Origin of the sequence: Clostridium tanneri, from assembly GCF_033659955.1 — a bacterium.
In the GTDB taxonomy this organism is placed as follows: Bacteria; Bacillota; Clostridia; order Clostridiales; family Clostridiaceae; genus Clostridium_AM; species Clostridium_AM tanneri.
This window is the reverse complement of sequence record NZ_JARUJP010000027.1, coordinates 1-42,855: the sequence shown is the minus strand read 5'-3', so window position 1 is coordinate 42,855 and position 42,855 is coordinate 1. Positions and strand designations below refer to the sequence as shown.

General features: G+C 31.9%; 38 protein-coding genes, 1 tRNA gene and 2 riboswitches. Of the genes, 5 read left to right on the top strand and 34 right to left on the bottom strand.

The features are described 5' to 3' along the window. Nucleotides 1-107: 107 nt before the first annotated feature. From P8V03_RS16580 to P8V03_RS16560, 5 genes are all read right to left on the bottom strand, one after another. A tRNA-Pro gene (locus P8V03_RS16580) sits at nucleotides 108-183 on the bottom strand. A gap of 131 nt (nucleotides 184-314) precedes the next feature. After that, entirely contained in the window at nucleotides 315-785 is a 471-nt protein-coding gene (locus P8V03_RS16575; protein WP_261670994.1) for a metallophosphoesterase, read from the bottom strand. A 3-nt stretch (nucleotides 786-788) separates the two neighbouring features. Further along, a complete protein-coding gene (locus P8V03_RS16570; RefSeq protein ID WP_261670995.1) occupies nucleotides 789-1,394 on the bottom strand; it encodes an XTP/dITP diphosphatase in 606 nt (201 codons plus the stop codon). Further along, entirely contained in the window at nucleotides 1,391-2,140 is a 750-nt protein-coding gene (gene rph / locus P8V03_RS16565; RefSeq protein ID WP_261670996.1) for a ribonuclease PH, read from the bottom strand. The genes P8V03_RS16570 and rph overlap by 4 nt, the downstream gene beginning before the upstream one ends. Before the next feature lie 92 nt (nucleotides 2,141-2,232). Beyond that, a complete protein-coding gene (locus tag P8V03_RS16560) occupies nucleotides 2,233-3,225 on the bottom strand; it encodes an AIR synthase family protein (protein WP_318799026.1) in 993 nt (330 codons plus the stop codon). A gap of 95 nt (nucleotides 3,226-3,320) precedes the next feature. On the opposite strand from P8V03_RS16560, the gene P8V03_RS16555 reads away from it, so the two are divergent. Continuing rightward, complete coding sequence (locus P8V03_RS16555) at nucleotides 3,321-4,757, top strand: hypothetical protein (RefSeq protein ID WP_318799025.1); 1,437 nt, start codon at nucleotides 3,321-3,323, stop codon at nucleotides 4,755-4,757. Between the two features lie 274 nt (nucleotides 4,758-5,031). On the opposite strand, the gene P8V03_RS16550 is transcribed toward P8V03_RS16555, so the two are convergent. Further along, on the bottom strand, nucleotides 5,032-6,633 hold the full coding sequence (locus P8V03_RS16550; RefSeq protein ID WP_318799024.1) for a peptide ABC transporter substrate-binding protein: 1,602 nt from the start codon (nucleotides 6,631-6,633) through the stop codon (nucleotides 5,032-5,034). A 125-nt stretch (nucleotides 6,634-6,758) separates the two neighbouring features. Next, the gene (locus P8V03_RS16545) at nucleotides 6,759-7,205 is read right to left on the bottom strand and encodes a hypothetical protein (protein WP_318799023.1); all 447 of its coding nucleotides are present in this window, start codon (nucleotides 7,203-7,205) and stop codon (nucleotides 6,759-6,761) included. Nucleotides 7,206-7,413: 208 nt separating this feature from the next. Here P8V03_RS16545 and P8V03_RS16540 point away from each other — a divergent pair, with 208 nt between their 5' ends. Next, on the top strand, nucleotides 7,414-7,611 hold the full coding sequence (locus tag P8V03_RS16540; RefSeq protein ID WP_261671002.1) for a hypothetical protein: 198 nt from the start codon (nucleotides 7,414-7,416) through the stop codon (nucleotides 7,609-7,611). A 154-nt stretch (nucleotides 7,612-7,765) separates the two neighbouring features. Here the strand turns inward: P8V03_RS16540 and P8V03_RS16535 are convergent, their stop codons facing one another. From P8V03_RS16535 to P8V03_RS16505, 7 genes are all read right to left on the bottom strand, one after another. Further along, nucleotides 7,766-8,035 carry a hypothetical protein gene (locus tag P8V03_RS16535; protein ID WP_261671003.1) on the bottom strand — a complete coding sequence of 90 codons (270 nt, stop codon included), beginning with the start codon at nucleotides 8,033-8,035 and terminating at the stop codon, nucleotides 7,766-7,768. Nucleotides 8,036-8,148: 113 nt separating this feature from the next. After that, a complete protein-coding gene (gene ligA, locus P8V03_RS16530; RefSeq protein WP_318799022.1) occupies nucleotides 8,149-10,161 on the bottom strand; it encodes an NAD-dependent DNA ligase LigA in 2,013 nt (670 codons plus the stop codon). A gap of 11 nt (nucleotides 10,162-10,172) precedes the next feature. Then, on the bottom strand, nucleotides 10,173-12,455 hold the full coding sequence (gene pcrA / locus P8V03_RS16525; protein WP_261671005.1) for a DNA helicase PcrA: 2,283 nt from the start codon (nucleotides 12,453-12,455) through the stop codon (nucleotides 10,173-10,175). 191 nt (nucleotides 12,456-12,646) lie between these two features. After that, nucleotides 12,647-12,949 (bottom strand): YerC/YecD family TrpR-related protein, encoded by a 303-nt coding sequence (locus P8V03_RS16520; protein WP_261671006.1) that lies wholly within the window; start codon nucleotides 12,947-12,949, stop codon nucleotides 12,647-12,649. A gap of 382 nt (nucleotides 12,950-13,331) precedes the next feature. Next, nucleotides 13,332-14,048 (bottom strand): pseudouridine synthase, encoded by a 717-nt coding sequence (locus tag P8V03_RS16515; protein ID WP_261671007.1) that lies wholly within the window; start codon nucleotides 14,046-14,048, stop codon nucleotides 13,332-13,334. Between the two features lie 84 nt (nucleotides 14,049-14,132). Further along, nucleotides 14,133-14,789, bottom strand: coding sequence for a lytic transglycosylase domain-containing protein (locus P8V03_RS16510; RefSeq protein WP_318799028.1), 657 nt, complete (start codon nucleotides 14,787-14,789; stop codon nucleotides 14,133-14,135). 117 nt (nucleotides 14,790-14,906) lie between these two features. Next, nucleotides 14,907-16,910 (bottom strand): triple tyrosine motif-containing protein, encoded by a 2,004-nt coding sequence (locus tag P8V03_RS16505; RefSeq protein ID WP_318799021.1) that lies wholly within the window; start codon nucleotides 16,908-16,910, stop codon nucleotides 14,907-14,909. Nucleotides 16,911-17,067: 157 nt separating this feature from the next. Between P8V03_RS16505 and pulA the strand changes: the two genes are divergently transcribed. Both pulA and P8V03_RS16495 read left to right on the top strand, forming a co-directional pair. Further along, nucleotides 17,068-19,173 carry a type I pullulanase gene (pulA, locus tag P8V03_RS16500; protein WP_318799020.1) on the top strand — a complete coding sequence of 702 codons (2,106 nt, stop codon included), beginning with the start codon at nucleotides 17,068-17,070 and terminating at the stop codon, nucleotides 19,171-19,173. 108 nt (nucleotides 19,174-19,281) lie between these two features. Next, nucleotides 19,282-19,464 (top strand): hypothetical protein, encoded by a 183-nt coding sequence (locus P8V03_RS16495; RefSeq protein WP_261671011.1) that lies wholly within the window; start codon nucleotides 19,282-19,284, stop codon nucleotides 19,462-19,464. Between the two features lie 53 nt (nucleotides 19,465-19,517). On the opposite strand, the gene P8V03_RS16490 is transcribed toward P8V03_RS16495, so the two are convergent. From P8V03_RS16490 to groES, 16 genes are all read right to left on the bottom strand, one after another. Further along, nucleotides 19,518-19,973: a YaiI/YqxD family protein gene (locus P8V03_RS16490; RefSeq protein ID WP_318799019.1), complete on the bottom strand. Its 456-nt coding sequence runs from the start codon at nucleotides 19,971-19,973 to the stop codon at nucleotides 19,518-19,520. Nucleotides 19,974-20,075: 102 nt separating this feature from the next. Further along, entirely contained in the window at nucleotides 20,076-21,431 is a 1,356-nt protein-coding gene (locus P8V03_RS16485) for a glucose-6-phosphate isomerase (RefSeq protein ID WP_318799018.1), read from the bottom strand. Nucleotides 21,432-21,779: 348 nt separating this feature from the next. Further along, on the bottom strand, nucleotides 21,780-23,312 hold the full coding sequence (gene guaA / locus P8V03_RS16480; protein ID WP_261671014.1) for a glutamine-hydrolyzing GMP synthase: 1,533 nt from the start codon (nucleotides 23,310-23,312) through the stop codon (nucleotides 21,780-21,782). A gap of 18 nt (nucleotides 23,313-23,330) precedes the next feature. Next, nucleotides 23,331-24,785, bottom strand: a complete 1,455-nt coding sequence (guaB, locus tag P8V03_RS16475) for an IMP dehydrogenase (RefSeq protein ID WP_261671015.1) — start codon at nucleotides 24,783-24,785, stop codon at nucleotides 23,331-23,333. Nucleotides 24,786-24,873: 88 nt separating this feature from the next. Next, nucleotides 24,874-24,971: riboswitch (purine riboswitch) on the bottom strand. An 80-nt stretch (nucleotides 24,972-25,051) separates the two neighbouring features. Then, nucleotides 25,052-25,807, bottom strand: coding sequence for a prepilin peptidase (locus tag P8V03_RS16470; RefSeq protein ID WP_318799017.1), 756 nt, complete (start codon nucleotides 25,805-25,807; stop codon nucleotides 25,052-25,054). Nucleotides 25,808-25,932: 125 nt separating this feature from the next. After that, a complete protein-coding gene (locus P8V03_RS16465) occupies nucleotides 25,933-26,928 on the bottom strand; it encodes a hypothetical protein (protein WP_318799016.1) in 996 nt (331 codons plus the stop codon). Nucleotides 26,929-26,940: 12 nt separating this feature from the next. After that, complete coding sequence (locus tag P8V03_RS16460; RefSeq protein WP_318799015.1) at nucleotides 26,941-28,377, bottom strand: hypothetical protein; 1,437 nt, start codon at nucleotides 28,375-28,377, stop codon at nucleotides 26,941-26,943. A 29-nt stretch (nucleotides 28,378-28,406) separates the two neighbouring features. After that, nucleotides 28,407-29,597, bottom strand: coding sequence for a type II secretion system F family protein (locus P8V03_RS16455; RefSeq protein WP_318799014.1), 1,191 nt, complete (start codon nucleotides 29,595-29,597; stop codon nucleotides 28,407-28,409). A 13-nt stretch (nucleotides 29,598-29,610) separates the two neighbouring features. Beyond that, nucleotides 29,611-31,281 (bottom strand): GspE/PulE family protein, encoded by a 1,671-nt coding sequence (locus P8V03_RS16450; protein ID WP_318799013.1) that lies wholly within the window; start codon nucleotides 31,279-31,281, stop codon nucleotides 29,611-29,613. 42 nt (nucleotides 31,282-31,323) lie between these two features. Beyond that, nucleotides 31,324-32,505: a prepilin-type N-terminal cleavage/methylation domain-containing protein gene (locus P8V03_RS16445; RefSeq protein WP_318799012.1), complete on the bottom strand. Its 1,182-nt coding sequence runs from the start codon at nucleotides 32,503-32,505 to the stop codon at nucleotides 31,324-31,326. Beyond that, the gene (locus tag P8V03_RS16440; RefSeq protein ID WP_318799011.1) at nucleotides 32,502-32,957 is read right to left on the bottom strand and encodes a hypothetical protein; all 456 of its coding nucleotides are present in this window, start codon (nucleotides 32,955-32,957) and stop codon (nucleotides 32,502-32,504) included. The genes P8V03_RS16445 and P8V03_RS16440 overlap by 4 nt, the downstream gene beginning before the upstream one ends. Nucleotides 32,958-32,986: 29 nt before the next feature. Beyond that, a complete protein-coding gene (locus tag P8V03_RS16435; RefSeq protein ID WP_318799010.1) occupies nucleotides 32,987-33,430 on the bottom strand; it encodes a type IV pilus modification PilV family protein in 444 nt (147 codons plus the stop codon). A 90-nt stretch (nucleotides 33,431-33,520) separates the two neighbouring features. After that, complete coding sequence (locus tag P8V03_RS16430; protein ID WP_318799009.1) at nucleotides 33,521-34,129, bottom strand: prepilin-type N-terminal cleavage/methylation domain-containing protein; 609 nt, start codon at nucleotides 34,127-34,129, stop codon at nucleotides 33,521-33,523. A 290-nt stretch (nucleotides 34,130-34,419) separates the two neighbouring features. Further along, a complete protein-coding gene (locus P8V03_RS16425) occupies nucleotides 34,420-34,923 on the bottom strand; it encodes a type II secretion system protein GspG (protein WP_318799008.1) in 504 nt (167 codons plus the stop codon). Nucleotides 34,924-35,272: 349 nt separating this feature from the next. Beyond that, nucleotides 35,273-35,356, bottom strand: a riboswitch (cyclic di-GMP riboswitch). A gap of 144 nt (nucleotides 35,357-35,500) precedes the next feature. After that, complete coding sequence (gene groL, locus P8V03_RS16420) at nucleotides 35,501-37,129, bottom strand: chaperonin GroEL (protein WP_318799007.1); 1,629 nt, start codon at nucleotides 37,127-37,129, stop codon at nucleotides 35,501-35,503. A gap of 63 nt (nucleotides 37,130-37,192) precedes the next feature. Next, nucleotides 37,193-37,477, bottom strand: a complete 285-nt coding sequence (gene groES, locus P8V03_RS16415) for a co-chaperone GroES (protein WP_261671027.1) — start codon at nucleotides 37,475-37,477, stop codon at nucleotides 37,193-37,195. A gap of 360 nt (nucleotides 37,478-37,837) precedes the next feature. Here groES and P8V03_RS16410 point away from each other — a divergent pair, with 360 nt between their 5' ends. After that, nucleotides 37,838-38,479 (top strand): TIGR01906 family membrane protein, encoded by a 642-nt coding sequence (locus P8V03_RS16410; protein WP_318799006.1) that lies wholly within the window; start codon nucleotides 37,838-37,840, stop codon nucleotides 38,477-38,479. A gap of 103 nt (nucleotides 38,480-38,582) precedes the next feature. Here P8V03_RS16410 and P8V03_RS16405 read toward each other — a convergent pair whose 3' ends face one another. From P8V03_RS16405 to P8V03_RS16390, 4 genes are all read right to left on the bottom strand, one after another. Beyond that, the gene (locus P8V03_RS16405; protein ID WP_318799005.1) at nucleotides 38,583-39,305 is read right to left on the bottom strand and encodes a TVP38/TMEM64 family protein; all 723 of its coding nucleotides are present in this window, start codon (nucleotides 39,303-39,305) and stop codon (nucleotides 38,583-38,585) included. 150 nt (nucleotides 39,306-39,455) lie between these two features. Continuing rightward, nucleotides 39,456-40,943, bottom strand: coding sequence for a 4Fe-4S dicluster domain-containing protein (locus P8V03_RS16400; protein ID WP_261671030.1), 1,488 nt, complete (start codon nucleotides 40,941-40,943; stop codon nucleotides 39,456-39,458). A gap of 284 nt (nucleotides 40,944-41,227) precedes the next feature. Next, on the bottom strand, nucleotides 41,228-42,139 hold the full coding sequence (locus P8V03_RS16395) for a DNA-3-methyladenine glycosylase family protein (RefSeq protein WP_318799004.1): 912 nt from the start codon (nucleotides 42,137-42,139) through the stop codon (nucleotides 41,228-41,230). A 63-nt stretch (nucleotides 42,140-42,202) separates the two neighbouring features. After that, entirely contained in the window at nucleotides 42,203-42,613 is a 411-nt protein-coding gene (locus P8V03_RS16390) for a C-GCAxxG-C-C family (seleno)protein (RefSeq protein ID WP_318799003.1), read from the bottom strand. Between the last annotated feature and the right edge of the window lie 242 nt (nucleotides 42,614-42,855).

Here is a 42,855-nt window from a genome sequence, read left to right as displayed (position 1 = left end):
TTAGTTTCTAATTGACAATTCCTTGAATTTAAGCTCTCAACTCACTATTAAATGCTCTGCTGTCAACCTAATTTCATTCGTCGAATTACCAACTGAATTATAAATTATGGTCGGGGTGACAGGGATTGAACCTGCGACCTCATGGTCCCAAACCACGCGCGCTCCCATCTGCGCCACACCCCGGCATTCAGGAATTTTCCTGAATTCGTTTCGTCGTTGTTGTTAACTCCTGACGACATAGATTATTCTACACGATATATTTATATTCGTCAACACTTATTTTAATCTTTTTTGGATTTTTTTATTTTTTTGTTCTAAATGCCTTTAATGCTTGGATTAATTTTGCCCTCTGTTATTTTAACAGTAGCTACACTGTTGAAGCCATCTCTTGATAAAGCTGGACTCCCAGGGTTCACAAACCATACTCCATTTTCATAAGCTATTTTTGATACATGTGTATGTCCAAAAAGTACTATATCAGCTTCTAACTCTAAGGCTTTATATTTTAGTCTAGATAAGTCGTATTTAACATCATACCTATGACCATGGGTTATAAATACTCTTTTGCCTTCTATAACCTCTAGCCTTTCACCCGGTACATCTACTGAAAAATCACAGTTTCCTTTAACGTTTATAATTGGCCCCTTATAATATTTAGCTATTTCATTAATATCCTGAACGTTATCTCCTAAGTGTATAATGATATCTGAGTCTTCCAGCTTTTTTACGGCACTTTCGATAACCCAGGTATATCTATGTGTATCACTTATTACTCCAATTAACAACTATTACCCCTCCATCATTAGTTCTTTCATTCTTCCTTCTAGCTTCTTTAATGCTTTTGCCCTGTGGCTAATGGAGTTCTTTAGTACAGCATCCATTTCTGCAAAGGTGACTTTATGTTCAGGTACATAAAATAGCGGATCATATCCAAATCCGTTTTCTCCTTTTTCTTCTTCTAAAATTATTCCTTCTACTTCCCCTTGAACCTTAATTACATTGTTAGAATCGATTATCAATACTATTGCACAAACAAACTTTCCTTTTCTCTCCTCTGTTTTTTTTCCTTGTAATAAGCCTATTAGTTTTTCGTTGTTCTTTTTATCATTTCCGTGTTCGCCTGCAAATCTAGCTGAATAAACTCCTGGTGCCCCTCCTAGGCAATCTACCATTAGTCCAGAATCATCTGCTAATACCATAGCATTATCAACCATCTTATAGATTTCATTAGCTTTAATGTAGGCGTTTTCTATAAAAGTCTCACCATTTTCTTCTACGTCAACATTTATTCCTGCCTCTTTTAAAGAAACTATCTCTATAGGGTATTTAGAAAGAATCTCCTTAATCTCTTTTATCTTTTTTACATTATTGCTTGCTACAATTAGTTTCTTCATTTTCTTTCACCTGTTCCTATCCATAATGAATCCATTTTTAAACTTTCCTTCTGAACCTGAATCATATGCTTAGCACCCTTTTCTGCTAAGTTCAATAAATCATTTAAATCAGCTCTTGAAAATGGACTCTGCTCACCAGTGCCTTGAACTTCTATAAACTCACCAGCACTTGTCATAACTACATTCATATCCACTTTTGCACGAGAATCTTCCTCATAGCATAAATCTAACATCTTTATATTATCTACAATTCCTACGCTTACTGCACTTACAAAATCCCTGATTGGATATACTGTAAATGGGGTTTGTTTGTGAAGTTTGTTAACAGCATCTACTAATGCCACGAATGCACCTGAAATGGATGCAGTTCTTGTACCTCCATCTGCTTGTATTACATCACAATCTATCCAGATAGTTTTTTCTCCGATTGCTTTTAGATCAACTATAGATCTTAGAGCTCTCCCTATGAGCCTTTGTATTTCCATTGTTCTGCCGTCTACTTTTCCTTTAGTTGAATCTCTAACTTTTCTAACCTGAGTTGCTCTAGGTATCATATTGTATTCACAAGTTATCCAGCCCTCTCCCTTGCCTTTTAGAAAAGGAGGAACTTTATCCTCTATTGAAGCTGTGCATATTACTTTTGTGTCTCCAGTCTCTATTAAAACTGATCCTTCTGCATATTTTGTATAGTTTCTTGTTATTTTTATATGCCTTGTTTGATCATTTTTTCTACTACCAATTCTCATTTTTTACCTCCAAAATAAACATAATAGTTCGTTACTTTCCACCTAATTATTATACAATATCTAGATAATATTGTGCATCTAATTTAAAATAATCACTCTACCTTTTCCTCTAGTACGAATAACTCATCCCTCTCTGGTGGAATCACTACCTCTTCCACACCACTAGTATTTACTAAAACACCTTTTCCTTTAGTAATTTTACCGATTATTGAAGCTTTGATACCTTCTTCCTGTAATAACTTTACTAACTTACTGCCATCTCTAGTGGTTATCAACATACTTCCAGATGATATAAGTCTTAGTGGGTCTATAGAGTATTTATCACATATCTTTGAGGTTATACTGCTTATTGGCATCTTACCTCTATAAACCTTAAAGCCTAGATTACTAGCCTCTGCAACTTCCCATAAAGCTCCTAAGACTCCCCCTTCTGTTATATCATGCATAGAGTTAACCCCTAGCTTTCCTGCAACGATTCCCTCTTTTACTACACTTATGTATTTCACATATTCCTTTGCTTCAGTTATCTCCTCTTCTGTAAGGATATCCTTAATACTATTTTCGTAATCATTTACTATTATACTGGTGCCCTCAAGACATAGTAATTTTGTAACTACTATATCATCTCCCTCATTTGCACCTGATGTAGCTACAGCTCTATTTTTTTCACCTTTTCCAATAACAGTACAAGATATAATCATTTTATTAACAGCCTTAGTAATTTCAGTATGACCACCTAATATCTCAATATTAAGCTTTACCGTCTCCTCTTTGATTTCATTCATAACTTTTTTTATATCTTCTATTGATGTATTTTCTGGTGCTAGTATAGTCACTAATATTCCTAAAGGTTCAATTCCACTAGATGCTATATCATTACAATTTATATGTACTGCCAACCGTCCAGCATTGGTTTCTGCACCTGTTATAGGGTCAGTAGAAAGAACACAGTCATAATCTCCAAAACTCACCACACTGCAATCCTCTCCTATTCCACTTCTAATTCTTACATCCTCCCTTCTAACCTGCCTGCTATCTTCTATTATACTCTTTAAATCATCCCAGTTTAATTTTCCAGCTTTCATAAAATTCTCTCCTTCTCACTAAAATAAACTAGCACTATTTTATAACCTACTTCATATTATTTATATAAGGATTAATTTATGGTAGGTGTATGTTTTTGAAATATATAGGACCTTTTCTAAGAATCAATAAATTAAAAAAAGAAAATATTGAGGAACAGCTTTTTTACCTAGCAAAAGAATCTCTAAATCAAATTGTACTTTACTCCAAATGTGGAGTGTGCACTTCTCTTAAGGATCTTAAGATAAAAAAGATATCCAACTTTGATATTAACACATTTAAAGATCTTTCTCCACTTCTATGCATATACAAAAAAGCAAGTCCAAAACTACTAAACGTCGATGACAAGCTTTGTTGGAATGAAGATAAATTTAAGAGAGAAGTAAACATAGATAGTAACTCCTACATGACATTATGTCTTTTAGAACTTTGTAGTTATTATGATAGTTTTAAAAACATAGATACAAATAAATATAACCTAGGAAAAATATACAGATCAGTTTGCAAAAGCCAATTAGAGTTTTATGCCACATATTTGAGAAACGACGAGGGAGTATTTATTGACAAAGGAAGCCAAAATAATATATACGATGAAGAGTTAAAGTTTGAGGAAAAAAACAAGAAATTCAGCTTTGCATCTCAAGCATTGCTTATGGCTGCATATTACAAATGTGCTCTACTAGTAGACGATGATAAAGAGAGCTATATGAACTTTTCCATAGATATATTAAACATGCTCATTCAGTATAAAGAAGATCTATATGAACTAAGTTCAGAAGAGCTGGTAAAGCTGTGCTTTGCATTAAATCTTTTCTACAAGTATTCAGAAAATGAAGCTTGTAAGCTTTTACTACTAGATTTGTCAGAACTCTTATGTGAAGAGAATTTATATGAAAGTCATATTATTTCAGCAGAAAAAGTGGATCTATCCTCAATGAAGTATATGAACTATATTTTGTTTTACAGGAACACAGGTATCATAAAATTTAAAGATAAAGCTGAAGCATTATATAAAAAGCTTCTAACTTTGTATGACCCTGAAAAAGGAATATTTATTAAAGAAACTGAGGATAAGGATATCAATTTTTCTTGTTTAGAAATTATGTCATATCTTTTGACTTGTCTAATCCATTCACATATAGCTGATGATAAAAACAAAAGTGAATCCATAGCTACTGATATTTTTAAACGTCAAGTTTTAGATTCGGGACTTGTGCTAAGCTGGCCTGAAGCTCCTGGTTTAAATGATGTTGAACGGTACAGAAACTTTTCTCTAAGACCTGAAGATTTAGTAGAGGAGCAGAATTTCAGAATGCCGTCAATACCAACTCCTGAAAGCTGTGAACTTGCTCCTGTATTTGCAAAACATGTTACCTATAACAAGAAGAAAGAAATTTTTAAAAATCCAAAGGCCTCCTTTGATGCAAATAAAAACTTATTAATATTTTTCTTAATTATAAGCTTTTTTAAACCAGAATGTATTCAAAGGTCAAATGATATAGATGAGGAGGAATGTAAAGATAAACCAAAATAAACCTTCCTGTTTCTGCACATAATAATATAACTATCTCACATCAACTATACAACTAATGAAAAATCACCGGATTTATAAGGAGGTATGTACATTATGATGAACATAAACTGTTCTGAGAACTGCATACACGAAAAAAACGGTAAGTGTAATCTGAATCATGTAACGCCCCTTTCAAGTATTATCAATACAGAAATTGATTGTGCTTATTTTACTCCAAAGCACTCTATAAAAAAAGCTCCCTCTTCAAAATAAGAGGGACTTTTTATTCTCCTACTTAAGCTTCAACTTTGATGTATACTTTATCCAGCTTTATGTTTCCCCTTTTATTTGTATATATACCGTCAATATTATTCTTTTTACATATTACACTATTAGTAAAATATAGTGGCACTATAGGCATGTCATCCATTAAAATATTTTCCGCTTCTCTTAGATCCTGAACTTTTTTAACCATATCCTTTTCTCTTTTGGCCCTTTCCACCCTTGTATCAAATTCAGCATTTTTATATCCAAATAAATTCATTTCTGATTCTGAAGTATATCTTTCTAGAAAGGATGGTGGATAGTCATAACTGCTTTCATAATTAACTTTAGCTATGTCATAATCATTTTCTCTTATCACTTGAGAAAATTCCTCTAAACTATAGCCTTTACACTGTACTTTTAGTTTTAGGTTCTCTCTTAACTGTTTAGCTATAGTGTCACAGATCTTTTTATTTTCCACTGAATCTAAGTATATTAACTTCAACTCTTCTTTGTTATTTTCATATTTACTTTTACTTATTAGGTCTAAAGCCTTAGCTTTTTCTGGTTCTACCGTAAAAATTTCTTTATTTAAATATTGACCATTCATTCCATCACTAACATTAGGTGGAATATAAGCAGTAGCAGGTTTAACTGTGTCATTTAATGCTTCTTTTGATATTTCTTTTCTGCTTACGGCTGCAGAAATGGATTTTCTGAGATTGGAATCCTGGATAACTCCTTCTTTTCTCAGATTAAAAACCAAGGTTCCTATACCATAGAATGGTATTTTACTTATCTTTCCAGAGGCTGAAAGATTACTTAATTCGCTTATAGGAGGATTGGTGAATATATCAATTTTACTGCTTTCAAAAGCAGCCAGTGAAGCTTCACTACTGTCAATAAATGTAACCATAATGTCCTCACTCTTTACTGAACTATTATTCCAGTATTCTTCATTCTTTTTTAACCTTGCATCTCCGTTATCTAAGATATTATCAATTTTATAACAGCCTGAATATAGTATGTTCTTATAATTTTTCTTCCAACTCACTAAGTCTTCATTTATCTTTCTAAGAGAATATATAGGTTCTGCTAGTATGTTTAAAAAATAGTTACAGGGATAATTTAGTCTTATTTCAAGAGTCTTTTCATCTAGTGCACGGACAGCAACATTGCTAAAGTCACCCTTGCCTTTTTTATAATCCTCTGCACCAAATATACAGTAGAGTTGCTTTGCATATACGTTATCTCTGTCTTTGTTTAGCACTTGAGAAAAGAAGGTTACAAAATCTTCAGCAGTAATATCTTCCCCATTGTTCCAAGTTGCAGTCTTCCTAATTTTAAAGGTATAACAGGTTTCATCTTTATTTAAACTCCAGCTTTCCGCTATAGCAGGTTTTATTTTCCCTTTTTCATCAGAAGTGACTAACCCTTCAAAAAGATTGATTAACAAATCTTGTTGTCTAAAATCGTGATTATTAAGCATAATTAGGTCCTCTGGTGATTTTCCAATATTATAAACAACATAGTTTCTAGTGCCTTCACTTTTTGTTCCTTGCACACTTTTTTCTACGCACCCATTAAATAATAGATTACTTAGAATTAATATATAACAAATAAGTTTTCTCATAATGCCTCCCTTATCTACCTATTTATTTAGTTATCTAAATTATTAACATATAAGGTATAAAATAAACAATTAGTAAAAAAAATCGGCAATTAACAATTGGTTATTGTTAATTGCCGTCTTTTTATTTATTGAGGTAAATACTCTAAAAAACTTAATTTGTTAAACTTTAACTGTCTTTTAATAAGTTTTATGCCATCTACCTTTTTTACTCTTTTACTAAATATACCCTTTTCATCTTTATTTATATTTTCCTCAAATACTCCTGTAGTGATATATATTCCTCTTTCAACTTTGCATATATCTAAGCGATTCAAAAATTCTCTATAATCTCTTAATAATACCCTATCCTTCTTATGATATTTGAATAATATAGTTCTTTCTGTCCCTATAAGTTTTATAATTAATAAATTTGATGTCTTCAAGAATATTTCGTATTGTATATTATAATTCCAACAATCTTTTGTTATATCTTCTGTTATAGAATCTATATTTATTTTCTTTAATTTTAACTTTCTTCTGTAGAGTTCATCCTGCCTAATCCTTAGATATGCTTTTTCTACTATACCACCCATCAAGCCTCCTCCTGAAAAATACTTACGTTATTTCATTATATGAGAGGATATTAAATTTTGATACAAATTACTGAATGAACTTTTATTCTCAAACTTATGTTTAGACTTTGATTTTTATGGTATAATACTTACGTATCTTAAAAATTTACACAAAATTCAAGATACTGCCACAAAAGTAAATTATTAAAGGTTATACGGAGGAGTTAGAATGATACTTGCCATAGAAATATTAGGTATACTCACTATGTGTACCATAATGTTTGTTTTAATATGGGGTTTTATACTTCTTAATCAAATATTAAACCAATTAAGATATAAGAATTATCTAATGGAAAAGCTTACCCAGCATATATATACTTTGGCACAAAAAGAAGAAGAGTTATCTGCAAACAACAATGCTGAGTAATCGCTATAGCTTTCTTATTTATAATAACTACATACTTGTGTTTCAATAGTAAATAATACACCCGGTTATGTTAAAAACAACATAACCGGGTGTATTTAAAAGGATTAAATTAATAACAAATCCACTTCAATCTCATCAAAGTAACAAACTTTCACTAGTATACCTTCATAAATATAAAAAATATGGTTCCAAAAGCTATTACCATACATGCTATAGGGTACAGCTTACTTCTAAGAGTATTATTTATTTCAAACATCTTGATAGACCAAAAAATCATCGTAAAAAATATACACCATTGTAATGTATAATAACTATCAAAATACTTTACATACATAAATTGATATGTAGTCAGAAGTGTTAATATTAGTGTAAGGATGGTAAAAGATACCCCTATCCATCCTAAGAAATTTATAGCCCTTCTCATTTTTCTCCTCCACACTAAAGTGCCTCATTCTCTGCACAAATCAGATCACTCTTATAATAGTCTTTTTTTAGGTTTTTGTAAATACCATTTTTTACAAACGACTCTTGTAGTTCTTACTTATTTTCCAGCAGCTCTTCAAACTCTTCTTCACTTATTATTTTTATTCCTAATTCTAATGCTTTATCGTATTTTGAGCCTGCTGCTTCTCCTGCTAAAAGATAGTCTGTTTTTTTGCTTACACTTCCTGAAACTTTAACTCCAAGAGATTCTAATTTTTCCTTTATGCTTGTTCTTGTATAGTTATTTAGGCTGCCTGTTACTACCATGGTCTTTCCATTAAAAGGAGTATCAGCTACTGTAATATGCTCTTGCTGTTCAGGTCTTACTCCTAATTGTAAAAGTTCATTTATACTTTTTATTATCTTATCGTCTTTGAAGAATTCTATTATACTTTTTGCAACTATGTCTCCTATATCCTGTACTGAAATAAGCTCATCAAAGTTAGCACTTTGTATCTTTTCTAAGGCTTTAAATTTTTTAACCAAGTCTGTAGCTGTCTTTTTTCCAACGTTAGGTATTCCGAGAGCATATATAAAAGATGCTAGGTCACAAGTCTTGCTTTTTTCTATTGCATCTAAAAGATTTTGAGCCTTTTTATCACCAAACTTATCTAAAGTTAACAGTTCCTCTTTCTTTAACCTGTATAAATCTGCGATAGATTTTATCTCTAGTTTTTCAAATAACTGCTCTGCAGTTTTTTCACTAAAACCTGCTATATTCACAGCTTCTCTACTTCCAAAGTGAACAATACTTTTTACCATTTGAGGTTTACATGATAAAGTGTTATCACAAAAATAATGAACTCCATCCTGTACCAAATCACTACCACAATAAGGACAATTTCCTGGCGGCTCAATTTCCTCACTGTTCTCTACAGTATCCTCTATTACCCCTATTATTTCAGGAATCACATCATTAGAACGACGAACTAACACGTCACAACCAATTCTTACTCCCTTTCTATGTATATCATCCATATTATTCAATGTAGCTCTTTTTACAGTAACCCCTGCTAGCTCTACTGGTTCTAGAATAGCTGTAGGTGTAACCCTTCCACTTCGTCCCACATTCCATTCCACCTCTAGAAGTTTTGTGGCTGCTTCCTCAGCTTCAAATTTATAGGCTATAGCCCACTTTGGGAACTTTACGGTATAGCCTAATACCTCTCTAGTTCTTATGTCGTCAATTACAACTACTATTCCATCTATGTCATAATCTAAGTCTTTTCTAATACTGTCAGCAGATTTTAACTCCTCTTCTACTTCTTCTATACTATTACATACCTTAATATAATCATCTTGAGGAAAACCCATTTTTTTAATGAATTCCATCATTTCAATATAGGTTTCAAATTCAGTTCCCTCATTATATCCCACGTCGTAGAAAAATGCTGATAAATTTCTTCTTGCAGTTTCTTTTACATTTAAGTTTCTTAGGGCACCTGCCGCACCATTTCTTAAATTTTTAAGAGGAGTATCTGCAATCCTATTGTAGCTTTCAAAAGCAGTCTGTGTCATTATTGCCTCACCATGCACTTCAATAACATGATTATTATCTATTCTCAGGGGCACAGATTTAATTGTTTTTACCTGAGCTGTTATGTCTTCTCCAGTTATCCCCGTACCTCTAGTAGCTGCTTTTATCAACAATCCATTTTCATCGTAAGTACAGTTTATGGTCAATCCGTCAAACTTTTTCGTTAGTACATATTTAAGTTCCGGAAGTTTATCCTCATGAGTTGAGTTATACTCTTCTATTGCTTTTTTATTTCTCTTGTGCCATTCCCTTATTCCTTCAAAGGTTTGTGATTTATCTAAACTCCAAAGCCTTCCTTTATGAGTGTATTTTTGAAACTCAGATAATATTACATCTCCAACCCTCTGTGTAGGGGAATAGCTTAATACTATTCCCGTATCCTTTTCTAGACAAACTAACTCGTCATATTTTTTATCATATTCTTTATCTGAAATAGTTGGATTATCTAATACATAATACTCATAGGAATGCCTGTTTAGTTCTTCCGCTAGTTCTTTAATTCTACTTAGTTTATCATTGTTATCTATCATAGGAAACCTCCTTATACTGCTTCTAAAGGTGCAACTCCATACATTAAATTTTTAATTCCCATTTTATCAAAGGCTATGGTAAGTCTTGTATTACTTCCATCTTTAGAAACACTTACAATGGTTCCTATTCCAAATTTACTATGTCTTACCTTAGCTCCTGCTTTAACATCTTCAGGCTTTAAATCATTAGCACTTTTTTGACTGTTAACAGCATCTGCTGCGGTATAAGCCATATTTGATACCTTAGGTGAAGAACTTTGTGAATTAAAGCTATTTCTACCTATGCTATCATTTATGCTTCTATTTACATTATTCGTTCTTGAGTTTACATTAGTATTTCCAAAACTACTAAAGCCTCTTCTTGAAGCTCCTTCCATCTCTTTTAAATCATTAGATATCTCATCTATAAAATCTGATTGAGAATAAGATACTGTTTTACCAAAAACTCTCCTGCTCTCTGCGGAAGTCATATACAATCTTTCCCTTGCTCTGGTTATTCCAACGTAACAAAGCCTTCTGGACTCCTCCATCTCATTGTAGTCATTTAAAGACTGTGTTCCAGGGAAAATACCATTTTCCATACCAACCATGAATACTATTGGAAACTCAAGTCCCTTTGCACTATGAACAGTCATCATTACAACAGTATTTGCATCTTCATCAAAATTATCTACATCTGAAACTAAAGTAACCTTTTCTAAAAATGCAGATAGCGACTTGTCCTCTGATGTGCTCTCAAACTCTACCGCTGCTGACACAAGTTCCTTTAAGTTTTCTATTCTACTTATAGCGTCTATCTCTTTTGATTCTTTGAGTTCTTTAAGATAACCTGTTGTATCTAAGATTTCTTTTATCAAGGCTGAAACAGATACTTGATCTCTAGTTCTTATAAAACTATTTACTAAACTTACAAACTTTTTAATTGAAGATATACTTCTTGCTGAGAGACTTAATACTTCTTCAATATCTAATAAAACGCTATACATACATTCATCCATAGAAGCTGCAAATTCTTGAACCTTTTGTACAGTGGCGTCTCCTATACTCCTCTTTGGAACATTTATTATTCTCCTTAAACTTACGTCATCAAGAGGATTATTTATAAATTTTAAATAAGCCATTATATCCTTTATTTCTTTTCTGTCATAGAACTTTAATCCTCCAATTATTCTATAAGGAATATTGGATTTCATAAACACATCTTCAAATACACGGGACTGTGCATTTGTTCTATAAAGTATGGCAAAATCCTTATAAGACTTATTTTCTTCTTCTCTAAATCTCTTAATTTGATTTGCTACATACATTCCCTCGTCAATATCGGAGTAGGCTCTATATATTTTGATTTTTTCACCATTTTCATCTTCAGTTCTAAGTATTTTATTTTTTCTGTAGGTATTATTTTTTATAACCTCATTAGCGGCTTTTAATATGTTTGCCTTTGACCTATAATTTTGCTCTAACTTTATAACCTTTGCCTCTGGATAGTCTTTCTCAAATTCTAATATATTTTTTATATCAGCACCTCTCCAGGCATATATACATTGGTCATCATCACCAACTACACATATGTTTTTCTGTTTGGCTGATAACAGTCTAACCAGCTCATACTGAGATTTATTAGTATCCTGATACTCATCTACCATTATGTACTGAAACTTTCTTTGATAAAACTCTAGTACATCCTCGTTCTTCTTGAAAAGTTCTACTGTTTTATAAATTAAATCATCAAAGTCTAAAGCATTATTATTTTTTAGCTTCTTTTGATATAAAAGATACATATCTGCAATTTTATTTAATCTAAAATTTTGTTCATTTTCTCTTTTAAACTGCTGTGGTGATACTAAGTTATCTTTTTGCTCACCAATCTTATTTATTATCTCTCTATCGGTTATATCTTTTTCATTTATATTTAATTCTTCCATGCACTGTTTTATAAGAACCTTCTGATCATAACTATCATATATGGCAAAATTCTTATTATACCCTAGTTTATCTATTTCCCTTCTTAGAATTCTTACACAGCTTGAGTGAAAAGTAGAGACCCACATATGATCTACTTCGTTACCAACTAGACCTCTAATTCTTTCTCTCATTTCTCCTGCTGCCTTATTAGTAAAGGTTATAGCTAAAATTTTAGAAGGATATATATTTAAGTCTTCAATCATATGAGCTATTCTATATGTCAGTACTCTTGTCTTACCTGATCCTGCACCAGCCAAAATTAATAGCGGTCCGTTTACAGTTACAGCCGCTTCATACTGTTCTTTATTTAAAAGCTTCTTTAAATCCATAAGTACTCACTCCCTAGTTTTTTTACTGCTTTTATGTTTAATATTATAACATTTTACTAATGGTTTAATCATTAAAAAAACAAAAAATGTGCTGATTTACCCACTGGCTATCAATGGCATCAACACATATTTATGTATAAAAATTACTATATTAATACAGTTCTCGTAAATGTATTTTCGTTATTTAATGTTTACTCTTTACTATCTATTCTTTCTAATACTATAGTATATCCATCACTACCATAATTTAAGCATCTGTTTACCCTACTTATAGTGGCAGTACTAGCTCCCGTAGCTGCTGCAATTTCAAGGTAGGTTTTCTTATCTCTCAGCATTTTTGCAACCTGAAGTCGCTGCTCCAATGCTTTTATTTCATTTATTGTACATATGTCATCGAAAAATCTATAGCACTCCTCTTTACTTTTTAAAGATAATATAGCTTCGCATAAAAAATCCATTGCTTCACTTTGTAACTTGGATTTATATTCGTCCATGAGCTCAACTCCTTATTTAATTATAGATATCTTAAGTATTGCCTTTTTCAATTCAATTCTATCACGTATTAAAGCATTAATCTATAACAATTACGATAATTTATCTGAATTGAATTAAATTTATTTTAAATACAAGTTAACTGTCAATAAGGATACATTATTAATTCTATTTTATGCAATAAAAAACAGCCCATTGGGGCATGGGCCGTTTACAATAAATAAAAAGGGGGCTATTTATTCCTTTTATTTATCCTTACAAAATAATTATATTAAAGGTTGTTTTAAATTTCAAGCTGTTTTGCAAATTTAATTGTAAAAAATATATTAATATGATTAAATTCAATTCATATTGTATTCATTTTTATATATTCTTATATTTAAACTAAACTTTTTTAAGAGTTTCGATTTCCTCTTGTGATAGCTCCCTATATTCTCCCTCTGCTAACTCTTCATCTAATCCAAGAGGACCAAACTTTATCCTTCTAAGGTAGATAACATTTTTGTCTCTGCTATTAAACATCCTCTTAACTTGGTGAAACTTTCCTTCCTGTATAGTTACATGAACTTTTGAACCATGTTCATCTGCTTGCAAAATTTCTAATTTAGCAGGCAGACACTCATAACCATCATCTAAAGTTATTCCTTCTTTAAAAGCTCTAATATCTTTTTCATCTACAGCCTTATCTATTTCTGCATAATAAACTTTATCTACGTGCCACTTAGGTGATAACAGTCTATGATTTAGCTCACCATCATTTGTAAGCAGTAATAATCCTACTGTATCTTTATCCAGTCTACCTACTGGAAAGGGTTTAAACACCTGATGTTCTGGTTCTAACAAATCTACCACTGTTTCGTCGTAGTTATCAAAGGTTGCAGAAACCACCCCATCTGGTTTGTTCATCATTAGATATATATGTTTTCTATAGTTAACTATTTCTCCAGATACTTTTATTTCACTGATTTCCGGGTCTATTTTCATACCACTATCACTAGCTGTTACATCATCAACCTCTACCATACCATCCTTTACAAGAGCTTTTACCTCTTTTCTTGTTCCATATCCAAGATTGGACAAAACCTTATCTAATCTATCCATGCCAAATCCTCCTAGCGCTTCTTATTCTACTATGTATTATAACCTTTAAATTGCAAAATAAAAACAGTCTAGTTAAAGACTGTTTTACTTTCCGTAATATTTCATGACTTTTTGTACATAATCTCTTGTTTCGTAAGGAAGCCTGGAAATTCCGCTGGTATCTTTTACCCCTCTATTTTGCAGCGTTCCTGGACCTGCGTTATATGCTGCTAATGCTAATTCCTTAGAATTCCCGTACATATCCAATAAGCCCTTTAAATACTTGGTTCCTCCCTCTACATTCTGCTGAACATCATAGGCATTAGAAACACCTAATGACCTTGCAGTACCAGGCATAAGTTGCATAAGCCCCATTGCTCCTGCATGAGATGTAGCTTTATGATCAAAGCTTGATTCCTGTTTTATAACTGCCAATATAAGATCTTTGTCTACTCCATATTTTTTAGATGCTCTGCTAACTGCTTCATCTATACTTATATTTCCGCTGCTAATATCACCTTTTACATCTTTGTATAGAGAGTTTAGTCTTTGACCAGCTCCATAGCCTAACTTGCTAAGATCTTCTTCTCCTAGCCCAAAGCTACTTAAATCTATATTTCCATCACTATCTGACATTGCTTTAGTTAAACTTTCCATAATAAGTGAAAAAGAATCTGAGTCTCCCGCAGCTTGCTTGAGAATTTGAGTCATCAATTGAAACTGCAAGAGCTGCTCCGCATTTTTATTATTATCTACTTTCATCATTTCACCAACCTCTTTATTCTTTACACTTATATGTTATCGTATCTTTTCATTAAATACTTTATATGCAAAAACTGTATATAATTAAATGGTTATCTATTATTAATCTTGTTATTGTTATTCTACTAAAAAAGCAAATGTATCATAATCCTCATAGGAAACCTTGCTCTGCTGACTTTTAGCAAGTACTAGTATTTTATATTCATCCTTACTAAATGGAATAAAGGTGTAGTAATTTTTTTTGCTGTAGTTTTGCACTAAATTCCAATCTCCTTTTTCCATAAGATAAAATTCATATACTACATCTTTTCCTCCTTCACTATGAACGGTGAAGGTTATAGACTCATTACATGAAAATTTAACTTTATCGCAGGTAACTTTAGTGTTGGTTACCGGAAAGGCTTCATGAACTTCTATTTTAACTTCTTTTTTACAATCGAAAGGCTTGTTACTTTTTACGCTCTTAGCAAAAATCTCTACAGTATATATTCCATTACATTTAGGCGTGAATACATATCCTTTTTCTTTTACAAAGTCTGTTTCTTCTACTTTATGGTTATTTATTTTTAATACATAATTTACAAGTACCTCTTTTGAATTTTGTGTTATTACGTTAAGGTTTATTCTATCTCCTACAACATGATATTCTCCTAAGGAAAAAATAACATGATCTAGGCTTGCAGGAATATAATCTAACACTTCTATGCTTATCAATTCGTGACAGTCATACTCCCTGTCAGAATATCTGTCCTTTACCATTATCTCTAGCTTATACTGCCCCTGTTCCTTAGGCATAAAATTCATCCAGTTACAAGTTCCATAATCTATTCTATCTAATTCTTCATTGTTCCTACTTACAATAAAAGAATATCTTAAATCAGTTCCTCCACTGGCATTGACAATTACCTGAATTTTTTCATTTACTAAAACTCTATCCTTCTTGTCAATTAATACATCATTAATAGCCACTGGTTCTTCGCTTTGCTCATCAATTACAAAGTCAAAACACTCTTCTACCTCGTAATTTCCTTCAAAAGATTTGTCCTTTGCCCATAACTTTATTTTATATTCTCCAGAAACCTTCCCCCTCCATATATAGGTATTACTTCTAATGTATCCAGAGTCCTCAGTGTACTCTCCTTCAACTATATATCTATATAAAAGTTCCTTTCCTCCAATAACATCTGCTTTTAATGTTATTGGAGTATCTACTAGCTGGGGAGAACTTAAATCACCAGTAAAACTTTTTATAATTAACTCTTTATATTTTTTTACCTTAAAATTTATCACTGCCCTCGTATCGAAACTGTTAGTAGAATACATATCTTTTGCTAAACACAAAAGCTTATAGTCGCCACTATTAGTTTCTATATAACTAACGACTTTTTTTGTAGAGTAATCCTGTACACATTTAACTTCTCCATTGGAACTTATCCTAAGAAATTTATATAATATATTTCTCCCCTCTTCATAAGAAGCCTCTACTTTAAAAATAAGCTCGGAATCTTCTACTAACTCTGAAGTTAAACACTTGAAGCTAATTATTTCGATTTCCTTTAAAGGAAGCACTTCAAATTCTACAATCTTGAAGTCATCACAGTTGCTCTCAGAATCAATATTTTTACATTCTACTAAAAGCTCTCCTTTTCCTTCAAACTTAGCCACCCAGGAGAGTGTATTATCTGCGGAATAATCTTTTATAATTTCCCAATCATCCTTAACTTTTAAGCAATATCTAAACATTAATAGTACTTTATCTGTATCTACAAACAAATTCAGCTTATCTCCTATCCTCAATTCGTACTGATCTAAGCTAACTGAATTTATAAGTTTTCCCTCACTCTTTCCTATTATATAGTCTACTCTAGATACGTAATCAAAGCTTTTGTCTCCATCTTTTCTCTTACCTTGTATCATTATTATATATTTCCCGTCTTCCTCTGGAATCCATTCTGCACTATTTTCCTCACTAAAATCCTTCAGTGTATCCCAAGTTCCATTACTGCCTATCATATACTTATATAGTAAATCTTCTTCTAAGTTGTTAATTATACTTATTGCTATTTTTGTATTCTTTTCTTGTGGACTCTCTAAATTACAACTTATAGTTAGTTCATTCATATCTACTACACATCCCCTGTTTATAATATCTCTAGATTACATTATACTATAGTTCCATATTTTGTAATAGGTTTTTATTAACATTTATATTACATTTTTATAATATAGTTATTATATAGTTTAAACTTTATATAGATTTTCACTGGAGGTTATTTTGATGATAATTTTTAATGCAGTTCTAAAAAACTTTAATAAAGTAACAGTTTCTGTAGACGATTTTTCCCAGTTTAGATCTTATAAATTTGAAATTAAAAATGGAAATTCTAAATTATCTATAGAAAAGTACTCTGTAGTAGATAACAACGTAACTCTTTTCCTAAAGGAAGAAGTAAATATAAAAAGTGAATGTTATATAAGTCACGAAAATCTGCATAAAAAGATACTATTTCACCCCCTATTCTCCACAAAGGATTTTGATAACAGATTTTATCATGATTTAGCCTTAGGTGCTATTTATAACCATGAATATACAATATTTAGAATATGGTCTCCTACTGCATCCAATATTAGTCTACTTCTCTATAGTAATGGAGAGCCCTCTATTGAAGAGGATAAGAAAGTGATAAATATGAAAGAAAGCAATGGACTTTGGTCTGTTTTAGTTAAGGGAGACTTGAATGGGTATTACTATAATTATGAAGTTGAAGTATACAATAAAGTAAACGAAGTAGTTGACCCCTATGCAAAATCAGTAAGTATCAATGGACTTAGGGGATTTATAGTGGATTTGTCAAAAACAAATCCCCACGGTTGGTACAAGGATACTGGTCCTAGTCTCGAAAATTATACAGACGCTATAATTTACGAAACTAGTATACGTGACATATCTATTTACCATGAAAGTGGGGTAGCCCATAAAGGAAAATTTCTAGCACTTACAGAAGACTCTACATTCTCCAGCAATAATCTACCTACTTGTTTAGATCATATTAAAGACTTAGGCATAACCCACCTACAACTTATGCCAATCTTTGATTTTAGCTACATCAGTGTAGATGAAAAACAGCCTTATAAATATAATTGGGGCTATGATCCTCAAAACTATAACGTTCCTGAAGGAAGCTATTCTACCAATCCCTACGACCCTATATGCAGAATATATGAGTTAAAGAAACTAATTTATCACCTACACCAGAATAATATAGCTGTAAATATGGATGTAGTATATAATCATGTTTTCGATGCTGCAAACAGTAACTTTGAAAAAATATTTCCTGAGTACTATTTTAGATATTTACAAAATGGAGCTCTCTCAAATGGAAGTGGTTGCGGAAACGATACTGCCTCTGAGCATTCCATGATGAGAAAGTTTATTATAGACTCCGTTCTCTACTGGTGCAAAGAATATCATATCGATGGCTTTAGATTTGATTTAATGGGATTACAGGATATAGATACAATGAACTCTCTACGTAAAAAACTTAGTGAATTCAAGAAAAATGTAATGATATATGGGGAAGGTTGGAACCTAAATACTTGTTTAGATGAAAGTCAAAAAGCTACCTATAACAATTCTAAAAAACTGCCTGGTATCGCATTTTTTAATGATAGAATAAGGGATTGCATAAAAGGAGATGTCTTTAATGCTGAAGAAAAAGGCTTTGCTACAGGGAAATCTCATAGTAGCAAAGAACTTATTAAACTTATTTGCTGTGACTTTCTAGCTCCTTCTCAGTCGGTGAACTATATATCATGTCATGATAATCTTACATTGTGGGATAAGATAGATTCCAGTTGTAAATATGAAAGCTTTGATACTAAAAAGAGAATGGCAAAATTGTGTGCTGCAATTATTCTCACTTCCCCAGGTATTCCTTTTATATATTCTGGAGAGGAATTTTGCAGAACCAAATATGGAGAGCATAATAGTTATAATAAGCCTGATAATATAAACTGGGTAGATTGGGCTAGAAAGGCTGAATTTATAGACGTTTTTAATTATTATAAAAATCTCATAAGCATAAGAAAGAACCATCCTGCCTTTAGAATTGACACTGCTGATAAAATAAAAGAACACCTGGTGATTTTGGATTATTATCCTGATAATACTATTGGTTTTATTTTAAAGGACTATGCTAACAATGATTCTTGGAAGGATATATTAGTTATTTTTAATGCTAATAAAAAAGATGTAATTATTGATCTTCCTGAAGGAAGATGGTATGTGGCATTGAAAGACAATACAGATATAAAGAAAAAAATTTCATATGAGGATACTATAGTTATACCTAGAATTTCAACCTGCATATTGTTTAAAATGTAGCTGCTGAAGTATCCTCTATATTAACACTATTTTGTAAAAATATTCTCATTAGTACTAAGGATAAGAACATATGTCTTAGGAAAAAATACTTTTGAGGAGAGTGATAGTATGTCTCATAAAATAGATAGATATGATCCAGAATACCCATATAAAAAGGAAGGCATAGATACAGGATTTTCTATAGAAGGATACCCTATAATCGAAAGAACCTCTAATGGGTTACTTTATCCGGAAGGCCCTAGAAATACTGTGGATATGAATTCCGTCAAAGATTCTATTAGTACCTCTTAGGTTTGAGTTTTATACTAAAACCTAAATTAAACTGTACCCTAATAGTAATATCATTACTGATTAGGGTATAGTTCTTTAGCCTGATTTATTAGTTTCAATAGATTATAATAAAGTCTTTCATCATCTTCCTTATTTCGCTTTTTAGGATTCGAGGTTCTGCCGCCACCTTTCCTAACTTTCGCAGAAATATGTCTTTCAAATAAAAGTTTCTCAATATTATTGTCATCATAAATATACCCTTTAGGGCTTATGGCATAAACTTTTTTACCAAGAACCATTGCTGCAACACCATAGTCCTGACTAACTACTATATCTCCTTTTTTAGCCTCGTTAGCTACAGCCATATCTACGCTTTGAAAACCCTTGTCCATATATTTTACTGTACTATAATTAGTAGTTATAATGTGGCTTATGTCACAAAACATAACAACCTCTAGACCATTTTCTTTGGCTGCTTTCTCTATTAAATCTTTACCTGGACAGGCATCTGCATCTACTAAAATTTTCATAGCCTACCTCCTTTTAATTTAATGTGATTTTAGAAAAATAACTCGACCTATAGTAGCTATGGAATCGCCAACTGTAGGTCAAGGTTATCCTTTTCTAATCTATTACTTAAGTCTTGCTTCTAACTGGGCTTTCATCTCTTCGTATCCTGGCTTACCAAGTAGAGCAAACATATTCTTTTTATAAGCTTCAACTCCTGGTTGATCAAATGGATTTACTCCCATTAGATATCCACTAATTCCACAAGCTTTTTCAAAGAAATATACTACATAACCAAAATAGTATGCAGTTAGTTCTGGTATACTTACAACAAAAGCTGGAACATCTCCGTCACTGTGAGCTAAAACTGTTCCTCTTAAAGCTTGATGGTTTACAAAATCCATAGTTTTGTCTGCTAAGAAGTTTAATCCATCTAGATTATCTTCATTCTTCTCTATAGTCACATCTTTTCTTGGTTTTTCAACATTTATAAATGTTTCAAATAGGACTCTTAAGCCCTCTTGTATATACTGACCCATAGAGTGTAGATCCGTTGAGAAGTCCGCAGCTGCTGGGAATATTCCCTTATTGTCTTTTCCTTCACTTTCTCCAAATAATTGTTTCCACCACTCACCAAAGTAATGCAAGCAAGGTTCAAAGTTAACTAACATTTCTGTAGTCTTACCTTTTCTGTATAACGCATTTCTAGCTGCAGCATATTTATAAGCATCATTGCTATTAATATCTGGGTTACTATAAGTCTCTCTTGCATCTGCCGCACCTTTCATCATTTCTTCAATGTCAATTCCTGCTGCTGCTATTGGTAGAAGCCCAACTGGTGTTAAAACTGAATATCTTCCTCCAACATCATCAGGAATTATAAAGGTTTCATAGCCTTCTGCATCAGCTAAAGTTTTTAATGCTCCTCTAGCTTTATCAGTTGTTGCAAATATTCTTTCCTTTGCTCCTTCTTTTCCATATTTCTTTTCCATCAAATCTTTGAAAATTCTGAAGGCAATAGCTGGTTCTGTAGTAGTACCAGATTTAGATATAACATTAACGGATATATCCATTCCATCAATAGTTTCTAGTAAATCTGTCATATATGTAGAGCTTATGTTATTTCCTACATAAAATATAGCTGGTCCTTTTCTCTTATCCTTTGATAAGCTTCCGTAGAAAGTATGTGTAAGCATTTCTATTGCGGCTCTAGCTCCTAAATATGAGCCACCTATTCCTATAACAATAAGAGCATCAGAATTACTTCTTATCTTTTCAGCAGCTTTCTTTATTCTATTAAATTCATCTTTGTCATAATTAACAGGTAGATCGACCCAACCTAAATAATCATTACCTGCACCTGTTCCTTCATGAAGCATTTTATGAGCCTCATTAACAAATGGTTGTAAACCTGTAACTTCATGCTCTTGTAGATAAGGCATTGCATTGCTTAAATCTAAAGTTAAACCTTTTTTTGACATAACTCTACCTCCCTGTTGAATATTAAGACCCAGTTTTAAATATAACTATTTAAAGTTCATTTAATTGAATAATTAGTATTCCCTTTTAAAACTTATCTTTTACTTAAACTAGTCCTAATTGAAATTCTATTCTAATATTATATATAAATCAAGCCACGACAATACATATTTTACAAATAAAGTATTTGTAACCATTTACAGCAGAAATATTTTTAACTTTATAAAGACTAAGTTTATTATTCACCTTCAATAGTTTTTTTAAACAAAAAAGTGTTTTTGATTATTTATATTTAGAAATAATCAAAAACACTTTTATATTATGCAAGTATTGGATTTACTATGTTTATTCTATTCCCACTCAATAGTTGCAGGTGGTTTTGAAGTTATGTCATAAACAATTCTGTTTACTCCCTTAACTTCGTTTACTATTCTTCTTGATACCTTATCTAAAATTTCATAAGGTATTCTAGCAAACTCTGAAGTCATTGCATCAGATGAAGTTACTGCTCTTAGTGCTATTGTATGACAATAAGTTCTTTCATCTCCCATAACTCCAACTGAACGTATATTAGGAAGGCAAGCAAAATACTGCCATATACTTTCATCAAGTTTTGCAATAGCTATTTCATCTCTAAAAATAGCATCCGCTTCTCTTACGATCTCTAATTTTTCTTCTGTTATTTCACCGAGAACTCTTATAGCAAGACCTGGTCCTGGGAACGGCTGTCTCCAAACTAGTTTATGAGGAATTCCTAATTCTTCCCCTACAGCTCTTACCTCATCCTTGAATAATTCTCTTAGTGGCTCTATAAGCTTAAATTGCATGTCTTCTGGAAGTCCTCCAACATTGTGGTGACTCTTTATTGTTGCAGATGTATCTGTTCCACTTTCAACTATATCTGGATATATAGTCCCTTGAACTAAAAAACTAATCTCTCCTAAATTATTAGCTTCTTCTTCAAATACTCTTATAAATTCTTCTCCTATAATTTTTCTCTTTTTCTCAGGGTCTGATACTCCTGCAAGCTTTCCTAAGAACCTATCCTTTGCATCTACTCTTATCAAATTCATATCAAATTGTTTTCTGAAGATATTTTCAACCTGATCTCCTTCATCTTTTCTAAGAAGACCATGGTCTACAAATATACAAGTTAATTGCTTTCCAATAGCCTTATGAACAAGCACCGCTGCTACTGATGAATCAACTCCACCGGATAGAGCACAAATTACTTTTTTATCTCCAACCTTTTCTTTTATAGCTTTAATTTGTTCCTCTGCAAAGGAAGACATAGACCAATCTCCCTTTAACTCACAAATTCTAAAAAGGAAGTTTGAAAGCATCTTCTTTCCGAAAGGTGTGTGCTCAACTTCTGGATGAAATTGAACCCCATATATCTTCTTTTCTACATTTTCCATAGCTGCTACCGGTGTCTGTGTTGTTGTTCCAATTATTCTAAAACCATCCGGTGCATTTTCTACATAATCCGTATGACTCATCCAGCAAATTTCATTCTCTTCTATTCCGTCAAATAATGTACAGGAGTTATCTAATTTAACTTCTGTTTTACCATATTCTCTTACCTCTGGACTTTTAACATTTCCTCCAAGAGTGTGAGCAATAAGCTGCTCACCGTAGCATATTCCAAGCACTGGTACACCTAATTCAAATATTTCCTTATCAATTCTAGGAGCACCCTCTCCATAAACGCTGTTAGGCCCACCTGTGAAAATTATCCCTCTAGGGCTTTTTTCCTTTATTTTATCTATTGAGTATGTGTATGGAACTATCTCACAGTACACATTATTTTCTCTAACTCTTCTTGCTATAAGTTGATTATATTGTCCACCAAAGTCTATTATTAAAACTAATTCTCTTTTCATCAGTTACCTCCAAGTTTTTTATTGATTTACACTATAATTTGGCGCTTCTTTAGTCATTGATATGTCATGTGGATGACTTTCTCTTAATCCTGATGATGTTTGAATTACAAAAGTAGCAGTTTCATATAATTCATGTAAAGTCTTAGATCCAAGATATCCCATGCCTGAGCGAATTCCACCTAAAAGTTGGAATATAGTTTCTGCAACATATCCTTTATAAGGCACTCTTCCTTCTACACCTTCAGGAACTAGTTTCTTATTACCTTCTTGGAAGTATCTATCTTTACTTCCACAAGCCATTGCCGATAAAGAACCCATTCCTCTGTACACCTTATAACTTCTTCCTTGATATATCTCTGTTTCTCCTGGTGACTCTTCACAGCCAGCAAACATTGACCCCATCATAGCTACCTTAGCTCCCGCTGCTAAAGCCTTTACTATGTCTCCAGAATACTTAATACCACCATCTGCAATAACTGGAACTCCGTACTTATTTGCTTCTTCCACACAATCCATTACTGCTGTAAGCTGTGGTACTCCAACTCCTGCTACAACTCTAGTTGTACAAATAGATCCTGGTCCTATACCTACTTTAATACAGTCTGCACCTGCAAGAATTAAATCTCTTGTTGCTTCGGCTGTAGCAACATTACCTGCAATAACTTGTATATCCGGATAATTTTCCTTAATAGTTCTAACTGCATCTATAACTCCTTTGGAATGTCCATGAGCTGTATCTACTGTTATTACATCTACACCGGCTTCAATAAGAGCAGCTACACGCTTTAACATATCAGCAGTAACTCCTACAGCTGCACCACATAAAAGTCTGCCTCTCTCGTCTTTTGCACTATTAGGGAATATTTTTACCTTTTCAATGTCTTTTATAGTTATAAGTCCTTTTAAATTAAAATCTTTATCTACTAAAGGGAGTTTTTCTATTTTATGAGTTTTAAGAATTTCTTTTGCTTCTTCTATAGTAGTATTTTCAGGAGCTGTAATTAGATTTTCGCTTGTCATAACCTCTGATACTTTTCTACCATAATTAGTTTCAAAAACAATATCTCTGTTAGTTATTATTCCAACTAACTTTCCATCAACAGTTATAGGAACCCCTGATATTCTATATCTGCTCATAACAGCTAGCGCATCTTCTATAGTGTGCTCTGGAGAAAGATAAAAAGGATCTGTTATTACTCCGTTTTCCTGTCTTTTAACTTTGTCCACTTCTGCTGCTTGTTGTTCTATAGTCATATTCTTGTGTATGATACCTATTCCGCCCTCTCTTGCAATAGCTATTGCCATCTTAGATTCCGTAACAGTATCCATACCAGCACTCATAAGAGGTATATTTAATTTTATCTTCTTAGTTAAGTTTGTAGCTAAGGTAACCTCTTTTGGTAAAATCTCTGACTTATTTGGAACTAGAAGAACATCATCAAAAGTATATGCTTGTTTTAAAATTCTTGCCATTAGAACACACTCCCTTAAATTATAATTTGAATAAACAAAAAAACCACACTAATTGCACTATTACGTGAAATTAGTGTGGTTTTAGCCGTACCACAATAACTTCACTCATAGTCAGGAATTTACGGCTCCCGGTAGATACTCCCTGCCATATTCAGGGTATATACGAGTAAATTTAAAATCATTCAATTTTTCTTTCTTTCAAATTCATTGTTTACATTATTTTATTCAATTTTTATGCTTTTGTCAATTAATTTATGACGAAATTTTTAGAATATGCCATACCAAAGGAGTATTTTGTCTCCGAAAATTACGGTAAAGACTGCTGCCAGGGCAATAAAAGGCCCAAAGGGAATATAGTCTTTTCTGTTTTTTTTCTTTAAAGCTATAAGTATTAAGCTAATCACTGAGCCGAAGATAAAAGAGAAAAACAACATAACTATGGTTAGTTTTAAGCCTAGGAATAATCCGCTATAAAGACATATCTCTGCATCTCCCCAGCCCATTCCTTTGGTAAGGACTATTATTAGGGCTATGACTCCCCCACCTAGTAACCCTCCGTATATATACTGTTTGAAATCGCTATATAAATATCCGCTGGCTGCTATAAATGATAGAGCAAGTACAACTCCTACAATGGTTGTACTAAAATACACATCTGTAGTATCTAAATCAATAATTCCAACTACAATGAGAATGGTTATGAAAGCTATATATTTTAATGTTGTTAAGGTTAGTTCATATTTTATATATATTACAAGATACAATACTCCTGTTATAAATTCAATTACTGGATACCTTATAGATATCTTTTCTCCACAATGCCTACACTTGCCTTTTAATAGTAATAAGTAACTAAATATAGGAACTAGATCGTACCATTTTATTTCACTATCACAGTTGGTACAGTGAGATGGTGGATATGCTATAGATTGTCCTTTTGGTATCCTGTAAATACAAACGTTGAGGAAGCTTCCTATTATGAAGCCGAATATTGTTATAAATATACTAATTAATATATCCATTTTTTCCTCCAAATTGTTTACTAGATTAATATCTTAAAAAAATTGCTACACTAATTTAAATTACGCAACACAAAGCGTAAAACAGAAGCTTATCTTGCCCCTGTTTTGTCTTTAGCTTATTGTATCTATTTTTTCTTAAACATATCTGCTATGCTTTCAAAACCTGTATTTTTATCATAGAAATCATAAGCTTTACTTACGTCAAAATCCTTTCCGTCTCCCTGTATATATTGATAAAATATAATCTCTGCTAATATTACATCACTATTTATTATACTAGTTGCATTTTCATTATCATCTATTAAATTAGTGTTAGTATTGTCATTACTAGTTGTACCTTCTTTTTTATCCGTTACAAAACTACCTTTTGGAGTATCATTTGTATATATACCATTGTCAACTATTCCATCTACAACTAGCTTTCCGTTTAAACTTACCTTTGAAAAAGCTCCATCAAATTTTTTAGTTAACTTAACTGGATTGGAACTTACTGTAGTTTTATTACTGTTATATGATGTTTTAGTTTTGTTAGAACTATTATTATCTATACCTTCTTGTTCCTTTGCATCCTTATCCTTAGCTTCACTAGTTAAAATCTTAATACTTTTTATATTTAACTGCCGTTTTGTAATCCCCTGCAAATTTCTTATATACTGTTCGATATCATTCCTATTTCCACTTACCTTCAAGTCAATAGTCAGTTTCTGAAAGTTATTCTGTTTATCTTCTCTTTTATCCCCTTGGTCTTTTTTATCTTCTGCTGTTTTTTCCTGATCATCTTTCTCCCCTAAATCAAAATCCAACTCTTGTCCTTTTATATTATATTGTGCACATGATGTGTAAAAATCGTAAACCAGTTGAGGAGTATCAATTTGCTTAGGGGCCATACTGTCCAGAGTTTCCGAATTGCTTTTCAACTTTTCATTATCAGAAATAAGCTTTTCTAATTTCTTCTCACTTTCTTCAATTTTATTTATTTTATCCAGCACCTGGAAATAGGTGCTTTTTTGCTGATTTACTTGGTTAATCTTATTAGAAAAATATAGGTTATACACCGCATAGTTCACTGATAAAAATATGATAATTATAAGAGCAAGAAGTAAATTCTTTTGTTTGTTCATAAATACACATCCTTACAACGGTTTTACAATCTTTAGCGTAAACTTAACTTCCTTCTCACTATCGTCTAGTTTTATAGAATCTATTTCAATATGTTCAAATATATTCATTTTGTTTATTGCAATAACTAATTTCGCCTTGTCCAACGGACTATTTATATTTAATGACAAATCTATTTTGTCCCTATCAAAAAAAACTTCATTTACTGACACATCATTAGGTAGTCCATTTTTTAATGCCTCCAAATAAGAAATATAGTTAAAATTATCCTCTTCAATAATATTAAAATACTTTTCTTTATCTTGATACTTTTTATTCTGATCGCTTACTACCTTTATGTTTTTTTCTAAATCTTCTACTTGCTTTATCTTTTCACTGAACTTTCTTGTATCATATCTCATCATAGAAAATTTAAAATAACCAAAAGCAATTATCCATAGAAGAATTGATAAACCGGTAAAAACAAGAAGGATATTTCCTAAACCCAGTTTTTCAGAGTCTTTCTTATTTTCTGAGATTGCCTTAGTAAAATTAATAGATTTCTTATAATCATTCTTTTCTTTAATACTGCACCCAACTATATCACAATACATATTTATATCAATATTATTCACCGTTCTAATCTTTAAGTCGTTATCAGAGATTCCACATACTATTTCAATATCAAACTGGGACTCTAAACTTTTGTAGAGTTCCTTTTCCTGCCACTTTTCACCTATAAGATATATCTGATTAACTCTATTACCAAAGTGTCGTGTAGAGTAGAAATTTAAAAAATACCCTATATTGTCAACTAACTGATTATATCTCTCCTCTATATCTCCATAACTATCGCTCTGAAGAGTGGAATACAGAAATATATTCCCATTATCTAATATAGTAATAATATTTTTATTCTCATTTAAGTCTAAAACAGCAACACTTTGCTCTTTCAAGTATTGAAACATACTAGCAATGCTATCGGGATAAATAGTTATTTTCTCACAATCTAAATCGCAGGATTCAACGAATGAATATATATCATTTAGCTTAGTCCTTGGAAAAGCACATAAAACTACATTTAACTTTTTGTTCTTCCTTCCCTTAGAACTTATAACCTTATAATCAAAATAATAATCATTTAGGTTAACAGTAAAATACTCAGATAAGTTATTACTTATAAATTTTTTTAAGTCCTTCTTTCCAATAAAGGGAGTTTCTATAAGTCTTGTAATTATACCTTCGAGAGAAATAACAGCCTTTGCTTTCTTACTTTTTACTTTTCTTGCACTCAAAAGTTTTTCAATTTGATTTATATTTTCTTCACTGTTATAAAGTAAATTACCACCTTCATAAACAGGTATAAATGTATCTACACTCTTTACGGTAATTTTTTTAAAGTTTTTTGATACCACTGCAACTTGAAAGTTATCCTCATTAAATCTAAAAATCAATTCCTCTGAAGTAAACAACTTTATTAACCTCCCAACAACACTAAAAACTATTTTATAGTGTTGGACATCTGAAGTATAGGAAGGGCCATCCCTATTACAACGAAACCTACGATAAGCCCTATAATTAAGGTAAAGGCTGGTTCTACTAGAGCCATCACTTTGCTAATTCCTTGCTCAACTCTTTTATCATAAATTAAAGTTAATCTGTTTAACATTTCTTCAAGCTTTCCTGTTTCTTCTCCTATTCTTAACATTTCAAGTGCCAGAGGATCTAACATTTTTTCTTTTTCCAGTGAATCAGCAATTCTAGCTCCAGTTACTATTTCACTTCTTGCAGCTGCTATTCTTTTCGCTATATTCATATTTCCAATAACTAATTCCATGCTTTCAAAGGCTGTTAAAATAGGAACTGCTGACCTTAAAAAGATAGCCATGCTTCTACTAAATCTATTAGTTATTATGTCACTATTTAATTTCCCAATCACTGGCAGCCTTAAAAGCATAGTATCTAATAAGTATTTTACTTTACCGACTTTCTTAATATATCTTGCTAATATTACTAATAACACTATTAATAATATTACCTGCGCAAAATTGTTATTTATAATATTCATAAACATCAATAATACTTTAGTTATAGCTGGAAGATTCTCATTGTCGGTGTATATGTCTCCAAGCTTTCCAAAGATGAAGTAATTAAAAAATAATAACATTGCAATTGAAACAAACAGCATAATAGACGGATATATTGATGCATTTTTCACTTTGCTTCTTAAATAAGCTTCTCTTTCATAATATTCTTCCATATTAAATAGCACTTCATCTACATTACCACTTAATTCTCCTGATTTAACCATGTCCGTCAAAAGCTTCGGAAAATAGCCAGTGGCTTCTATAGATGTTCCCAAGGTCTCTCCACTTCTTATATACTTAATGATGCTGTCTATTTCTTCTTTGAAGTTTTTATTTTGCATCTTAATTATTTCAAGACCGTTTATTATATTTAAACCTGCATTTATTATAGTTGCCATTTGACCACAAAACGCAGCGACTTCTTCATTCTTCATTTTTCTTTTGAAAACTCTTAAATTTTTAAGCTCAGTTTTTTTTCTTATGTCAATTATTGATAACCCTTTAACCTTGATTTTTTCCCTTGCAAGCTCTATTTCTTCTTCCTCAATTTCTCCTGTCACTATATTCAAGCTAGAATCATAGGCCTTATATATAAATTTCTGCATATCAATCTACCCTCTAATATCCATAAGTTACTCTAAGCATTTCTTCTGTAGTAGTTATTCCTCCAATAACCTTAGACACACATGCCTCTCTTAGAAGCCTTGTACCATTTTCCTTTAACTTACTCTCAATTATACTCTCTGGCTGCTTATTATCTATTAACAACCTTATCTCTCTATCGATTTCTACTATTTCAAAAATTCCTGTTCTTCCTTTATAACCAGTATTGTTACACAGACTACACCCTGTCCCTCTTTTTAGTAATATCTGATTACTTAGACCTAAAATTTTCATTTCTCTTTCATCACTGACGTATTCTTCTATACAATTAGGGCATATTTTTCTAATAAGTCTTTGTGCTACTATTCCAATTACTGTAGAAGACAACAAAAATGGTGCCATCCCCATATCCTCTAATCTAGTTATAGTACCTATTGCATTATTAGTATGAATAGTGGAAAGAACTAAGTGACCTGTAAGTGCTGCCCTTATAGATATTTCAGCAGTTTCCTCATCTCTTATCTCACCTACTAGAATTATATCCGGGTCTTGTCTTAGTATACTTCTTAATCCTGCTGCAAAATCAAAGCCTATTTTATTATTCACCTGCATTTGATTAATTCCCTTAAAATAATATTCTACAGGATCCTCTATTGTAATGATATTTTTGGAAACATCATTAAGAATACTTAGCATGGAATATAGACTTGTGGTTTTACCACTTCCTGTAGGTCCAGATACTAATATTATTCCATAGGGCTTAGACATAATCCTCTTTAATTTTAATAAATCTTCTTTTTCTATACCAGCTTTCTCTAAAGAAAGAGAAAAATTAGTTTTATCTAGAAGCCTCATAACTACTTTTTCGCCAAACATAGTTGGTGCAAGAGAAATTCTTAAATCAATATTCTTCTGCTTCGCTCTAAAATTAATTCTTCCATCCTGAGGTATTCTCTTTTCTGCAATATTTAGCCCTGCCATTATTTTAAGTCTACTGACTACAGGATCAAGCATACCTATATTAATCTTCATAATTTCCCTTAAAACGCCGTCAACCCTAAATCTTACTCTCATTTCAGTTTCATCTGGCTCTATATGAATATCTGAAGCATTATTAATGATTGCATTCTCCAATATAGTGTTTATAAATTTAATTATAGGCGCTGCTGCTTCATCCTCTACTTCTTCTTGGCTAACGGTATTCTTATATCCATAAACCTTTCCATAATCATTAGCTGCTTCCTGTGCCCTATTTTTCCCGTAATATCTTTCTATATTTTCAATTATACTCTTCCTTAAGGCTATAGCAACTCTTGTTACATATCCTGTAGCAACTCTTATATCTTCAATAGCAAAATAGTTTAGTGGGTCACTCATAACTACTAAAAGCTGTCCATTTATAATATCTACAGGAAGAATTTCATGCTTTCTTGCCATAGATTCTGGGATTATATCTATAATTTCTTGCTTTATTGTTATGTTATCTAGGTTTATTGATTGTATACTTAGCTGTCTTTTAACAGCTTCTACAATTTGTTCTTCTGTAACGAAGCCTTCATTAACTAGAAGTTCACCAAGTTTTTCTCCCTTTTGTTTTTGAATAATTAAGGCCTTGTTTAGCACATCCTCTGTTACCAGCCCTGAGTCTATTAGAATTTCTCCTAACCTTTTTCTAACCTTAGCCATAATATACTCCTTTCTTCTAGCATCTTAATTTGCTCCAATTTTCTACGGACTATTTTTATCTATAATATATGGTGAGCTGAAAGATGAACGGCTTACTTTTATGCCATTAATTATACCTTCATTTATCAGCCATGGATTTCCCGACAATTTAATTTCTCCTTTATTATTTTTACTGTTTCCACCACCACTCACATCAAAATTTGATTTACTACAATCTAACGCTCCACCTGCTGTAAAATCTATATTTCCCCCTCCACTTATAGATATATTAGCCTCTTTTATTGCCAAGGCTCCTTTTCCATCTATTGATATCTCGCCGCCACCATCAATTTGAATCTTGGATTGTTGAGCCGAAATCGATCCATTTGCCTTTAAAAAAATCCCTCCATTTCCATAACAATCTAAAGTAACTCCGTTACAATTAATCTCGCTCTTTGTCTGTAATAATATTGATTTATTAGTAGTCAGTGTAACTCCTTTTTTCACAAAAATTCCTCCTTCTACTATAAATCTTATATCCTTACCATAAGTTCTAGATAGATCCTTTCCAATTACAAGTTCCCAGGACGTATTTGTATACTTTTTATCCTCATTCGAATCATATGGTGAAGCCACCTTATAATCATCCCCATTAAATCTCCTATCACCATTTGTATCAATAAATATCTCGCTTTCTGTACCTTCACCCGGTATTTCCGGATCTGGTATTTCTGGCTTAGTAATAACTACATCTTTTATAGTGCTGACTATAAACTTATTTTTTTTATCAGTATTAAACTTATCTTTTAACGCTACTGTCACTTCATAAAATTTATTAGACTCGTTAAGATATATAATAAATCCTTCTTCTGATACATTTTCTATCAAAACCATTTTTCCATCTTTATTAGAATGACGCTCTATTCTATATAAGTTATCATCATTTATTTTTCCGGTGTTGATTTTATAATACTTTATATCGCCAATTTCATAAATAGGTGCTTTCCCCTTTTTAGCATCATCGCTGAGACTATTATCAATAAAACTACTTGAAGACTGAAGATCCCTACTTAACCATGTATTTACCACTCTAATATCTTCATTATTCTTGATATTGCTATTTTGTTTACTAAAGAATGTGTTAGATGAATTAATAACATCGTAGGTTATAGCAACAATCACTCCCAGTATGGCTACAGATATCATTAATTCCACTAAAGTAAACCCTTTTTTATACCTTCTCATTTATCCTCCTGCCAACTTTCAATTTTTCCTGTTTCTATATTAATAATAGCTTTTAATCCATATTGGGTTCCTTTTGTGGTAGTTCCTGTAGATTTGATAACTCCCCTTTTTTTCTGTGATGTATTGTCTAGCTGATAACTAAAACTATACTTTCCTATATCATTTATGCTTAACAAGTTACTGCTTACTTCTCTACTATCAAAATAACTTATTTCCTCGTATTTGTCTTCTTTGTTCATATCACTAATTTTTTTATTATATAAATATACAGCATGCTCTATTCCCGCTTCTGCAAGATACTTGGCAGATTGCCTTTCTTCTGATGCCCTTCTAGTTCTAATTTCATTATTCATTGAAGTCAATAGTATTCCACTTAGTGATATCAAAATTAGCCCTGCCAGCATTGCTATAAAAAGAGCACTTCCTTTTTTAATCTTATTTACGTTATACATAGGCATAATCCTCTATAACTATTAATTTTTTATTTTCCAAGGTATAAAGTTGTACCTAGTTTTAGTGAATTGTTATCTTGAGGCTTAACTTCAATCTTTATATCTATAAGGTCCTCTGCCTTTTCACTTAAAGTCAGCTTCAAATCATAATTTATTCCTTCTGAGACTTCTCCAGCATACTTTTCATCTATTTTCTTTAAGTTTTTATGGAATACTCCTGTTGAGTAAATATAATCTTCATCCTTGAGAAAGTCCTGTAAATCTGTTAAATCACTTAATGTATTTTTGTTTGCTTTGATTTTCTCTAATTCATTCTGTGCTATTATCAGGGAGTTCAGTTTTTGTTCACTGGTGTTAGATGATTTTATGCCCACATAGGATACATTGGAAAAGATAAGTACAGTGATGCTGATTAAGAGCATAGCTATTATGACTTCTATTAATGTAAATCCTTTTTTCCTGTTCTTAATCATATAACTATGCCCCCTTTTCTATAAAAGTAACTATATAATCATTTTAACGTAAATGACCACATAGTTACTTTATGATATAAGTAAATTGCATTAATCATGCCCTTCCGCCATATTTGAGCCAGCACCTGTACCCCTCTTAACATTTTCAGCATTCTCTACGATAGTCCAAGTAACCCAGCTAGTATTTGATCCCTGCCATTGGATTTTACCCTTTGATGCCCCATCAGTGTTGTCTATTGTTTTATCAAGCATGTCAGCTATTCCTTTAGAATTACTCACTCCATTTAATGATATTTCTAGCACTAAATTATTATTATTGCTACCTATTTTTCTATAATCCAACTGGTAATTAAATTCGCTTTCTTCTCCTCCTGAATTAAATGGGTTTTTAGGCCATCGCTCTAGATAAGGTCCATTCCAACCGTTAACTCCTGTTATACCACTTTCACTCGGTGCTTTTAAGTAAGTTTCCTTATTTGTTTGTCCAGTACCAATTATGCGCGGCCATTGTCCTGTATCTCCATAGTAGTGCAAGGTTGCTGCCTCTACTGCTTTACAGTCTCCAACTAATCTGCTAACTTTGCTCTTTTCAATTGCCTTAAAAGCATTTGGTGCTACAACTGCTGCTAGTATTGCTATTATTGCAATTACTACTAGTAACTCCACTAAGGTAAATCCTTTTTTATGTTTGAATCTCATTAACATAATTCCCTCCAATTTAAACTGTTCTTATTCTTATATTCAAAAATTAGTGCATTTAAATTAATGCACTAATTTTTAACAAATATATTGTTAAGTACTTTAATCCTAAAGCTTTTCCTGTATTTTCTGTTTGGTAACTACATTATTACACTTTAAGATTTAAAACCCGTAATCACTGCCCTTTATTAAAAGCAATAATGCCTCACCATTTTTCTTATACATTTTAATTTTCATAGTTCCTCTCTTAACTCTTGCACTTACTTGGAATCTAAAATTTATTCTTAATTTTATTGTTCAGAAATAACTAAATAAACCGTAGTTGATGATGATCTTACAATACCTGAATCAGCATCCGATGTTCCTCCATCTAGATCAGTTTCTAACTTTTCTATAGCTTTACTGTTTACATCTTCTAATTTTAGTGCTTTTGTGCTGGCAGTTAATCCAAATCCAGTTGCATCCACACCTTCAACGAATTCATAATCTCCGCCCCATGGATTTTTACTCTTCCACTTCTCCATATAAGGACCATTCCAACCTTCTTTGGAGTCATCTTTTACGAATCCATCTTCATCAGCCTCATCACCTGGCCACTTACCAGTATCTGAATAATAGCTCAATGCCGCTGTCTTAACCGCCTTAAAGTCTGACTCCGCTGCCGATACCTTACTCTTTTCAATTGCTTTAAAGGCATTTGGTGCTACCACTGCTGCTAGTATTGCTATTATTGCTATAACTACTAACAATTCTACTAATGTAAAACCTTTTTTTACAGCTTGTTTAATTTTCAATAAAACCCCTTCCTTTCAAAAAAACTATTTATGTAATAAAGATTTTACTACTAAAATCTCTATTTTCTAGTTAACCTCTTGGTAAAATAATTATGGTCAAATATCTTTTATCCATTAGTTATTACTCATTGAAAATTTTACACTATGTTGACATATACAAAATCATAGATGTTAGATATGAATCAAGTTCGCCTTGTTGTGAATTAGTATCAATTCTTAAAGGTAGATTATTACATGTATTGTATTATTATATTCGCAACAACTACTAAAGAAGGCATGTCTATAAAAATAATTACAAAAATCACTATATTTAGGTTAAAATAAACCCCTATATCCATAAACACATTTACGAATATAGGGGTGGTTGCATCACTAACTCCATACATCCAAGATGCCCAAATAAAGCATGTACTTCACAGTTTCCCTTAACTATTTATTTTATTGATTTAATTTTATCACCTCACCTAAATTTATTCAATATAAATTTACCAACATTGTAATATATATCCACAACCATCGCCCTAGTTACAATAAAAAAACGCCACATGCATAAGCACATGACGTTTTAATTATAATCTTAGTACATTCCGCCCATATCCATTCCTGGAGCACCTGGCATTGGTGCAGCATTCTTTTCTGGGATATCAACTACTGCAGCTTCAGTAGTTAAGAATGTTGCAGCTACTGATGCAGCATTTTGAAGTGCTGATCTTGTAACCTTAGTTGGGTCAACGATACCAACCTTTAACATGTTTACATACTTATCATGTAAAGCATCGTATCCCATTCCAACTTCGCTGTTTCTAACTTTATCAATTATTACTGAACCTTCAACACCAGCATTTGTAGCTATCTGTCTTACTGGTTCTTCTAGAGCTTTTCTGATTATGTCTATACCAACTTTGATATCTATAACATCAGAAGTTAACTCAGCAACCTGTGGGATTGCGTTAACGTAAGCTGTTCCACCACCTGCAACTATTCCTTCTTCAACAGCTGCTTTTGTAGCTGCTAGAGCATCTTCTATTCTTAACTTTCTTTCTTTTAATTCAGTTTCAGTTGCAGCACCAACTTTAATTACAGCTACTCCACCTGCTAATTTAGCAAGTCTTTCTTGTAATTTTTCTCTATCAAATTCTGAAGTAGTTTCTTCTATTTGTCTCTTTATTTGAGCTACTCTGTTATGGATTTCGTTCTTGTCGCCTCTTCCATTTACAATTACAGTATTCTCTTTTGAAACTTTAACAGATTCAGCTCTTCCAAGCATTTCTAGAGTAGTTTCTTTTAATTCTCTTCCTAATTCTTCTGAAATTACTTCTCCGCCAGTAAGTATAGCTATGTCTTGAAGCATATCTTTTCTTCTGTCACCGAAGCCTGGAGCTTTTACTGCTACACAAGTAAATGTTCCTCTTAATTTGTTAAGAACTAAAGTAGGTAATGCTTCTCCTTCTACATCTTCAGCAATTATTAATAACTTTCTTCCTTGTTGAACAATCTGCTCAAGTACTGGTAATATATCTTGGATATTTGATATCTTCTTGTCTGTAATTAAGATATACGCATCATCTAATACAGCTTCCATTTTTTCTGTATCAGTTACCATGTATGGACTTACATATCCTCTATCGAACTGCATACCTTCAACTACATCTAATTCAGTTCCCATAGACTTTGATTCTTCAACAGTGATAACACCTTCGTTACCTACCTTTTCCATAGCGTCTGCTATAAGTTTACCAATTTCCTCATCAGCAGCGGATATAGCAGCAACTCTTGCTATGTCTTCTTTTCCTTCAACAGGTCTTGAATTTTTCTTTATTTCTTCTACTGCTTTATCTACAGCCATTCTTATACCTTGTCTTATAAGCATTGGGTTAGTACCAGCTGTAACATTCTTTAAGCCTTCTCTTATAATTGCTTGAGCAAGTAATGTAGCTGTAGTTGTTCCATCTCCTGCTACATCATTTGTTTTAGTAGCAACTTCTTTAACTAATTGTGCTCCCATATTTTCATATGGATCTTCTAATTCTATTTCTCTTGCTATAGTAACACCATCATTTGTTATAAGTGGTGAACCAAATTTCTTATCTAATACAACATTTCTTCCCTTTGGTCCTAATGTAACTTTTACAGTATTAGCTAGTTTATCTACACCAGCTTGCATTGATCTTCTAGCTTCTTCGCTAAATAAAATACTTTTTGCCATAAAAGAGACCCTCCTCGCGATTATATAATCTATTCAATCCTTAAATTCTTAAATGTTTTAAAACTATTCAACTATTGCTAGTATATCATCTTGTCTTAAGATAGTGTATTCTTCACCATCCATCTTTACTTCTGTTCCAGCATACTTGGAGAATAATACTTTATCTCCAACCTTTACTTCCATTTTAATTTCTTTTCCGTCTACTACTCCTCCTGGTCCTACTGCCATAACCTCAGCCTCTTGTGGCTTTTCCTTTGCTGTTCCAGGTAACACTATTCCGCTTTTTGTTGTTTCCTCAGCTTCGATTCTTTTAATAACGACTCTGTCTCCAAGTGGTCTAATTCTCATAGTTAAACCCCTCCTTAAAATTACTTGATAATTTTATTTAAATTCATTTATTAACAATTAGTTGTTAGCACTCACTCCTATCGAGTGCTAATACAATTATTATAATAATGAATTGTATTTACATTTTCAAATGCTAATTTCATAGCTAATAATTTGTTTTAAGTGAATTAGGGCAATTTACCACACTTTAGATATTTTTTTCTCCTTATTTCTAAGAATTACATTAATATACTATTTATTTAGAATTTTTTTACACAAAATCATACTTTTATATTATTATCTAATAATATGAATATAATACAAGTACAGTAAAACTTTTTTAACTTAGGAATAATTTTTAAAAGGAAGAGATTAAAGGATATGAAAACTATTGCTAGATTATTACTAACATTTTCGCTATTATTATTTATTACCGCTTCTTCTGTAAAAATAGCTTTAAACTTCAAGGCTCTTTATTATTGGGATGTAGAGCATCTAAATATAAAAAGTTATACAACCTTAAGCAAAGAAGAAATAAAGTCTACATATGATTACCTTATAAACTTCATAAATACAGATAAAACTGATGAGTTTAGGATTCCTTTACTTCCATCCTCCAAAGAAGCAGCTATTCACTTTCAGGAGGTGAAAAGTTTATTTATAAAATTGAACTATATTTTATTTTCTTCTGCAATAGTATCTGCTGCAGGAATTTACTATATGAAAAAGTATAGAGACTTTTCACCTTTAAAATGGTGTTCAATTATGATTTGGTTAAGTTTTATTGTTTTATCTGGAACCTTCTATATAAACTTTGATAAGTCTTTTAACTTTTTTCACAAAGTGCTTTTTAATAACGACTACTGGCTTTTTAGTCCTAAAACTGACCCGGTTATCAATATTCTTCCTCAAGAGTTCTTCCTTCATTGTGCTATTTTAATTTTACTATTAATAGTCTTATGGAGTGCATTTTTACTAATAATATTTAGGAAATTAAATAAAGATAAAAGAGTATCGATATAAAAATAGTATATCGATATTCTCTTATCTGTAATTAGCTGTAGCATTAAATAAAACCTTTAAGCACTTACTAACATCGATTTTTAAAATGTTACTATTTGTATTTTTACTCTTCTCCCCTTGATTTTGTTCTAACCATTCCAGATATTATCTTTTCCCCTTTAAACAATCCTACAATAAATAGAACCACTGCCACAATGGCTATCACTATTAATACTACCTTATTTTCTGCACTAAACTTTGCACCAAAATATGCAGACATAAATATTCCCGGGACTCTTCCTAAAGTAGAGTAAATAATGAAATTTTTAAAAGTTATGTTGGATATTCCACACATATAAGCCAAAACGTCCTTAGGTATACCTGGGATTAGGTATAATAAAAATACTATATAATTTACACTCCCCATCCTTAGTGCCTTTTCAAAAAATTTAAAGTCCTTTGCAGATATGATTTTATTTATTAAAGGCTTTCCATAAAATCTAGAAATGCTGTATACAACCATACTTCCTGTAGTTATTCCTAAAAGTGACAGGATACTACCCCAAAGTGTCCCATATATATATCCTCCTGCAATTTGTACAACTTCTCCTGGTATAAAAAAAGCAATTACCTGAATAATTTGCAGAATATAAAAAGCCAATATACTATATTGTCCATAAGACGTAATTGTCTTTTTAATTCTATCGGGATTCTTAAGTATATAAAAATATCTGTGATAATATTCATAGGCTATAAAAAGCAAAATTGCAAATATAATACCAAGGACTATATGGGACTTGTATTCATGCAGCTTATCCTTAACCCTTTCCCAAAACTTTTTATCCATCTTTTCACCTTAATTCTCTGTTTACTCTATAATAGTATTTTTCAACAAAAATCTTACTTTTATAGTATCAACTAGATTATTTAAAGTAAACATATAAAATAAAAAATCAGTTTTGAGATTATAATTTAATCTCAAAACTGATTCTATTAATTATCTTTCTAAATTTACACCTTCAAATTTTTCCAAATTTTCATTTGAAAGTACAGATTTTTTAGGAGATTGTCCACTAAATTTGTTAAGCTGTGGTTTAGATTTCATTATAGAAACGATAGTAGCTGGTCCACCTATACATCCACCTTCACACATCATACCTTCTATAAAATTACCTTGAAGTCTTCCTGCCTTAGCCATTGTCATAGTTCTCTTTATTTCGTCCATTCCACTTACCTTAACAGGTTTAAACTCTACTTCAACATTCTTTTCTTTAACATAGTTCTCTATAGCTGCTGTAAGTCCTCCACCTTGAGCAAAACCTCTTCCAAATACAGAAGCATCATCAATAGCTATATCTTCACAAGCTTCAGGATCTATTTCGAAAGCTGCCATAATAGCTGCTATTTCTTCAAAAGTTAAAACATAATCTACTGCATCTTGTATTGTAGGTCTTAAAATTTCACTTTTCTTAGCTGTACATGGACCTACAAACACTACTAAGGCATCCTGATCATACTTTTTAATCATTCTTCCTGCTGCAATCATTGGAGATACTGTTCCTGAAATTCTTTCCGCTTGATCTGGGAATTTCTTCTCAATATAATTCATAAATCCAGGACAGCAAGAGTTAGCCATGTATTTGTCTCCCTCTTCTATTCTTTCAACAAATTCATTACTCTCATGAACTGTTACCGCATCAGCTCCACAAGCTGCCTCAACCATATCTTCAAAACCTAGTTTCTTAAAGGCATCTTTAACCTGTCCAACTGTTACCTTTGGTCCAAACTGTCCAGTTATTGCTGGTGCTACTACTGCATATATTTTCTTGCTATTTACTAGCTCTCTAGTAACTTCTGTAATATAACTTCTGTCAGATATTGCGCCAAACGGACATCCTGCCATACATGCTCCACAGTTTATACAATCCTCATTATTTATTACTGCTATCTTACTATCAGAGTTAATTTCTAGCGCGCCAGTAGGACAAGATCTCTTACAAGGTCTCATTACCTCTGCAATAGCATTATAAGGACATGCCTTTTTACACATTCCACACTCTTTACATAATTCTTGATTTATATAAGCTCTTCCTGCTACTCTAGCTACTGCCTGTGCTGGACATACTTCCATACACTTATGTTCAATACATCCTCTACAAGCCTCAGTTACAGTATACTTATCTATAGGACACTTATCACAAGCTGCTTCTAATATAAATACCATTTGATTTTTATCGTCAATTTCTGCTAATTTTGAGTTTATACCATTATTTGGGGAATATCCTGATGCTAAAACTGCTCTCTCATATACAATTGCTCTTTCCTTATAAACACAGCATCTATATTGTGCCTTATCCCCTTCAATTATGTTGTAAGGGATTTTTTCAAGTTCTTCCTTGTTAAGTCTATTTTCCTTAGTCATAGTAGCTACTTCTTTTAGAACTAAGTGTTTAAGTTTTTTTAACTGGGTTTCAAACGTTATCATTTTATTTCTCCTTTCTGTTATAAAGCATCTATTAATTTATAGTAAAAGCCACTAAATATTAAATTTACATCATATATTAATATAAAATATCTGCAACTATTCGATCTTTTTCTTAATAATATTATTACAGGCGTAAAAATTTAGAACTATACTAATTTTTATAATACAGTTCTAATTTTTTTCTAATATTCCTTACCGATATATTATAACAGATTATTATTTTAAATGTAACAGAATTTTATTGGTAAAATAAATCAACAAAATTCTGTAAAATCAGACAATCTTTACTCTACATTTATGTTGTTTTCTCTTGCATAGTAGAATAAATATTGCTGAGCAAACCCAGATAACTGTCCAAACTTATTTACTCCAAAATCCCTTATCTTTTTTAAGGAGACATCTGGTGCTAAATAAAAATGCTGCATAGCTCTTTTTACCCATACATCTACAGGAAAAGCTGAGTACTTTTGCATTGAAAATAGCATTATACAGTCTGCTACTTTAGGTCCTATTCCCATAAATTTCTGAAGTTCCTTATGACAGCTGTCATCCTCCTGAGATTTAATCCAGTCTATATCGTAGGTTTTATCATAGTTATCTTCTAAAGCTGTCTTATTCATGTAAATCTTATCCACAGTGTCCTTTATATACTTAGCTCTAAATCCAGTTCCACAGTCTTCAAGCTCCTCTTTAGGTGCTGTGCTCAGCTTTTCTATAGTTGGGAATGCATAATATTTTTTTCCCTTATATTCTAGTTCTTCTCCCCACTTAGCACTTATTTTCTCAATAGCTCTTCTTATCATAGGTATCCTGTTGTTAGCTGATATTATAAAGGATACAATAAGCTCAAAGGGATCTTGCTTTAGAAGCCTTATACCATATCCAAATTCCACAGCCTTCTCTAGAAGTGGATCTTTGCTTAATAGCTCTTTTATTTCACTATAATCCCTCTGTAAATGAAAATAATCTTCCCATATATTTTTGAAATCTTCCATATTTGTATTGTATAGCACTACATCCTCTTCTCTTTTTTCTACTTCAACTACCTTCCCAAAGGCTACACCTATATAGTTATCATTTTCCTGCTTGTGCCACCTGAAACACTGACCACAGTCAAATATATGCTCTAGCTGAAAATTTTTCACTTCTTTTATTATTACTCCATTTTCAAATTCTTCTACAGATCTATAATCCATTTCAATCAGCTCCTTTTATGGGAGATTACCTTTCTAGTTTAAAGTTTCTACAACGCTTTTATTCTATTGGTTATCCTTCTCCCTTATAATAATTTCCTCTAAAACTTCCGCTGCAGTATAGACAATTTCACTACACCTAACATCATCATTTCTATACATTTCTTTTAATGACTTACAGTTATTACTTTTTAGTTTTTCTTCAAAGCTCTTAAAGAATTCTTGGGAAAGTAATTTTATCCTATCACTCTCGTGAGCTTTTTCCTTTGTAAAGATAATTCCTAAAATAGCTAATGAACCAGACACTACGCCACAAGTGCCTTCAATTCCCATACCACCACCAAAGGCAGACACTGTCTTTAAAGTGTTCTTATCCAAATTCAAGTTATATTCCTCATTAGCAGCATAAACTATAGTTTCAGCACAATTTAAGTCATATTCCTCACTATAATACTTTTTAACCTTATCTAATAACATACTATTCACCCCTTATTATGTTATATTTTTATTAATTATACACTATTACATTAATTTAAAAAAGGCTACATTAAGTTTACCTTAATGCAGCCTAATTATTATACAATTATTATTTACTTAAGAACTCGTCAATAGCCTTAGCAGCTTTCTTTCCAGCTCCCATAGCTAATATTACTGTAGCAGCTCCAGTTACAGCATCTCCACCAGCATATACTGCTTCTCTTGATGTTAAACCAGTTTCT

Excerpts from the sequence above, each read along its gene's own strand:
- P8V03_RS16510 (WP_318799028.1), bottom strand. The coding sequence starts at position 14,789 with ATGAAAGTAGATAATAATAAAAATGCGGAGCAGCTCTTGCAGTTTCAA.
- guaB (WP_261671015.1), bottom strand. The coding sequence starts at position 24,785 with ATGGCAAGAATTTTAAAACAAGCATATACTTTTGATGATGTTCTTCTA.
- P8V03_RS16490 (WP_318799019.1), bottom strand. The coding sequence starts at position 19,973 with ATGAAAATTTTAGTAGATGCAGATGCCTGTCCAGGTAAAGATTTAATA.
- P8V03_RS16450 (WP_318799013.1), bottom strand. The coding sequence starts at position 31,281 with ATGGCTAAGGTTAGAAAAAGGTTAGGAGAAATTCTAATAGACTCAGGG.
- P8V03_RS16505 (WP_318799021.1), bottom strand. The coding sequence starts at position 16,910 with ATGAATGAACTAACTATAAGTTGTAATTTAGAGAGTCCACAAGAAAAG.
- P8V03_RS16445 (WP_318799012.1), bottom strand. The coding sequence starts at position 32,505 with ATGAGAAGGTATAAAAAAGGGTTTACTTTAGTGGAATTAATGATATCT.
- rph (WP_261670996.1), bottom strand. The coding sequence starts at position 2,140 with ATGAGAATTGGTAGTAGAAAAAATGATCAAACAAGGCATATAAAAATA.
- groL (WP_318799007.1), bottom strand. The coding sequence starts at position 37,129 with ATGGCAAAAAGTATTTTATTTAGCGAAGAAGCTAGAAGATCAATGCAA.
- P8V03_RS16405 (WP_318799005.1), bottom strand. The coding sequence starts at position 39,305 with ATGGATAAAAAGTTTTGGGAAAGGGTTAAGGATAAGCTGCATGAATAC.
- P8V03_RS16535 (WP_261671003.1), bottom strand. The coding sequence starts at position 8,035 with ATGAGAAGGGCTATAAATTTCTTAGGATGGATAGGGGTATCTTTTACC.
- ligA (WP_318799022.1), bottom strand. The coding sequence starts at position 10,161 with ATGATAGATAACAATGATAAACTAAGTAGAATTAAAGAACTAGCGGAA.
- pulA (WP_318799020.1), top strand. The coding sequence starts at position 17,068 with ATGATAATTTTTAATGCAGTTCTAAAAAACTTTAATAAAGTAACAGTT.
- P8V03_RS16540 (WP_261671002.1), top strand. The coding sequence starts at position 7,414 with ATGATACTTGCCATAGAAATATTAGGTATACTCACTATGTGTACCATA.
- P8V03_RS16455 (WP_318799014.1), bottom strand. The coding sequence starts at position 29,597 with ATGCAGAAATTTATATATAAGGCCTATGATTCTAGCTTGAATATAGTG.
- P8V03_RS16515 (WP_261671007.1), bottom strand. The coding sequence starts at position 14,048 with ATGGATAGATTAGATAAGGTTTTGTCCAATCTTGGATATGGAACAAGA.
- P8V03_RS16390 (WP_318799003.1), bottom strand. The coding sequence starts at position 42,613 with ATGTTATTAGATAAGGTTAAAAAGTATTATAGTGAGGAATATGACTTA.
- groES (WP_261671027.1), bottom strand. The coding sequence starts at position 37,477 with ATGAGAATTAGACCACTTGGAGACAGAGTCGTTATTAAAAGAATCGAA.
- P8V03_RS16410 (WP_318799006.1), top strand. The coding sequence starts at position 37,838 with ATGAAAACTATTGCTAGATTATTACTAACATTTTCGCTATTATTATTT.
- P8V03_RS16550 (WP_318799024.1), bottom strand. The coding sequence starts at position 6,633 with ATGAGAAAACTTATTTGTTATATATTAATTCTAAGTAATCTATTATTT.
- P8V03_RS16485 (WP_318799018.1), bottom strand. The coding sequence starts at position 21,431 with ATGTCAAAAAAAGGTTTAACTTTAGATTTAAGCAATGCAATGCCTTAT.
- P8V03_RS16430 (WP_318799009.1), bottom strand. The coding sequence starts at position 34,129 with ATGAGATTCAAACATAAAAAAGGATTTACCTTAGTGGAGTTACTAGTA.
- P8V03_RS16440 (WP_318799011.1), bottom strand. The coding sequence starts at position 32,957 with ATGTATAACGTAAATAAGATTAAAAAAGGAAGTGCTCTTTTTATAGCA.
- guaA (WP_261671014.1), bottom strand. The coding sequence starts at position 23,312 with ATGAAAAGAGAATTAGTTTTAATAATAGACTTTGGTGGACAATATAAT.
- P8V03_RS16395 (WP_318799004.1), bottom strand. The coding sequence starts at position 42,139 with ATGGATTATAGATCTGTAGAAGAATTTGAAAATGGAGTAATAATAAAA.
- P8V03_RS16400 (WP_261671030.1), bottom strand. The coding sequence starts at position 40,943 with ATGATAACGTTTGAAACCCAGTTAAAAAAACTTAAACACTTAGTTCTA.
- pcrA (WP_261671005.1), bottom strand. The coding sequence starts at position 12,455 with ATGGATTTAAAGAAGCTTTTAAATAAAGAACAGTATGAAGCGGCTGTA.
- P8V03_RS16560 (WP_318799026.1), bottom strand. The coding sequence starts at position 3,225 with ATGAAAGCTGGAAAATTAAACTGGGATGATTTAAAGAGTATAATAGAA.
- P8V03_RS16545 (WP_318799023.1), bottom strand. The coding sequence starts at position 7,205 with ATGGGTGGTATAGTAGAAAAAGCATATCTAAGGATTAGGCAGGATGAA.
- P8V03_RS16435 (WP_318799010.1), bottom strand. The coding sequence starts at position 33,430 with ATGATTAAGAACAGGAAAAAAGGATTTACATTAATAGAAGTCATAATA.
- P8V03_RS16570 (WP_261670995.1), bottom strand. The coding sequence starts at position 1,394 with ATGAAGAAACTAATTGTAGCAAGCAATAATGTAAAAAAGATAAAAGAG.
- P8V03_RS16495 (WP_261671011.1), top strand. The coding sequence starts at position 19,282 with ATGTCTCATAAAATAGATAGATATGATCCAGAATACCCATATAAAAAG.
- P8V03_RS16520 (WP_261671006.1), bottom strand. The coding sequence starts at position 12,949 with ATGGACGAATATAAATCCAAGTTACAAAGTGAAGCAATGGATTTTTTA.
- P8V03_RS16465 (WP_318799016.1), bottom strand. The coding sequence starts at position 26,928 with ATGAACAAACAAAAGAATTTACTTCTTGCTCTTATAATTATCATATTT.
- P8V03_RS16470 (WP_318799017.1), bottom strand. The coding sequence starts at position 25,807 with ATGGATATATTAATTAGTATATTTATAACAATATTCGGCTTCATAATA.